This is a genomic window from Chromobacterium piscinae (genome assembly GCF_021129175.1).
Lineage (GTDB): Bacteria > Pseudomonadota > Gammaproteobacteria > Burkholderiales > Chromobacteriaceae > Chromobacterium > Chromobacterium piscinae.
Genome location: NZ_JAJOHV010000083.1, coordinates 1 through 57,671, shown reverse-complemented (window position 1 = coordinate 57,671; position 57,671 = coordinate 1). Strand labels below are relative to the sequence as shown.

Annotated in this window: 45 protein-coding genes (1 of these 45 running past the window's edge); 14 read left to right on the top strand and 31 right to left on the bottom strand. The window is 62.7% G+C overall.

Annotated elements, in window-relative coordinates; genetic code table 11:
- Positions 1 to 1,010 carry the 3' portion of a methyl-accepting chemotaxis protein gene (locus LQR33_RS19070; protein WP_231470102.1) on the top strand. 619 nt of this gene lie to the left of the window's left edge, so the window shows 1,010 of its 1,629 coding nt (coding positions 620-1,629); the start codon falls outside the window, past its left edge; it ends in the stop codon at positions 1,008 to 1,010.
- Between the two features lie 164 nt (positions 1,011 to 1,174).
- Positions 1,175 to 2,557 (top strand): ATP-dependent RNA helicase DbpA, encoded by a 1,383-nt coding sequence (gene dbpA, locus LQR33_RS19065; RefSeq protein WP_166438332.1) that lies wholly within the window; start codon positions 1,175 to 1,177, stop codon positions 2,555 to 2,557.
- A gap of 80 nt (positions 2,558 to 2,637) precedes the next feature.
- Here dbpA and tauD read toward each other — a convergent pair whose 3' ends face one another.
- From tauD to LQR33_RS19035, 6 genes are all read right to left on the bottom strand, one after another.
- The gene (gene tauD / locus LQR33_RS19060) at positions 2,638 to 3,471 is read right to left on the bottom strand and encodes a taurine dioxygenase (protein WP_231470101.1); all 834 of its coding nucleotides are present in this window, start codon (positions 3,469 to 3,471) and stop codon (positions 2,638 to 2,640) included.
- Positions 3,472 to 3,500: 29 nt separating this feature from the next.
- Positions 3,501 to 4,349 (bottom strand): taurine ABC transporter permease TauC, encoded by an 849-nt coding sequence (gene tauC, locus LQR33_RS19055; protein WP_221666262.1) that lies wholly within the window; start codon positions 4,347 to 4,349, stop codon positions 3,501 to 3,503.
- Positions 4,346 to 5,131 (bottom strand): taurine ABC transporter ATP-binding subunit, encoded by a 786-nt coding sequence (gene tauB, locus LQR33_RS19050; RefSeq protein WP_221666263.1) that lies wholly within the window; start codon positions 5,129 to 5,131, stop codon positions 4,346 to 4,348. The genes tauC and tauB overlap by 4 nt, the downstream gene beginning before the upstream one ends.
- Before the next feature lie 2 nt (positions 5,132 to 5,133).
- On the bottom strand, positions 5,134 to 6,120 hold the full coding sequence (gene tauA / locus LQR33_RS19045) for a taurine ABC transporter substrate-binding protein (RefSeq protein WP_221667813.1): 987 nt from the start codon (positions 6,118 to 6,120) through the stop codon (positions 5,134 to 5,136).
- Between the two features lie 186 nt (positions 6,121 to 6,306).
- Positions 6,307 to 7,059, bottom strand: a complete 753-nt coding sequence (locus LQR33_RS19040) for a helix-turn-helix transcriptional regulator (protein ID WP_166438327.1) — start codon at positions 7,057 to 7,059, stop codon at positions 6,307 to 6,309.
- Positions 7,019 to 7,552, bottom strand: coding sequence for a WbuC family cupin fold metalloprotein (locus tag LQR33_RS19035; RefSeq protein WP_166438326.1), 534 nt, complete (start codon positions 7,550 to 7,552; stop codon positions 7,019 to 7,021). Before LQR33_RS19035 ends, LQR33_RS19040 begins: the two co-directional genes overlap by 41 nt.
- A 143-nt stretch (positions 7,553 to 7,695) precedes the next feature.
- Between LQR33_RS19035 and LQR33_RS19030 the strand changes: the two genes are divergently transcribed.
- Positions 7,696 to 8,067: a hypothetical protein gene (locus tag LQR33_RS19030; protein WP_166438325.1), complete on the top strand. Its 372-nt coding sequence runs from the start codon at positions 7,696 to 7,698 to the stop codon at positions 8,065 to 8,067.
- A 1-nt stretch (position 8,068) separates the two neighbouring features.
- The gene (locus LQR33_RS19025; protein WP_166438324.1) at positions 8,069 to 8,260 is read left to right on the top strand and encodes a hypothetical protein; all 192 of its coding nucleotides are present in this window, start codon (positions 8,069 to 8,071) and stop codon (positions 8,258 to 8,260) included.
- 108 nt (positions 8,261 to 8,368) lie between these two features.
- On the opposite strand, the gene LQR33_RS19020 is transcribed toward LQR33_RS19025, so the two are convergent.
- Positions 8,369 to 9,985, bottom strand: coding sequence for a methyl-accepting chemotaxis protein (locus LQR33_RS19020; RefSeq protein ID WP_166438323.1), 1,617 nt, complete (start codon positions 9,983 to 9,985; stop codon positions 8,369 to 8,371).
- A gap of 263 nt (positions 9,986 to 10,248) precedes the next feature.
- Here LQR33_RS19020 and LQR33_RS19015 point away from each other — a divergent pair, with 263 nt between their 5' ends.
- Positions 10,249 to 10,914, top strand: coding sequence for a 7-cyano-7-deazaguanine/7-aminomethyl-7-deazaguanine transporter (locus LQR33_RS19015; RefSeq protein ID WP_221667817.1), 666 nt, complete (start codon positions 10,249 to 10,251; stop codon positions 10,912 to 10,914).
- A 66-nt stretch (positions 10,915 to 10,980) separates the two neighbouring features.
- Here the strand turns inward: LQR33_RS19015 and LQR33_RS19010 are convergent, their stop codons facing one another.
- Complete coding sequence (locus tag LQR33_RS19010) at positions 10,981 to 11,379, bottom strand: nuclear transport factor 2 family protein (RefSeq protein WP_166438321.1); 399 nt, start codon at positions 11,377 to 11,379, stop codon at positions 10,981 to 10,983.
- Positions 11,380 to 11,577: 198 nt separating this feature from the next.
- On the opposite strand from LQR33_RS19010, the gene LQR33_RS19005 reads away from it, so the two are divergent.
- A complete protein-coding gene (locus LQR33_RS19005) occupies positions 11,578 to 12,609 on the top strand; it encodes an LLM class flavin-dependent oxidoreductase (protein ID WP_231470100.1) in 1,032 nt (343 codons plus the stop codon).
- A 49-nt stretch (positions 12,610 to 12,658) separates the two neighbouring features.
- On the opposite strand, the gene LQR33_RS19000 is transcribed toward LQR33_RS19005, so the two are convergent.
- Both LQR33_RS19000 and aqpZ read right to left on the bottom strand, forming a co-directional pair.
- Positions 12,659 to 12,994, bottom strand: a complete 336-nt coding sequence (locus LQR33_RS19000; protein WP_231470099.1) for a c-type cytochrome — start codon at positions 12,992 to 12,994, stop codon at positions 12,659 to 12,661.
- Between the two features lie 208 nt (positions 12,995 to 13,202).
- Complete coding sequence (gene aqpZ / locus LQR33_RS18995) at positions 13,203 to 13,892, bottom strand: aquaporin Z (protein ID WP_081572630.1); 690 nt, start codon at positions 13,890 to 13,892, stop codon at positions 13,203 to 13,205.
- 328 nt (positions 13,893 to 14,220) lie between these two features.
- Between aqpZ and LQR33_RS18990 the strand changes: the two genes are divergently transcribed.
- Positions 14,221 to 14,787 (top strand): YqaA family protein, encoded by a 567-nt coding sequence (locus LQR33_RS18990; protein WP_221667819.1) that lies wholly within the window; start codon positions 14,221 to 14,223, stop codon positions 14,785 to 14,787.
- Between the two features lie 53 nt (positions 14,788 to 14,840).
- Here LQR33_RS18990 and LQR33_RS18985 read toward each other — a convergent pair whose 3' ends face one another.
- Positions 14,841 to 15,089: a hypothetical protein gene (locus tag LQR33_RS18985; RefSeq protein ID WP_166438316.1), complete on the bottom strand. Its 249-nt coding sequence runs from the start codon at positions 15,087 to 15,089 to the stop codon at positions 14,841 to 14,843.
- A 345-nt stretch (positions 15,090 to 15,434) separates the two neighbouring features.
- On the opposite strand from LQR33_RS18985, the gene LQR33_RS18980 reads away from it, so the two are divergent.
- Positions 15,435 to 16,352: a SphA family protein gene (locus tag LQR33_RS18980; protein WP_158677675.1), complete on the top strand. Its 918-nt coding sequence runs from the start codon at positions 15,435 to 15,437 to the stop codon at positions 16,350 to 16,352.
- A 162-nt stretch (positions 16,353 to 16,514) separates the two neighbouring features.
- Here the strand turns inward: LQR33_RS18980 and LQR33_RS18975 are convergent, their stop codons facing one another.
- The 3 genes from LQR33_RS18975 to LQR33_RS18965 are packed head-to-tail and all read right to left on the bottom strand — an operon-like array spanning position 16,515 to position 32,173.
- Positions 16,515 to 16,865, bottom strand: a complete 351-nt coding sequence (locus LQR33_RS18975) for an immunity 8 family protein (RefSeq protein WP_231470098.1) — start codon at positions 16,863 to 16,865, stop codon at positions 16,515 to 16,517.
- Positions 16,862 to 30,445: a two-partner secretion domain-containing protein gene (locus LQR33_RS18970; protein ID WP_231470097.1), complete on the bottom strand. Its 13,584-nt coding sequence runs from the start codon at positions 30,443 to 30,445 to the stop codon at positions 16,862 to 16,864. The genes LQR33_RS18975 and LQR33_RS18970 overlap by 4 nt, the downstream gene beginning before the upstream one ends.
- A 36-nt stretch (positions 30,446 to 30,481) precedes the next feature.
- Positions 30,482 to 32,173 (bottom strand): ShlB/FhaC/HecB family hemolysin secretion/activation protein, encoded by a 1,692-nt coding sequence (locus LQR33_RS18965; RefSeq protein ID WP_231470096.1) that lies wholly within the window; start codon positions 32,171 to 32,173, stop codon positions 30,482 to 30,484.
- 514 nt (positions 32,174 to 32,687) lie between these two features.
- Between LQR33_RS18965 and LQR33_RS18960 the strand changes: the two genes are divergently transcribed.
- Positions 32,688 to 34,088: an L-serine ammonia-lyase gene (locus tag LQR33_RS18960; RefSeq protein WP_166438310.1), complete on the top strand. Its 1,401-nt coding sequence runs from the start codon at positions 32,688 to 32,690 to the stop codon at positions 34,086 to 34,088.
- 111 nt (positions 34,089 to 34,199) lie between these two features.
- Positions 34,200 to 34,727 (top strand): GNAT family N-acetyltransferase, encoded by a 528-nt coding sequence (locus LQR33_RS18955; protein WP_231470094.1) that lies wholly within the window; start codon positions 34,200 to 34,202, stop codon positions 34,725 to 34,727.
- Between the two features lie 63 nt (positions 34,728 to 34,790).
- Here LQR33_RS18955 and speA read toward each other — a convergent pair whose 3' ends face one another.
- On the bottom strand, positions 34,791 to 36,671 hold the full coding sequence (speA, locus tag LQR33_RS18950) for an arginine decarboxylase (protein WP_166438309.1): 1,881 nt from the start codon (positions 36,669 to 36,671) through the stop codon (positions 34,791 to 34,793).
- 470 nt (positions 36,672 to 37,141) lie between these two features.
- On the opposite strand from speA, the gene astE reads away from it, so the two are divergent.
- Positions 37,142 to 38,131: a succinylglutamate desuccinylase gene (astE, locus tag LQR33_RS18945; RefSeq protein WP_231178880.1), complete on the top strand. Its 990-nt coding sequence runs from the start codon at positions 37,142 to 37,144 to the stop codon at positions 38,129 to 38,131.
- Between the two features lie 63 nt (positions 38,132 to 38,194).
- On the opposite strand, the gene flgL is transcribed toward astE, so the two are convergent.
- The 11 genes from flgL to flgB are packed head-to-tail and all read right to left on the bottom strand — an operon-like array spanning position 38,195 to position 48,306.
- Positions 38,195 to 39,130 carry a flagellar hook-associated protein FlgL gene (gene flgL / locus LQR33_RS18940; RefSeq protein WP_166438307.1) on the bottom strand — a complete coding sequence of 312 codons (936 nt, stop codon included), beginning with the start codon at positions 39,128 to 39,130 and terminating at the stop codon, positions 38,195 to 38,197.
- Positions 39,131 to 39,141: 11 nt separating this feature from the next.
- Positions 39,142 to 40,953 (bottom strand): flagellar hook-associated protein FlgK, encoded by a 1,812-nt coding sequence (gene flgK, locus LQR33_RS18935; RefSeq protein ID WP_166438306.1) that lies wholly within the window; start codon positions 40,951 to 40,953, stop codon positions 39,142 to 39,144.
- 50 nt (positions 40,954 to 41,003) lie between these two features.
- Positions 41,004 to 41,963, bottom strand: coding sequence for a flagellar assembly peptidoglycan hydrolase FlgJ (flgJ, locus tag LQR33_RS18930; RefSeq protein WP_166438305.1), 960 nt, complete (start codon positions 41,961 to 41,963; stop codon positions 41,004 to 41,006).
- Between the two features lie 53 nt (positions 41,964 to 42,016).
- The gene (locus tag LQR33_RS18925) at positions 42,017 to 43,117 is read right to left on the bottom strand and encodes a flagellar basal body P-ring protein FlgI (RefSeq protein ID WP_021477263.1); all 1,101 of its coding nucleotides are present in this window, start codon (positions 43,115 to 43,117) and stop codon (positions 42,017 to 42,019) included.
- A gap of 17 nt (positions 43,118 to 43,134) precedes the next feature.
- Positions 43,135 to 43,818, bottom strand: a complete 684-nt coding sequence (locus LQR33_RS18920; RefSeq protein WP_166438304.1) for a flagellar basal body L-ring protein FlgH — start codon at positions 43,816 to 43,818, stop codon at positions 43,135 to 43,137.
- 39 nt (positions 43,819 to 43,857) lie between these two features.
- The gene (gene flgG / locus LQR33_RS18915; RefSeq protein WP_021477265.1) at positions 43,858 to 44,640 is read right to left on the bottom strand and encodes a flagellar basal-body rod protein FlgG; all 783 of its coding nucleotides are present in this window, start codon (positions 44,638 to 44,640) and stop codon (positions 43,858 to 43,860) included.
- 34 nt (positions 44,641 to 44,674) lie between these two features.
- A complete protein-coding gene (locus tag LQR33_RS18910) occupies positions 44,675 to 45,415 on the bottom strand; it encodes a flagellar basal body rod protein FlgF (RefSeq protein WP_021477266.1) in 741 nt (246 codons plus the stop codon).
- Between the two features lie 15 nt (positions 45,416 to 45,430).
- Entirely contained in the window at positions 45,431 to 46,675 is a 1,245-nt protein-coding gene (gene flgE, locus LQR33_RS18905) for a flagellar hook protein FlgE (protein ID WP_166438303.1), read from the bottom strand.
- A gap of 40 nt (positions 46,676 to 46,715) precedes the next feature.
- A complete protein-coding gene (locus LQR33_RS18900; RefSeq protein WP_166438302.1) occupies positions 46,716 to 47,456 on the bottom strand; it encodes a flagellar hook assembly protein FlgD in 741 nt (246 codons plus the stop codon).
- A 21-nt stretch (positions 47,457 to 47,477) separates the two neighbouring features.
- Positions 47,478 to 47,888, bottom strand: a complete 411-nt coding sequence (gene flgC, locus LQR33_RS18895; RefSeq protein WP_021477269.1) for a flagellar basal body rod protein FlgC — start codon at positions 47,886 to 47,888, stop codon at positions 47,478 to 47,480.
- 4 nt (positions 47,889 to 47,892) lie between these two features.
- Positions 47,893 to 48,306, bottom strand: a complete 414-nt coding sequence (gene flgB, locus LQR33_RS18890; RefSeq protein WP_166438301.1) for a flagellar basal body rod protein FlgB — start codon at positions 48,304 to 48,306, stop codon at positions 47,893 to 47,895.
- Between the two features lie 245 nt (positions 48,307 to 48,551).
- Here flgB and LQR33_RS18885 point away from each other — a divergent pair, with 245 nt between their 5' ends.
- Entirely contained in the window at positions 48,552 to 49,349 is a 798-nt protein-coding gene (locus LQR33_RS18885; protein ID WP_231470092.1) for a response regulator, read from the top strand.
- A gap of 62 nt (positions 49,350 to 49,411) precedes the next feature.
- On the opposite strand, the gene LQR33_RS18880 is transcribed toward LQR33_RS18885, so the two are convergent.
- Together LQR33_RS18880 and LQR33_RS18875 are read right to left on the bottom strand one after the other, a co-directional pair.
- Positions 49,412 to 50,239, bottom strand: a complete 828-nt coding sequence (locus tag LQR33_RS18880; RefSeq protein ID WP_166438299.1) for a hypothetical protein — start codon at positions 50,237 to 50,239, stop codon at positions 49,412 to 49,414.
- An 88-nt stretch (positions 50,240 to 50,327) separates the two neighbouring features.
- Positions 50,328 to 51,371, bottom strand: coding sequence for an EAL domain-containing protein (locus LQR33_RS18875; RefSeq protein ID WP_231470090.1), 1,044 nt, complete (start codon positions 51,369 to 51,371; stop codon positions 50,328 to 50,330).
- A 435-nt stretch (positions 51,372 to 51,806) separates the two neighbouring features.
- Between LQR33_RS18875 and LQR33_RS18870 the strand changes: the two genes are divergently transcribed.
- Positions 51,807 to 53,126: a DEAD/DEAH box helicase gene (locus LQR33_RS18870; RefSeq protein WP_021477274.1), complete on the top strand. Its 1,320-nt coding sequence runs from the start codon at positions 51,807 to 51,809 to the stop codon at positions 53,124 to 53,126.
- A 62-nt stretch (positions 53,127 to 53,188) separates the two neighbouring features.
- Here the strand turns inward: LQR33_RS18870 and LQR33_RS18865 are convergent, their stop codons facing one another.
- The 3 genes from LQR33_RS18865 to LQR33_RS18855 form a co-directional block, all read right to left on the bottom strand.
- Positions 53,189 to 53,797 (bottom strand): hypothetical protein, encoded by a 609-nt coding sequence (locus LQR33_RS18865; protein WP_221665622.1) that lies wholly within the window; start codon positions 53,795 to 53,797, stop codon positions 53,189 to 53,191.
- Positions 53,798 to 53,937: 140 nt separating this feature from the next.
- The gene (locus LQR33_RS18860; RefSeq protein ID WP_231470088.1) at positions 53,938 to 55,623 is read right to left on the bottom strand and encodes a glycoside hydrolase family 9 protein; all 1,686 of its coding nucleotides are present in this window, start codon (positions 55,621 to 55,623) and stop codon (positions 53,938 to 53,940) included.
- A gap of 25 nt (positions 55,624 to 55,648) precedes the next feature.
- Positions 55,649 to 56,860 carry an ROK family transcriptional regulator gene (locus LQR33_RS18855; protein ID WP_231470086.1) on the bottom strand — a complete coding sequence of 404 codons (1,212 nt, stop codon included), beginning with the start codon at positions 56,858 to 56,860 and terminating at the stop codon, positions 55,649 to 55,651.
- Between the two features lie 156 nt (positions 56,861 to 57,016).
- Here LQR33_RS18855 and LQR33_RS18850 point away from each other — a divergent pair.
- On the top strand, positions 57,017 to 57,671 hold a 655-nt coding region (locus LQR33_RS18850), incomplete at its 3' end, for a glucosamine kinase nucleotide-binding domain-containing protein (protein WP_231470084.1).

Sequence of the window (57,671 nt, the reverse complement as noted above, 5' to 3'; positions counted from 1 at the left end):
TATTCATCCGCCGCTTCGTCACCCGCCCGCTGCGGGAGATGTCCGATGGCCTGGCCGAGCTGGCCAAGGGCGAAGGCGACCTCACCCGCCGCCTGCCGGAACGCAGCCGGGACGAGATCGGCGTCACCGCCCGCCTGTTCAACCAGATGCTGGGCACCGTGGCCGGCCTGGTGCGCCAGGTCAGCGACAGCGCCGACGCGGTGGCGCTGTCTGCGCGCAGCTTGTCCGACGGCGCCGGCCAACTGGCCGCCAGCTCCCATCGCCAGAACAGCCAGTCGCAGGCCGCCGCCGAGGCGGTGGACCAACTGGCCGCCCACATCGGCGAGATCGCCGGCAAGGCCGAGCACGTCAGCAGCGGCGCAGAGGAGAGCCTGCAGCGCTCGGAACAAGGCCGGCAAAGCCTGCACCGGCTGCAGCGCGAGGTAGGCCAGGCGGAAAGCGCGGTGCAGCTGATGGCGCAGGCGGAGAGCGAGCTGGTCAACTCCACCGCCGTGATCACCCACATGACCAAGCAGGTGCGCGAAATCGCCGAGCAAACCAATCTGCTGGCGCTGAACGCGGCGATCGAAGCCGCCCGCGCCGGCGAGCAAGGCCGCGGCTTCGCCGTGGTGGCCGACGAGGTGCGCAAGCTGGCGGAAAAGTCGGCCAAGTCCGCCAGCGAGATCGACGCCGTCACCGGCTCGCTGAACGACAAGACCGACGCGGTGCGCCAGGCGGTGAGCGCCGGCCTGCAATCGCTGGAAGCCAGCCGCCACGCCACCGACAGCGTGGCCGGCGTGCTGGACGCGGCCAACCAGTCGGTGGCCGAGGTTCGCAGCGGCCTCAGGCAGATCGTAGAGGTGACCGAACAGCAGCGCCGCACCAGCCAGACGGTGAACGAGAACATCGACGCCATCGCCGGCATGGCGCGCACCAACGACAACGACATCCGCCAGACCGTGAGCGCTGCCGAAGAGCTGGAGGCGCTGGCCAAGCGGCTGACCGACTCTGTGTCGCGCTTCCGTGTGTGAGCGCTAAACCCGGCAAAACCGGCTGCATCTGATAAAACAAGAGAGGCAGCTTCCCGCGCCCGGCTCGACCGGGCGTTTTTCCAACCGAAAATGCGCCGGGCATTTGGCCGCGAGCCTCACTGCTGTTACACTGCCCAGCCTTTAGCCAACCGCGCCAAGTCATTGTGAAACCAGCCGCTTTTTCCGCCCTGCCCCTGCCCGCCCCGCTGCTGTCCAACCTGGACAGCCTGGGCTACCACCAGATGACCGCCATCCAGGCCGCCAGCCTGCCCGCCATTCTGGAAGGCCGCGACCTGATCGCCCAGGCCAAGACCGGCAGCGGCAAGACGGCTGCGTTCGGACTGGGCCTGTTGGCCAGCCTCAATCCACGCTGGTTCGGCGTGCAAGCGCTGGTGATGTGCCCGACGCGCGAACTGGCCGACCAGGTGGCGCAGGAAATCCGCCGTCTGGCGCGCGCCATCGACAACATCAAGGTGGTGACGCTGACCGGCGGCACGCCGATGGGTCCGCAAATCGGCTCGCTGGAACATGGCGCCCATATCGTCGTCGGCACGCCGGGACGGCTGCAGGACCACCTGTTCCGCGAAACGCTGAACCTGACCGGCGTGAAGACGCTGGTGCTAGACGAGGCGGACCGCATGATAGACATGGGCTTCATCGAGGAGATCGTCGGCATCGTCCGCGCCTGCCCGAAGACCCGCCAGACCCTGTTGTTCTCCGCCACCTATCCGGAGGACATCCGCAAGGCCAGCTCGCAGTTCCTGAAAAATCCGGTGGAAGTGAAGGTGGAGTCGCTGCACAACGCCGACCACATCGAACAGTGGTTCTACAAGGTGAAGCCGGAGACCCGGCTGGAGACGGTCAGCCGCATCCTGCGCCATCTACGCCCCACTTCGGCGCTGGCCTTCTGCAACACCCGCGAGCGCTGCAAGGAGCTGGTGCGCGAGCTGCAGGAACAGGGCTTCAACGCGCTGACCCTGCACGGCGACCTGGAACAGCGCGAGCGCGACCAGATCCTGCTGCGCTTCGCCAACAAGAGCGCCACCGTGCTGGTGGCCACCGACGTGGCGGCGCGCGGCCTGGACATCAAGGAACTGGACGTGGTGATCAACGTCGACGTCACCCATGATCCGGAAGTGCACATCCACCGCATCGGCCGCACCGGCCGCGGCGAACAGCATGGCCTGGCGCTGACCCTTGCCACCGACAGCGAGGCCAAGCGCCTGGTGCAGATCGAAAACTACCAGCAGGCCGACCTGACCTGGGCCGACGTGGAAGAGCTGACCCCGGCCCCCGGCGGCCCGCTGCTGCCGCCGATGGTGACGCTGGAGATTGCCGGCGGCAAACGCGAAAAGCTGCGCCCGGGCGACCTGTTGGGCGCGCTGACCGGCGACGCCGGCTTCGCCGGCAGCCAGATCGGCAAGATCAATATCTTCGAATTCGCCAGCTTCGTCGCGCTGGAGCGCAGCATTGCAGAGCAGGCGCTGGCCAAGCTGTCGCAGTGCAAGATCAAGGGCAAGCAGTTCAAGATGCGGCTGGTCGGCTAATCCGTCCCGTCGTCATTCAAATGAAAAGGCCATCCCTATGGATGGCCTTTTTGCTGCCTGCAAGACTCAACGCCGCCGAACTAGTACGGCCGGTCTCCCAGTATCGTCGCCCGGTGCATCACCCGCCGCGCCGGCCGGTAGTCGTCCACCGCGTAATGGATGGTGCAGCGGTTGTCCCAGAACGCCACGTCGCCCGGCTGCCAGCGCCAGCGTATGGAAAACTCAGGCCGCGACTGGTGGGCAAACAGGAATTGCAGCAGCGCCTGGCCCTCGGTTTCCGGCAGATCGTTGACGGCGACGGTGAAGCCCTCGCTGACGAACAGCGCGCGGCGTCCGCTTTCCGGATGTATGCGCACCAGCGGATGGCTGATGGGCGGATGCTTGCGCCGCGTTTCGTCCCAGCGGCGGCGGTCGTCGTCAGTCAGGCCGTAACGCGTAAGCGGAAAGGATTTGGCGAAATCATGCACTGCGCTCAAGCCTTCCAGCCTGGCTTTCAGGCTGGCCGACAACGCCTCGTAGGCAGCGATGCCGCTGGCCCACAGCGTGTCGCCGCCCAGCTCCGGCAGCTGCCGCGCCGCCAGCACCGCGCCCAGCGGCGGGGTCTCGATAAAGGTGACGTCGGTGTGCCAGATGGCGTTATCCTGCAAGTCCACCACGTCGGTATCCAGCACCACGATCTCGCGCGCGTCCGGGTGCTGCGGATAGATCGGGTGAGTGTGCAGATCGCCGAAGCGCACCGCGAAATTGCGCTGCTGCAGCGGCGTGATGTCCTGGCTGCGGAAAAACAGCACCTGATGGCGCAGCAATGCCTCGTTCAATGCCCGGCGCTGCTCGTCGTCCAACGGCCGCGCCAGGTCTATCCCCTCCACCACCGCGCCCAGCGCCGGGCTCAGGCGGGTCAATTGCAAACTCATCAGCGTCTTCTCCTTATTATCGTTGTCTATCAGTCGTCTTGTCCGTGCCAAGGCGCCAACCGGCGCTGCAAGGCGCGCAGACCCAGTTCCAGCGCGAAGGCCACCGCGGCGATCACCAGAATGCCCAGCACCACCACGTCGGTGACCAGAAACTGCGCCGCAGACTGCACCATGAAGCCCAGCCCGCGGGTGGCCGCCACCAGTTCCGCCGCCACCAGCGTGGACCAGCCGGCGCCCAAGCCGATGCGGATGCCAGTCAAGATTTGCGGCAGCGCCTCGGGCAACACCACCAGCCACAACAGCTGCGAGCGGCTGGCGCCCAGGCTCTGCGCCGCGCGCAGCCGGTTGCGGCTGACCTGGGCCACGCCGTGGCGGGTGGCGATGACCACCGGAGCCAGGATGGCCAGGAAAATCAGCAGCACCTTGGACAGCTCGCCAATGCCGAACCAGATCACGATCAGCGGCAAATAAGCGAGCGGCGGCACTGGACGATATGCCTCCAACATAGGATCAAGCAAGCCCTGTGCCAGCGGGCTGCGCCCCAGCAGCGCGCCGAGCGGCACGCCCACCGCCACGGCTGCGGCCAGCGCCAGCGCGATACGCTGCAGGCTGGCTTCCAGATGCTGCCATAGCGTGGCGTCCATGAAGCCCTGGCCGGCGACGACGAACAGCTTGCCCAGCACCGCTTCCGGGGCGGGCAGGAACAACGCCGGCACCCAGCCGCTGTGCGCCAGCAGCCACCAACCGCCCAGCAGCAGTGCCAGGCTGGCCGCGCCCAGCCATAGCCGGGATGGTTCGCGTCCCCGCCTCGGGCCACCCTCGATGCGAGAGGAAACGGACAGCAACTCCTGTTCCGCGGTAGTTTCGACGCCGCTCATGCCCATGCCTCCTGTCGGCACTGGGCGAACACGTCGGCCAGCAGTTGCTCTCGCAGCGCGATGAATTCCGGATCGGACTTGATCGCCCGCGCGCTGTCGCCGGCGCGCCAGCGGCGGCTGAACGGCGGGCGCAGCGTCTTGACGATGCGGCCCGGCCCCGGCGACATCAACACCAGCTCGGTGGCGAGGAACAGCGCTTCCTCGATGTCGTGGGTGATCAGGAACACGCTGCTGCCGGACCCCGCCCACACCTTGAGCAGCAGCTCCTGCATCTGCTCGCGGGTGAAGGCGTCCAGCGCGCCGAACGGCTCGTCCATCAACAGCGCGCCAGCGCGGCCGGCCAAGGCGCGGGCGATGCCGACGCGCTGCTTCTGCCCGCCGGACAATTGCCAGGGATAGCGGGCGCCGGCCTCGGCCAGGTCCACCTGCTCCAGCGCACGCTCGGCCAGCGCGCGGCGCTCGGCGCGTGGCACGCCGCGCAGGCGCAGGCCGAAAGCGACGTTGTCCAGCGCGCTCAGCCACGGCAGCAAGGCGTGCTGCTGGAACACCACCGCGCGCTCCGCGCCCGGCCCCGCCACCGGCGCGCCGCCGAAGCGCACGCTGCCGGAATTGGGAAACTGGAAGCCGGCAAACAGATTGAGCAAGGTGGTCTTGCCGCAGCCCGATGGCCCCAGCGCCACCGCCAGCTCGCCCGGCCCCACGCTCAGCGACACACCGTCCAGCGCCGGCTGCACTTGGCCGGGATAATGGACCGACACCCTGTCTGCGATCAGCGCCGCCATGCTCACCTCGCCGTCTTGACGAAGCGGTTGGTCACGTAGGGGCCGTAGTCCGGCTGCAGCGACTCCACCTTGCCCTGCGCCTTCAGAAAGGCCGCGGTCTTGCCCACCGCCGCCACGAACGGCGATTGCAGCAGCGCGGCCTGCTCGTCGCGGCCGAGGAAGCGGTTGCCCTTCAGCCCGGCCACCACGTCCGGCGCGGCGGCGCCGGTCAGCCGGCTGATCTTGGCGATGTTGGACGCGTTGGCGATGAAGGCCTGCGGATTGGCTTGGTAGCCGGCGATGGCGTCCAGCGACACCTTGGCGAAGCGGGAGACAAACTCGGGATGGGCGGCGGCGAAGTCCTTGCGCACCACCCAGATGTCGTAGGTGGGCGCTCCCCACTTGGACACCTCGGCCGAACTGGTCAGCACCGCGCCGCTGGCCTTGATCTTGCCCAGCGCCGGGTCCCAGACATAGGCGGCGTCGATGTCGCCGCGCTGCCAAGCGGCCGCGATCTCGCCGGGACGCAGGTTGAGGATCTTCACCTTGACAGGGTCCACGCCCCAGTGGCGCAGCGCTGCCAACAGGCTGTAATGGGTGGTGGAGACGAAGGGCACCGCCACCTTCTTGCCGATCAGATCTTGCGGCTTGGCGATGCCGCTGCCCTTGCGCGCCACCAGCGCCTCGGCCGAGCCGATCTCGTCGGCCACAAGGAAGGTTTCGAGCGGCAGGCCGCGGCTAGCGGCGGCCGCCAGCGGGCTGGAGCCGATATTGCCGATGGCCACGTCGCCGGACGCCACCGCGGCGATCAGGTCGGCGCCACTGTCGAACTTGCGCCAATTGATGCGGCTGCCAGTGGCTTTCTCGTAAGCGCCGTCGGCCTGCGGCACCTTGGTGGGGTCAATGCCGGTCTGGTAGCCGACGGTGACGGCGTCTGCCGCCGCGGCGACGCCCGAAACGGCCAATGCGGCGGAAAGGATCAGTTTGATAAATGCGCGCGGTTTCGCCATGGCTTGTCCATTTGGTACGAGTTGGAAATACCGTTCCAATCTAACAAGCGAACCGTCACAGGCTAAATGCTGATTTATAAAAAGCTTTACACTTTATTGAATATACCCAATGACCCGCGCTATGCTTCACAACAAAAGCAACAGAAAATTCAACTTAACAGCTCATATAAATTCACAGAGGGATAACTAACTGGGCATGCGTAACGGTATCAAATTATGAACTGCAGCCCGTTCCAATAACTGACTGGTGGTATTGACGTCGAATTTAACATACAATCTATCGCTAATCGCTGTCTGCACTGCCCGAACTGAAATATCTTTCCCATGAAGAATCGACAGTATCTTTGCTATCTCTTTAGGCGATTTATAAATAGATAGATAGTAAATGATTTCGCTCTCTCGACTACTCAAGCTGATTTGCCGCCTACTTATTCCATCACTTCGCTGGCTCAATCCAACACGCTGCTCAACGATAGATAGCTTAGTGTGTTGTACCTCATTCATAAACTTGCCAACCAAATCAGCCAGTTGCAAGTGCAGCTTATCAATGCTTCTCTCGCGCTCTATCTCCTGCAACCTCCTCTCAATCGTCACATCCTTACAAAAACCAACAAGCCCCGTGATTTTTCCATCTTGCACAATTGGGTGCTTGATAGTTTCAGACCAAACCACCTCACCATCTCCAGATGGAATCTGCTCCAACCTGGATACTGTCTGCCCAGTTTCTAAAACCTGTCGATCATCCCTCTCGAATTGCTCCCAATTCCGAGCCCAGGGCAAGTCGACATCTCGCCTTTCAAGGAGGCTCTCGATATTTTCAACATCAACCATATCCAAGAATTTCTGGTTGCAACCCATGAAATATCGTTCAGCGTCCTTCCAAAACGTCGGGACAGGGCTACAATTTATAATCTGAAAATACTTGTCCGTCTTGTCCATACTGCCTTCCAATATCCGCACTCTTAAGCCAGGTGACAAAATCACCCACCTCGACGCTCCCCTCATCCGGAGCCCAACTAGCAAATGTTCTATCGGCCTCTGGCCGCCCATAAACAAACCTGCAGTTTCTTACTTCAAGATACGCACAATCAGATAAAGGTATATAACTGTGATACTGATTAGACTGTATCTCCATTATGCGATTACTGTACTGCCCCATTTCAACCTTGTTCAATATTTTGCCTAAATCATCAAAGATGACAATAAGCATCTCCCCTGAAATCCATGTTACCAACTCCCACTGATTATCACTTTCATGCTTATGCGGTTTAATATAAGAGTCCGACGCCATGCAGTTTACAAAACGCTGCGGAACTTCGTCGTAACTATCGTGAACAAGTATTGGAATACGCCTCCTAGGCGCCCCCTTGCTTTCCTCGATGACAGTTCCGATGTAGTCATTGCTGATAAGTTTGGATTTTATTGTCTGCATGTTGATTGTTCTTTGTAGAACTATTTGCAAAATATTGTCATAATAACATATCCTAACAACATGGGGAACAGTTGTTATTGCGCCATAAAAAATACTTCACGCATATAAAATTCCATCACCTCCGCTTGTTGGAATTTACCTCCATGAATCCAGAAGAATATGCATACAAACACCCTTCCTGTATAGGCTTGCTATCTTTCAAGAATGCGTTCGCCCAAGTGGTTGCTCAGCACGTTTCCTCTTTACCTGATGAGGAGCTGCTCCAGCTTGAGGCATGTTCATGGCCGCATGGCAAGATCGCCGATATGATCTGCATAGACGAGGTATCGGTTAGCGATATGTTGGCATCTCCGTTTTATCAGCCCAGAGTATCTGTTATCGCTTACATCGACCTCAAACCGGTGCTCTACTACAACGGAGCTGGCATCTACCAGTGGAGCGATACGCTAGATCAGCAATGCCTCAGTTACTGGCTTACCTACCCAGAGCTGCCGCCAGGCTGGGAGCTTAACTAACATGGTGATCGATTTCCCTCAGACAAGGAGTCTTCGGCTGGAAAACAAAGACGACTGCCATGACTCCATCGTGCTGCTTGCGGGCTATTCCAGGTCCGCAGAAATCAACAGCGGGGAGATTGAGTGCTACAAGGTTAGCCACGCGGATATAGCCTTGATCCGCGATGCCTTCAAGCGCGCCGCGTCCGGCTAAGCAATTAATCCTGGCTTGCTTATCGCTTTTCCTGCAAATGCTTCCGCCAAAAGAAAACAGGGCCTTGCGGCCCTGTCGGATCTTCCCCGATCCCTGTCATTGTTCGGTTTACACTTTGTACTGCGCCACCGTGCGCTGGATATTTCCGGCCTGCTCGCGTAGCTCGCGCGCGGAATCGGCCGAATCGGACGACGCCTTGGAATTGGCTTCCGCCATCTGCGCGATCTGCTCCACCTTCTGGGCGATGGTGTTGCTGGCGCTGCCTTGCTCGACGATGCTGTCTGAAATTTCGCCGATCAGCAGCATGCTGTGCGAGGAGTTGGTCTTGATCTGCTGGATGGTGTCCCCGGCGTCGCGCGCCTTCTCCGCCTCTTCGTTCACCCGCTCCACCACCTGCTGCATGCCCGTCACCGCGGCCTGAGTGCCTTGCTGCATCTTGTCTATCACCGCGGAGATTTCAGTGGTGGAGCTGGCGGTGCGCTCGGCCAGCTTGCGCACCTCATCCGCCACCACGGCGAAGCCACGCCCCATTTCGCCGGCCCGCGCGGCTTCGATTGCGGCATTCAGCGCCAGCAAATTGGTCTGGTCCGCAATGTCCTTGATCACGCCCAACACGGTGGCGATGGTGACGCTGTCCTCGCGCAGCTTGCCGATGCGGTCAGACGCCTCGCCCACCGATTCCGCCACCGCGCTGATGCCGTCCACCGTGCCCAGCATCACCCGGCTGCCGTGGTCGGCTATCTCGCCGGCCTCCTTCGCTTGATGGTTGGCCTCCCTGGCCCGGTCGGCCACATGATTGATGCTGACCGTTACCTGCTCCACCGCGGCGGCCATCGCCGAAGCGGACTCGCTCTGCTGCACCGAGCTGGACGCGATGTCGCCGGACGAGTTCACCATGTGGATGATGGAGCCTTCCATGTCCTCCACGCTGCGGCGGATTTCCTGGAAGCTCTGCTGCAGACGGCCCATCAGCTCATTGAACGAGCTGCCTATCTTGCCTATTTCATCCATCCGCTTCACCGGCGCGCGCAGGCGGAAATCCAGCGAGGTGCGCACAGACTGCATCGTGTCAAGCACCTGCTCCAGACTGCTGCGGATATTGAGGAACAGATGGCCGCTGAGCCAGCCGCACACCAGCACAGCTAGCGCCACCAATATCGTCGACTGCCACCAGGCTGCCTGATAAGCGGCAGTATTGTCTTTACTCAGTTGTTCGGCCAGCTTGTAATTGAACTCGATATGGTCGATCAGCGCCTGGTTCAACGCCTTGGCCTCGTTGGACATGTCGCCGGTCATCAGCTTGTCCGCCGCCGCCACGTTATTGTCCTGGACCAGCTGCAAATACTTGTCGCGCTGCTGTCGATACATTTTCATGTCATCGCGGTCAACCTGCAGCAGCTTGCGGTCGGCGTCGTTGGAAACCAGCTCTTTCTCGTATTTGTCCAGCGCCGCATCGAAACGCTTGTCCAGATCCGCCAGCGCGGCGAACTCAGCCTTCTTGGCCGCCGGGTCCGACAACGCCACGCTGCGCGCCAGCGTCAACCTCACGTCCGCCAGCGCTTCCTTAGCGTCATCTAGGGTATGGATGCTGGGAAAGGTGTTGATCTTCATGTAATCGAAGCGATCATTGGCCTGCTGCTGCTTCCACAGCCCCTGCACGCCCAGTGCCAGCATCACCAGCAATGCCAGCACGGTGGTCAACAGCAGTCTCTTCGTAATGGTCATGTCCTACTCCTTGCAGGCCCGGCGCGTCGAATTCGATTACGAGAATTTACTTAGAATATTTATAGCTTTCTTTGTCCAACAAACAACAAGTCATTCTGCATGCCGCCATTCAGATATAAGCTGGAAATGGCCTTGATTTTGCAGAAAATATTTTCATGTATAGACAAAAAGCGGTATCATCACGCCCCTCTGTCGCCGGGCCATGGGCCTCCGGCGGGTATTCACTGGGTTCCCTCACCCCATTCAGCAAAAAGGATGCATCAATGTTTGCCTTTACCGACCGGCAGCGCCTGTCCGCTCTGATACAGCTGTCGATGTTCCACATCGCCATCATCGCCTCCAGCAACTACCTAGTGCAGCTGCCGATCACCGTCTTCGGCTTCCACACCACCTGGGGCGCGTTCACCTTCCCGTTCATCTTCCTGGCCACCGATTTGACCGTGCGCATTTTCGGCGCGCCTTTGGCTCGGCGCATCATCCTGGCGGCGATGGTGCCGGCGCTGGCGATCTCCTACCTGGTGTCCACGCTGTTCTATCAGGGCGCGTGGCAAGGCTTCCAGGCGCTGGAGCATTTCAACCTGTTCGTCGCCCGCATCGCCGCGGCCAGCTTCGCCGCCTACGCGCTGGGCCAGATCCTGGACGTGCAGGTGTTCAACCGGCTGCGCCAGCTCAAGGCCTGGTGGGTGGCGCCGGCCGCCGCGATGTTCTTCGGCAACATCAGCGACACGCTGTCATTCTTCTTCATCGCCTTCTACAAGAGCAGCGATCCGTTCATGGCCGCCAACTGGGTGGAGATCGCCCTGGTGGACTACAGCTTCAAAGTGCTGATCTGCATGCTGTTCTTCCTGCCCATGTACGGCGTGGTGCTGAAAATGATAGTGAAGCGCCTGCTGCGCGCCGGCGTCGGCGAGCAGCTGCAGCCGGTCTGACCGCCTGGACAAAGCAAAACGGCCAGCCTCCCTCCGGAGCTGGCCGTTTTTCATCGCGCATAGCGATCAGGGACGCATCGCCTCCCACACCTTGGCGCTGTCGACGATCTGCTCGAACTTGACGATCTTGCCATCTTTCAGCGTGTAGACATGGGCGAAGGACGCGGTAAAGCTCTTGCCGGTGGCGCGATAGGTGCCGTGGTAAAAGCCCTGGGCGACCACGTTGTCGCCATCCACATAGTAATGATCGACCGCCGCGCGATAGCCGTCCCACTCGCCGCCCAGCCGCTGGAACACGTTTTCCACGATGGCTTGCGGACCGACATAGGTGCCGGCGTACGGAAAGCCCGCCGCCTCGGTCCATTCCGCGTCCGGCGCCAGCGCCGCCAGCAGGTTGCGGCCATTGTCTTCGGATTTGCCTTCGTAAGTGGCGCGGACAATGTCCAGATTGCTGCGATTCGTCATGATGCTTGCTCTCTCAAACAGGAATGGTTCTCAAATATGGCCGTACCCAGATAATTCAAGACAGCTCTTTCATACCATACGCACCGGAAGGCAACTATCCCACCTGAAAGTGCCTACTTCTGACGAACGGCGCCGCTCCGTATACTGGCTTCATCTCGCGCAGGCGCCGTCCGCGCGCGCCAACACAGGCTGAATTGAATGACATCCTCCGCATCTCCCCGCCTATCCATGCTGGAGCTGGCGCCCATCGTCGCCGGCGGCGACGCCGCCCAGGCCCTGCGCAACAGCGCGGCCCTGGCCCGCCACACAGAGCAACTGGGCTACACCCGCTTCTGGGTGGCCGAACACCACAATATGGCCGGCGTGGCCAGCTCCGCCACCGCGGTGATGATAGGCCACATCGCCGCCCACACCGAGCGAATACGGGTCGGCTCCGGCGGCATCATGCTGCCCAATCACGCGCCGCTGGTGGTGGCCGAGCAGTTCGGCACGCTGGCTACGCTGTTTCCCGGCCGCATCGACCTGGGCCTGGGCCGCGCGCCCGGCACCGACCCGCTCACCGCCCGCGCGCTGCGCCGCGACCGACTGGGCGCCGGCGACGATTTCCCGCAGCAAGTGGCGGAGCTGCGCGGCTACCTGGGGCCGGAACAGCCGGGCCAAGCCGTGCGCGCCATTCCCGGAACCGGCACTAACGTGCCGCTATGGCTACTGGGCTCCAGCCTGTACGGCGCCCAGCTGGCCGCGCAGCTGGGCCTGCCTTTCGCTTTCGCCGCCCACTTCGCCCCGGCCCAGCTGCATGAGGCGCTGCAGTTGTACCGCCATCTGTTCCAGCCTTCCGCCACGCTGAGCCAGCCGTACGCGATGGCCTGCATCCCGGTGCTGGCTGCGGACAGCGACGAAAAAGCCCAGCGGCTGGCCACCACGCCGTACCAGAAATTTCTCAATCTGATCCGCGGCGACCGCCGCCCGCTGCCGCCGCCGGTGGACAGCATGGACGGCCTGTGGAGCCCGCGCGAGGAATTCTCGGTCCGCAGCGAATGGCTGGGCGCGGCGGTGTTCGGCGGACCGGAAACGGTGAGGGCCGGGCTGCAAAAGCTGCTGGACGAGACCGGCGTGGACGAAATCATGCTGTCGGTCGACTGCCACGACTTTGCCGATCGGCTGCGCTGCTGCGAGATCGTCGCCGACCTGCTGCCGCGGCTGAGCGCGGCCAAGACTGCGCCGGCCTGACAGGCATGCGTCCAGATGTCTGGAGCGGGCCGAATGCCGCCCGCGCTTCTCAATGCAGGGTCTTGAGATAGGCTTGTATCGCGTCCACTTCTTCCGTGGTGGGCGGTTTGCCGTGATCCTCTTTCAGACTGCTATTGCCCCAATGAGGCATAGGCGCCTTCAGCGCCTTGCCCTCGTCATCCACGCCCTCCAGCACGGCCCTCTCGAATAGCTGCTTGCGCCATTTGCTGGCGTCTCCCGCCAAACGCGGCCCAGTCTTGCCCTGAGCGTGTGTTCCATGGCAAACCGCGCAGTTTTGCTGGTAAAGCGCCTTGCCGTCCGACGCCGCGGCTATCAGAGAATAGAAACAGGAGCACGCCAGAATCATCGGAACATGAAATCGCATCGGGACCTCCGGACTGACGGAAATGGCCGCCGCGCGGCCTGAGCTTTATTGATAGACCAGCGCCCCTGCCCATGCCCGCCGGGGAGCTATCGCAACATCAACAACCCACCTGACATACCCTGAACAACGCGGAACAGGCGGCACGCGGGCAGCTACTTAGCGCGAAAAAAAACCGCGGCCTAAGCCGCGGTTGCGGGATGGCGGGCAGCTACTCCGACTCGCCGGCGATCAGGCGGTATACCTTCGCGCCCAGCACCGCGCCGATGATGGGTGCCAGCCAGAACAGCCACAGCTGCTGCACCGCCCAGCCGCCGACGAACAAGGCCACGCCGGTGCTGCGCGCCGGATTGACCGAGGTATTGGTAACCGGGATGCTGATCAGGTGGATCAGGGTCAGCGCCAGGCCTATCGCCAACGGCGCGAAACCGGCAGGCGCGCGCTTGTCGGTGGCGCCCATAATCACCAATAAGAAAAACATGGTCATCACCACCTCGCACACCAGAGCCGCCAGCAGCGAATAGCCGCCCGGCGAATGCTCGGCGTAGCCATTAGAGGCAAAACCCTTGGCCACGTCGAAGCCGGCCCCTCCGCTGGCGATCACGTACAGCACCGCGCCCGCGGCGATGGCCCCCAGCACCTGCGCCACGATGTATGGCCCCAGCTGCCCGGCGGGAAAGCGCCCGCCTGCCCACAAGCCGATGGATACCGCTGGATTCAGGTGGCAGCCGGAAATGTGGCCGATCGCGTAAGCCATCGTCACCACCGTCAGGCCGAAGGCCAGCGCCACGCCGGCGAAACCGATGCCCAAGTTGGGAAACCCCGCCGCCAGCACCGCGCTGCCGCAGCCGCCCAGCACCAGCCAGAAAGTGCCCAGAAACTCCGCGCCATATGATTTCATCGTCTTTCCCCCTTCAGGTTTCGAAAAGACCAGGCGTCCAGTCCTCGATTCGCCATGCCAAGCATCTTTATGCGTGTCGGACGCCTGATCGCACGCCGTTTAACCATAGCAAATGCAAAAGGCCAGCATGCCCGCGCCATCCGACGCTGCAAACTGGCCTAAATTCCTGACCTAATCTTTCCCGGCGAGATTGCCGGATCGCGCGGATGTCGGCAGGGCTGCCTACCCGGCCGCCGCGCAAGCGCCGCCCTTACCACGCGACGCGCGGCGAAACCCCGGCCGGGCGGTGCTATCATCGACGGCCACCCACAAGAACGAACCCGCCCCTATGGAAGGACTGCTCGACTGGCTGCTCGGAACCCTGGCCCTGCCCAAAGTGGGCCTATCGGCCATTTTCATGATCAGCCTGATATCCGCCACGCTGCTGCCGCTAGGTTCCGAACCCGCCGTATTCGCCTACATCAAGCTCAGGCCGGACATGTTCTGGCAGGTGATCGCCGTCGCCACGCTGGGCAACACCCTGGGCGGCATGATCGACTGGTGGATGGGCTACGGCGCCAAGGTGGCGCTGCTGCGCTATCGCCTGCGCCGCAGCCACCGCGCGCACGCGCACCCGCATGCAGAATCGGCAGGCCGCCCGCCGCGCAGCGGCAAGCCCGCGCTGAGCCCGCGCTACTTCCGCTGGATGCGCAAACGCGGCGCGCCGATGCTGCTGCTGTCCTGGCTGCCGGGCATCGGCGACCCGCTGTGCACTCTGGCCGGCTGGCTGCGCATCCCGTTCTGGCCCAGCGTGTGCTACATGGCGATCGGCAAATTCCTGCGCTATGTTCTCACCACCGCCGCCCTGCTGTGGGTGCCGGACGATTTCTGGCGGGGTTTGGGGCAGTGGTTTTGAGGCGGGGCGGCGTTTTGGCTGCAGCCAAATCCGATTGAGAGCGGCGCTCGTCCTCAATCCCAGCCGAAAAGATAGGCCGGCTCGCTCAACTCGGCCAGCATCTGGCGGATGGTGGGACAGGCGGTGCCCTCCTCGTCCTCCACTGGCACATCCAGTTCATCCTCCGCAATCGGAGCGACATCCTCGATAGTCAGATCGGTCTCGCCTGCCAGCTCCTCCAGCACGGCCAAAGCCTCTTCCGCGGAACCAGCGGCGACGATATCGTTGCCGCCAACCTGATAAGCCTTCAACGGCTGCTCCATCCCTGCTTCCCTCATTAATGGTCTACTCATTCAACCGCCCCCTGCGCGGGGCCGGGTTTGCTAACTACAACGCTTTTCATGCGCATTCGCATCCCGGCACATGATATTCCTTTTACCGACATTTTCCGATCCGTCCACGCCGGAAAATCCGCTCTCCCACGCATGCGGGGAGGACATTCCGTCCATGCATGCCCCTCTGTCCACAATCCATGATCATGGCCTACTCGCAAGCGCCACCTCTTTGGAATGCGCAGCCTATACTCAGTTTGCCTAACGCCAAGCCTGCATACAGTTGCCCAGCATGCCGCCAACCACCAAGCAAAACCGAACAGGGACACTTTCAGGATGAAACCAGCAAAAATGATCGCGCAGGCCGCGTCCGTCGCCATCGCCTGCCTATTGCCGCACTCCAGCGCCAATGGTCAGGAGCTGTGGGATCCTCATCTGCGCGGCGTCAACGAAGGGCTGGCCGCAGGCGTGCTGCCGCCGAAAGGCGTCTATGGCGTGCTGAACAACTACTGGACCTGGGTGGACAAATACGACCACAACGGCGACAAGACCGGCCTGCGGGTCAGAGCGCTGATCGAATTGCCGGAAGTGCTGTGGTCGACGGGACTCAAGGTGTTCGGCGCCGACTACGCCGTGGCCATCGCCCAGCCCATCGACTACACCACGCTTAGCGGCGATGGCCTGCCCCCCAATGGACGCTGGGGCACCTTCAACACCATCCTGGTTCCCGGGCAGCTGTCCTGGGCCTTGCCCAACAACCTCCACCTCAAAGCCAGCCTGGCGGTATACCTGCCCACCGGCAGCTCATCGCCGCGCCGGCTGCCGAACGGCACCTACCTCGGCGCCGCCAACGGCTTCTGGACACTGCAGCCCGGTTTGGCGCTGAGCTGGCTGCACAATGGCTGGAACCTGAGCATGGACGCCACCTACGCCTACAATTTCCGCAACCCGGACACCCAGTACAAGTCCGGTCAACAGCTGGCCATCGACTACACCGTCGCCAAGACCATAGGCAAATGGACGATAGGCCTGGGCGGCTACCAGGAAAACCAGCTGAGCGACGACTCCGGCAGCGGCGCGGCCGCCTGCGCGCAGACCGGCGGCTGCCGCGCCAGCAACTACGGCATCGGCCCGCTGCTTGGCTATCAGCTTGGCAAAGTGAAGCTGATGGCGATCTACAACCACGGCTTCCGCACCACCAGCGATGTCGGCGGCGACTCTTTCAATCTGCGGCTGAGCTTCCCGTTCCAGTAGCGGAGGGCCTTCTTCGCTGCCGGAGGGCTGAAAACACGCCAACCTTACCGGACCGACTATGCAAGAGCCGCTTGACGTGAAAGACGGTATCTACGGCCCTTCGCAAGCCTAGCCCAACTTACGGCCCTGTTTGACGTGAAAGACTGTATCCCCCACCTCCCTTTAATTCACATAATCCTCAAATTCCCACTCCATTACCTTCGAAACTTTCCTAGCAACACCATCCCAGTCAGGTGCATCTATTTCCAGCAAAGCTTTTTCAATAGTCTGCCTAATCTGCGGAAAATCATATTTATTAACAATCAGCATATGTCTACCCCAAGTAGGCATTTTTGCAGCCGCCTGCAGCCAACTAGGCGTACATACATTAACACGAAAGCAATCACCACCAGCACTATTCTCGGCTCCAATTACACAGACAAGCCATATACTAAAACAGTAAGGATCTTCTGGCGTAAATCCCTCAACATTACAAACACCACCCAAATCAACAGACTTAATATTTGCTTTCATTGCCTCACATTCAGATGACCATTTCTGATCACCTTCCCATTGCTATCTTTCATTTCAAAATTAGCCTGAACACCGGTAATTGCAAAACGACCGTTTTTTTCAGCTGGAGGTCGATATGACCTAGTTCCATCCGCACTAACCAAGCCACCAGGCACGCCCCCCATTGGTCTTGCTCCATCCCCGACCCAAAGCTGACCTAGTCGATTTGCATCCTCCACACTACCAGTGCCTATCCCAAAATTCTTATAACCATCTGCAGAGCCGGAAATAACTTTTGCCAAACGACCATCTTGCGCAGCAATCGCATCCAATTCTTTTTTATACAACCTTTGTTTCAGAGCAACGGTACTCATTACACTTGCCTCCCCCTCTGAAACTCCATATGCAGTTCTAGTACCTCTAGTCCTCGGAAGCTCTACTTCAGTCTCCTTACTAACTACCCCTCCCCCATTTCCACCACCACTAAAAGCCATGGAGGAAATAGCAGCCATCATAAATGCTCTGGATCCAACAATCTCATTTGGGGTCATGAGATTTTCAAGGGATGCACGCTGAACAACCGACATCCAAAGAGCACCAATATTTTGCTCCTCCTGAGAGGACAAATCCCCCTTGGCAATCAGTTTCTTCAGTCTATTAAGCTCATTATCGATATCTTTTCGACTAACCTGCCCCTTACCCTTTCCAAGCAAACCTGCAACCTCTGTCGCTGCGACTTTGACTCTTTCGCTTGTACCCCTTGCAAAGGTAAGAGCATTATTCTCCATCTCAGTCTTCGCCGCATTCACCGTCGTCGCTGCCGTCTCAGCGCCGCCAGCCGCAGTCGACAACCCCGTCAACAAACCGTTGACCAGATTCTCGCGCTGCAACTTTTCCTCCGCCGTCATCTTGTCGGCATCGGTATGCTGCAGCTTATCCAGCGCGTTGTTCAGCGCCACGCTGGCCGCGCCGCCCGCCGCGCCCGCTCCGCAGCTTTGGCCGCTGGCTTCCGCGCCGGCGCAAGCCAGGGCGGCATGCAGCACCGCGCGCACGACTTCGCCTTCCGGCTTCTTGTCCGCATGATCCGGATCGCTGCTCTGCGCCCGTTCCAGATCATCCGCCAGCGCCTTGACTTCCTGCGCGCCCAATCCCTGCAGGTAGGCGATGCCGGCATTCTGCGCCATGCCGGTCAGGCCATTGGCCAGGTTGCCGCCAATTCCGGCGGTGACCGCTGTGAGAATCTGGCTATAGCTGCCGCCCGGGGCCCACTTGGCGGTATCGTCCGCGGCCTGTTTCTTGCTGGCGTAATCCGGGCTGTTGGGGTCGGCATCTTTCAAGGCGTCGGCTGCCGCCTTGGCCTCCGCAGCCTTATTGGCCATGAAGGTGCCCACTTGCTGGTTCAAGGCGTTGGCGGCGTCAAACAAGCCCTGCACTTCGCTGGCGTTGAAGTTGTTGGCCAGCTTGCCGCTGCCGTCGCGGCCAGTGCTGACGTCGCGGTTGGCCGAGGCTGCCGCCTGTTCAGCCGTTTGGCCGGTTTTCTCCTGCTGCAGCGCGTTGTCGGTGATGGTCAGGCTGCCGGCGCTGATGCCGGCGCGGGTGGTGCTGTTGTCGTGGTCCGACGCGGCCATGGCCATGCCGGTTACGCCGCTGCTGCCGGCGGTGACACTGATGCTGCTGGCGGTGAAATCGGCATGGTTGTCGATGTCCTTCAGCACCAATGCGCCGGTTTGCAAGCTATTCTTGCCGTCCTGCGCCGCCTTGTCGGTGCTGGCGATTTCCGCTCCGTTCAGAGCGGTAATGCCCTTCACCGTCAGCTGGAAGCCGCCGTCGCCGGCCTGGATGCCGGACTGGCGCTGCACGCTGGCGTAGTCGGCATCCATTTTCTGCTGGCTGAGGCTGACGCTCCCGCCCGAACCGATAGGCCCGATGGTCACATTGCCGCTGATCGACTGATTCAGACTGTGATAAGTACTGGTGTCCTGCAGACTATCAATCTTGAGATCGCCGGCGATATCGCCCACTACCTGCTGGCCGCTGGCGATGCCCTGCAGCGTGAGGTTTCCGCCGGACTGCAGGTTCAGCTTGCCGCCGGCATTCAGTTCGCTCAGCTGATATTGGCTGCCGTTGCCATCCACCCTGCCGCGGCTGAGGCTGCCGTTGGCGGTAAAGCCAAGTTGCGGCCTGTTCTCCTGGAAGCCAATCGCCACGCCCACCGCGCCGCTGCTGGCGCTGCTGGTGGTATGTTCGCTGCTAGTGCTTTTGGCCGCCAGCAGGGTGATGTCGCCTTCGGCCTGCAAGGTCAAATCCTTGCCGGCGATGAACTGCGCCCCCTTGGCGGTGATGGTGCTGTCCTTGCCCGCGCCGTGCGCCAGATCCATCACATTGCCGCTGGCCTTGAGCAAGCTGCCGCTTTCGTTATGGCTGTCGCTGACGGTGGTGCTTTCGCTGCGGCTGCCACCAACGGTCAGGCTCAACTGGATGCCGCCCTTGGTCTTCTGGCCGGCGTCGCTCATCGCTTGCTGGTAGGCGGTGTAGCTGTTGTAGCCGGCCAGCGCGGCGGTGGCGGCGGACAGCGCCTTGACGCGATCATCCTTGCTCTTCAGCGCAGTTTCGGTGGCGGACTCCATCGCCTGCAAACCGTTGATCAGCGGGCTGGTGAGCTGCAGCGTCAGGCCGCTGGACTTGCTGACGGTCTTCTGCACGCTGTGCCAGGTGTCCACCGCCACGTCGAGGTTCTGCTTCTTAGTATCCAGATACAGGTTGCCGCCGGCGGTGACGTCGCTGCCTTGCAGGGTGAGGGTGTCGCCGGTCTTGATGTTCAGGTTGCCGCCTATGCTGCCCACCAGGCTGCGGTTCTGGCTCTGGGTGGTGCCCGCGCCGTCCATTTGCTGCGTCAATTCCTTGCTGCCGATGGTGAAGCCCAGGCCGCCGCCGGAGAACAGGCCTGATGTCTCTTCTTTGTGGTACTGGAACAGGCGGCTGGTATCGGTGCCGGAAGTGATGTTGAGATTGCGGCCGGCATCCAGCGTCACGTCGCCGCTGCCCGCCACCTGGCTGGCGTGGATGTTGATGTCGCGCTGGCCTTTGAGGATCAGCGTGTCGGCCGATACCGTGCTGCCGGCTTCGTGCGTGCTGTCGTGGGCGACGATGTCGGTGGTGGTGGTGCTGCTGAACCAGCCGCTGGAATGGTGCACGGTCTTGCTGTAGTCGCTGTGCCGCTCCTCGGCGCTGCCGAGGTTGACGTCGCGCCCGGCCACCAGCGCTTCCTGGCCATTGCTGGTCAGGCTGGCGGCCTGGGTGGAGATGTCGCGCCCCGCCTGCAGGATCAATCCGCCCTCGCCATGCGCGGCGACGCCGTGCTGGGTGAGGTCGTAGTTATTGCGGATGGTCTCGCCCCAAGTATTGTCGTTGCGGCTTTCCGTCGCCACCCCGCCCAGCTTGATGTCGTTGCCGGCGGACAGGGCCAGCTTGCCGCCGCTGGCCAGGCTGGCGCCGTTCAGCAGCGCGTCGCCGCCGGCATGCAGTTGCAGGTCGCCCTTGCCGGCCAGGCTGGCCACGGCCAGGTTGTCGGCTTGCCAGTTGTGGCTGTTGCCCCAGCCGTAGCCGATGTCATGGTTGGTGTTGACTTCGCTTTGCATGGTCAGCTGCTTACCGGCCAGAGCGGTCAGGCTGCCGCCGGTGGATTGCGCGAACGAGCCGCTCAGGCTCAGGTCGCCGCCGGCTTTCAGCAATACATCGCCGCCGCCTTGCAGCAGCGAGGCGTTATGGGTTTGGCTCAAGGTATCGTAGCCGCCACCCCACCAGCTGCCCGCGCCATGCTTGCTGTCCAGCGTGGACGCCAAGGTCAGGCTGCCGCCGGCGCTGGCCAGCACGCTGCCGCCGGCCTTGGCGGCGCTGCCAGACAGGGTCAGGTCGTTGCCGGCGGCGAGCGCCAGGCTGCCGCCGATATTGAGCTGGCTGCCGACGTGGTCTGCCTGCTGATATTGGTAGCTGCTGTACCAGCCGCTGCCGCCCAGGTCGTAACGGGTTTCGCGGCTGAGAATGTCCAGATCGTGGCCGGCCTGCAGGCTGGCGTTGTCTGCCGCGTCGATCGCCGCCGCCCGCAGTTTCAGATCATTGCCGGCCTGCAGCTGCAAGTCGCCGCCGGCCTTGACGCTGCTGCCCGCCTGGCTGTGCTGGCTGTCGTCGGTGATGGTCAGGTTCTGCGCGGCGGACAGCCCCAGATCGCCGCCGGCTTGCACCTTGCCGCCTTCGATGCGGATGTTGTTGGCCTGCGCCAGCAGCGTGGTGTCGGACTTCAGCGTGCCGGTGTTGACCAGATCGCCGCTGGCCAGCAGGCTCATGCTGTTGCCGGCCAGCACCGCGCCCTGCCCGCGCAGAGACTTTTGATCGGCATTGGCCAGATAGACCATGGGCACCAGCACGTCCTGGCCGCCCACGTTTTGCTTCACCAGCCACACCATGTCGGAAGTGAGCTTGGCCATTTGATCGGCCGAGAGCGCCATGCCCGGCGTCAGTTGGAACTGCTTGGCGTACTGCGCGCCGTTGCTCATCAGCTGCTGGTATTGCTGCATCGCGCTGCCGTAGCCGGACAGGAAGCGCTTGCCGGTCATGTCGGTGACGGCGCGGGTGACCAGCTGCTGTTCGTAGAAGCCGTCGCCCAGGCGCTTTTCCACCTTGCTGGGGTCGTAATTCAGTTGCTTGAGCAAGTAGTCGGACGAGATGAAATTGCTGTACTGGGTGAATTGCGGATTGGTTTCCACCAGGTAGGGCTGCTGCGGTGCCGGTTTGGCGTGGAACAGGCCGTTGTCCGGCACGGCATAGCCGTTCGCCACCGGATTGGCGGCCTTGGCGCCGCCGGCGGACATCGTCACCTGCTGCGTGGCCGGTGCCGGCGAATAGGTCTTGGCCAACTGGCCGCCGGCGGTGGCATCGACCCCGCCGTTCTTCAGTTGCTGGCCATCCGCGCCGGACAGCGCGCCATTCAACTGCGCGCCCTGGACCTGGCCAAGCGCGCCCTGCAGGACCTTGCCCGCCTCTCCTTGCGCCGCCGCCCCGCCCAAGGCCTGGCCCGCCATGCTGGACAGCGCGCCATTCAACTGCGCGCCTTGTGCCTGGCCCACCGCGCCTTGCAAGGCCTGGCCGGTGGCCGCAGCCTGCTGGCCTGCGCCCTTGATCGCCGGCCCTTGCGCCTGGCTCACCGCCGACTGGTTATTGACGGCATTGCCGGTTACCGTGGACACATTCACCCGCGCCGCGTCCTTGCCGTTGACGATGGAGGGGGCTTGCAGGTTTAGGTGTTGGTTGGAGGCGACGGTGGCGTCTAGGGAACCGATTACTGTTGACGTTGTAGTCGCTGCAGAAGTAACAACCGTGGTACACCAAGCCCCTTCACGCTGCATGCAGTTCCATGCATCTGCAAAGTTATCATATCGGTTAACAGTAGAGGATTGGGTGGTGGTTATAGTTTTCTTTAATTCCTGGCCAATATTCTGAACACTTCCAGACCCAACCGAAACGCTCCCTCCTGCAGCAATTGAACTGTACCGATTAGAAACCTCCCCACCAGAGATATGAATATCACCACCAGCTAACATTCTAGATGGGCTTCCCACCAATTCGGCAACATCAATTGTTTCTGTTTTTATTTCACGCCTTAGACTCTCCCCATAGTTAGCCACAGGAAAAAATTCATCAACCCCTGTTAAATTCAGGCTTTGAAAACTACCCATAGAAGGGCGAATAGCCATGTTCTTAGGGTCTGGCCTGACATTATTAACAAATACCTTCTCAGAGGCCTCCAAACCAGACTTACTAACCGAAACCAATCTCATCGCCACTGAATTCCAATTATCTCCAGGCGCAGGCATTAGATTTTTATTAGGATCAAATCCAATAAGAAACATGTACGAATCATACGCACCACCCCACCCTGGGATTTTATTAAAAGCGTTGAGATCAAACACCCCACTCGGAGCATTATTAATGTAAAAATAACTCTCCACCTTTTCTGGCGACAAAAGAGAATCCTGATAAGGAGAAAGCTCCCTCCTTATTACTGTTAGCAAATGTTTGTTCTTGTCGTCACTTACTACAGAATATCGCACCCTCATTGACGGAGTGGAACTGCAATGATTTGAATTTACACATGGAGAGTAAACAACCCATTCGTCCACTCCATTTCGAAAGTTAAATCTCCCCACATAAGGGGAAAATAGCGTATCACAACTCGAATGATGGCATGCACCTTCACCGACTGCAGCTAAAGGGAAGTTGTAGAGCTCTTTGGTTTCTACTGTATTACTATTTAATTGGCGTATTGCTACCGAATTCGACTCATTACTCACCCGCCCAGCTTCGATAAACATATTCCCATCCGACTGCAAGGTCGCGATGTGATTCACCACCTGCCCCACCGTCGCGCCGGATTGGCCTATCCGCATATCGCCCTGGCTATATAACCAGGCACCATCATGGTTATTCAGCGTGCCGCCAATATTCAGCGCCATGCCCCCGGCCGAGGCCAGCAGCGCCTTGCCGCCGCTGTTGTCCAGGCTGCCAGCCTGGATGGCGATGTCGCCGGCGGTGATGGAGGCGGTGTTGGTGAGGCTGGCGGCGTGAATGTCCAGCGCGCCCGCGCCCAGGCTGCCGGCATTGACCAGGCTCTGGCTGAGCTGGGTGCTCAGCGTGCCGCCGATGTTGACGCTGCCGTTATTGGTCCAGTTGACGCCAGACAGACTGAGGTTGCCGCTGCTTTGCAGCTGGCCGTTGTTGACCAGGTTGCCGCTGACGCTGATGCTGAGGTTGCGGTTGGCTTGCAGTTGGGTGCCGGCGGCGTTGACGAAGTCGCCCTGCAGCTTCAGCGACAGGTCTTGCCCCGCCAGCAGGCTGCCGGCGTTGGCCAGCGACACCGTGTCGATGGCGAGATTGCGCTGGCCGTAGACGCTGCCGCCGCCGTTATCCAGGCCCTGCGCGCTCAGCTGCCAGTTGCCGTTGCCGGCGATCTGGCCGCCGTTGGCCAGTTGGCCGGTCACGGTCAGTCGGCTGTCGCCGACGCCCAGCGCCAGCACCTTGCCGCCGGCGTTGCGCAGGCTGCCGCTGTCCAGTTGCAAGGTCTGGCCGGCTTGCAGCAGGCCGCCGCTGTTGTCCAGGCTGCCGGCGTTCAAGGTCAGCGTGCCGTTGCTGCCCAGCGTGCCCTGCTGGTTGTTCAGCGCCTTGCCGCTCAGGGTCAAGTCGCCCTGGCTGCTGAGCACGCCATGGTTGTTGTTGAGGTCGCCGGCCGTCACTTGCAGCTGGCCGCCGGAAGTGATCTTGCCCTGCTGGCTGTTGTCGATCTGGCCGCCGATGGCCAGCGTGGCCAGCCCCGCGCCGGCCTGGCCGATCTGGCCATGCTGGTTGCCCAGGCTGGCGGCGCTGAGTTTCAGTTGGCCGGCCTGCAGCGCGCCGCCGCCGTTTTGCGCGTCCTGCTTCAGTTGGACATCCAGCGTGGCGGCGCTTTGCAGCACGCTGCCGCTGTTATCTAGTTGATTGGCGCTCAGCGTCAGATTGCCGTTGGCGGCCAGCGCGCCGGCAGTGGAGTTATCCAGCTTGCCGCCCAGCTGAATCCGGCTGTCGCCGGCGCCCAGCGCCTTGATGCCGCCGCCACGGTTATCCAGGCTGGCGGCGTCCAGTTGCAAGCTGTCGCCCTGCACTATCCCCTTCTGGTTGTCCAGCGCGCCCTGCAAGGTCAAACTAAGCGATTGGCCGCTGGCCAGCGTGCCCCCCTGGTTGTTCAGATCCTGCCGCACGGTCAGGGCCTGCGCGCCCTGGCTGCCCAGCGTGCCCTGGCGGTTGTCGAGCTGGCCGGCGTCCAGCGTCAGCCCGCCGTTGCTCAGCAATTGACCCTGCTGGTTGTGGAAGGCCTGGCCGATCTTCAGCTTGGCCTCGCCGGCGCCGATCTGGCGGATGTCGCCAGACTGGTTGCTGAGGGTATCGGTTTTGAGATTGAGATTCTGGGCGGCGATATGGCCGCCATCGTTGGTGAGCGTGCTTTGCTTGCTCAGTTCCAGATGGCTGGCCGCTTGCAGCGTACCCTTGGCGTTGTCGATGGTCACCGCATTGACGGTCAGATCGGCGTTGCCGGCGACTTTGCCCTGGTTATGCAACTCGCCGCTGACGTCCACCTTGCTGGCAGCGTCTTTGCCCAACGCCAGGATTTGACCCTTGTCGGCGTTGGTCAGGCTCGATGCGCTGAGCTGCAAATCCTTACCCGATTGAATCGTGCCTTGCGCATTCTCCAGCGTGCCGGCCGTCAGCTTGACCTGGCCGTCACTGCCGACCACGCCGTCGTTATGCAACAGAGTGCTCGCGGTGAGATCGACGCCCTGGCCGCCGATCAGGCTGCCCTTGCTGTTGTCGAGGGTCTTCAGTTGGCTCGTCAGCTGCTGCTGGGCATAGATCTCACCCGCCTGGTTGCTCAGGCTGTCGGCATTCAGTTTCAGACTCTGGCCGGCGATGTGGCCGCCGTCGTTGGTGAGGCTGGTTTGCTTGCTCAGCTCCAGATGGCTGGCCGCTTGCAGCGTGCCCTTGCTGTTGTCGACGCTGGCGGCGTTGACGGTCAGATCGGCGTTGCCGGCGATCTTGCCCTGGTTATGCAGTTCGCCGCTGACGTCCACCTTGCTGGTGACATCCTTGCCCAGCGCCAGGATTTGGCCCTTGTCGGAGTTGGTCAGCGAAGCCGCCGTCAGTTGCAGCTCCTTACCGGACTGGATGGTGCCCTGCGCGTTCTCCAGCTTGCCGGCGCTCAGCTTCACTTGGCCGTCGCTACCGACCACGCCGTCGTTGTGCAGCAGGCTGCTGACGGTGAGGTCTACACCTTGGCCACCGATCAGGCTGCCTTGGCTGTTGTCGAGGTTCTTCAGTTGGCTGGTCAGTTGGCCTTGGGCATACAACTCACCGCCCTTATTGCTGAGCGAGTCAGCATTCAGTTTCAGACTCTGGCCTGCGATATGACCGCCGTCGTTGGTCAGCGCGGCTTGCTTGCTCAGTTCCAGATGGCTAGCCGCCTGCAAAGTGCCCTGGCTGTTGTCGACGGTCGCCGCGTTGACGGTCAGATCAGCATTGCCGGCCAGCTTACCCTGGTTGTGCAGCTCGCCGCTGACGTCAACAGTGCTGGCGGCGTCCTTGCCCAGCGCCAGGATCTGGCCCTTGTCAGCGTTGGTGAGGCTGCTAGCGGTGAGCTGCAGGTCCTTGCCGGATTGGATGGTGCCGGCGGCGTTCTCCAGCGCGCCGGCGCTCAGCTTCACTTGGCCATCGCTGCCCACCACGCCGTCGTTGTGCAGCAAAGTGCTGATGGTGAGGTCGACGCCCTGGCCGCCGATCAGGCTGCCCTGGCTGTTATTCAGCGTCTTCAGTTGGCTGGTGAGTTGCTGCTGGGCGTAGATCTCCCCGGCCTGATTGCTCAGGCTGTCGGCCTTCAGTTGCAGACTCTGGCCGACGATGTGGCCGCCATCGTTGGTCAGGCTGGTTTGCTTGCTCAGGTCCAAATGGCTGGCCGCCTGCAGCGTGCCCTTGCTGTTGTCTATCGTCGCCGCGTTGACGGCCAGGTCGGCATTGCCGGCCACCTTGCCCTGGTTACGCAGCTGGCCGCTGACGTCCACCTTGCTCGCCACATCCTTGCCCAATGCCAGGATCTGGCCCTTGTTGGCGTTGCTCAGGCTGCTAGCGGTAAGCTGCAGGTCCTTGCCGGATTGGATGGTGCCGGCGGCGTTCTCCAGCGTGCCGGCGCTCAGCTTCACTTGGCCGTCGCTACCGACCACGCCGTCGTTGTGCAGCAGGCTGCTGACGGTGAGGTCGACGCCCTGGCCGCCGATGACGCTGCCCTTGGCATTATCGAGGGTCTTCAGCGTGCTGCTCAGTTGTTGCTGGGCATAGATTTCGCCGGCCAAGTTGCTTAGGCTATCGGCGTTCAGTTGCAGATTCTGGGCGGCGATATGGCCGCCATCGTTGGTCAGGCTGGTTTGCTTGCTCAGCTCCAGATGGCTGGCCGCTTGCAAGGTACCCTTGCTGTTGTCGATGCTGGCGGCACTGACCGTCAGGTCGGCGTTGCCGGCCAGCTTGCCCTGGTTGTGCAGCTCGCCACTGACGTCAACAGTGCTGGCGGCGTCCTTGCCCAGCGCCAGGATCTGGCCCTTGTCAGCGTTGGTGAGGCTGCTAGCGGTGAGCTGCAGGTCCGTGCCGGACTGGATGGTGCCGGCGGCGTTCTCCAGCGCGCCGGCGGTCAGCTTCACTTGGCCGTCGCTGCCCAACACGCCGTCGTTGCGCAGCAGGCTGCTGACGGTGAGGTCGACGCCCTGGCCGCCGATCAGGCTGCCTTGGGCATTGTTCAGCGTCTTCAGTTGGCTGCTCAGTTGCTGCTGGGCATAGATCTCGCCGGCCTGGTTGCTCAGGCTGTCGGCATTCAGTTTCAGACTCTGGCCGGCGATGTGGCCGCCGTCGTTGGTGAGGCTGGTTTGCTTGCTCAGCTCCAGATGGCTGGCTGCTTGCAGCGTGCCCTTGCTGTTGTCGATGGTCGCCGCGTTGACGGTCAGATCGGCGTTGCCAGCGACCTTGCCCTGGTTACGCAGCTGGCCGCTGACGTCCACCTTGCTCGCCGCATCTTTGCCGAGGGCCAGAACCTGGCCCTTGTCGGCATTGCTCAGACTATTAGCCGTGAGCTGCAAGTCTTTGCCGGACTGGATGGTGCCGGCAGCGTTCTCCAGCGTGCCGACACTCAATTTCACTTGGCCGTCGCTGCCGACCACGCCGTCGTTGTGCAGGCTGTCGGTCGCCGTCAGGTCGACGCCCTGGCCGCCGATCAGGCTGCCTTTGCTGTTGTCTAGGGTCTTGAGTTGGCTGCTCAGCTGCTGCTGGGCGTAGATCTCGCCGGCCTGGTTGCTTAGGCTATCGGCGTTCAGTTGCAGATTCTGGGCGGCGATATGGCCGCCATCGTTGGTCAGGCTGGTTTGCTTGCTCAGCTCCAGATGGCCGGCCGCCTGCAGCGTGCCCTTGCTGTTATCGATGCTGGCGGCGTTGACGGTCAGGTCGGCGTTGCCGGCCACCTTGCCCTGGTTATGCAGTTCGCCGCTGACGTCCACCTTGCTCGCCGCGTCTTTGCCTAACGCCAGGATCTGCCCCTTGTCGGCGTTGGTGAGGCTACTAGCGGTAAGCTGCAGATCCTTGCCGGATTGGATGGTGCCGGCGGCATTGTCCAGCTTGCCGGCGCTCAGCTTCACTTGGCCATCGCTGCCGACCACGCCGTCGTTATGCAACAGGGTGCTGACGGTGAGGTCAACGCCCTGACCGCCGATCAGGCTGCCCTTGGCATTGTCGAGGGTCTTCAGTTGGCTCGTCAGCTGCTGCTGGGCATAGATCTCGCCCGCCTGGTTGCTCAGCGAATCGGCGTTCAGCTTCAGGCTCTGGCCGGCGATATAGCCGCCGTCATTGATCAGGCTGCTTTGCTTGGTAAGATTCAAGCTAGCCGCCGCCTGCAAGGCGCCCTTGCTGTTGTCGATGGTCGCCGCGTTGACGGTCAGGTCGGCATTCCCGGCGACCTTGCCCTGGTTGCGCAGCTCGCCGCTGACGTCCACCTTGCTGGCAACGTCCTTGCCCAGCGCCAGAATCTGGCCTTTGTCGGCGTTGGTGAGGCTATTAGCCGTGAGCTGCAGGTCCTGACCGGACTGAATCAGCCCGCTGCCGTTGTCGAGCGCGCCGGCGGCGAGGTCCAGCTTGCCGTCGCTGCCCAACACGCCGCCATCGTTATTCAACTGCTGGCGCGCGTCGACCGACGCCGACAGGACGCCGACCAGCCGGCCCTGGCGGTTGTCCAGTTGCGCCGCCTGCGCGTCCAGCCGGCCGTCGCTGGCGATGCGGCCTTGTTCGCGGTTGTCGAGCGCGTCCGCGCTCAGGCGCAGCGCGCCGGCGCCGGCGTGGCTGATTTCGCCGCCGCGATTGTCCAGATCGCCGCTTTGCAGCTTCAGATCATGGCCAGCGCTGGCGAGCAGGCCCTGACGGTTATCGGCCTGGCCGTTGATGCGCCAGACCGAGTCGGCTTGCCCGGTCTGCACGATCTTGCCCTGGCGGTTGTCCAGCGCGCCCAATTGGAGGTCCACCTGGGCGGCGGCGAGCTGGCCGCTACGGTTGTCGAGCTGGCCATCGAGGGTGAGCCGGGCGGCGCCGGCGGCGCTCAGCCGGGCCTGCTGCGCGTTCACGTCGCCGGCGGCGCGGATCTCCAACGCGCCGTGGCTGGCGCTGACCGTGGCTTGGGACAGGTCGGCCTGGCCAGCCTTCAGACTAACGTCGCCGCCGGCCAGCAGCTGGCCGCTGTGTTGCAGCATACCGGCGCTGGCCACCGCCAGCCGGCCGTGGTCGCTGAGCTTGCCGTCGGCCTGGGCGCCGGCGGCCAGCGCGCCGTCGCCTTGCAGCGCGCCGGTGTTCAGCGTGAGGTCGCCGCCGGCGCTGAGCGCCTGGTGCAGGGCGGTCTGGCCGGCGATGTCGGCCTGGATCGCTCCCTCGGCGCGGGTGACGCCATCGTGCCGCAATTGGCCGTCGGCCTGCAGGATCAGGTTCTGCTGGCTGTGGGTCTGGCCGCGCAGGATCAAGTCGCCGGCGCTGGTCAGCTGCAAATCGCCGGCCTGGGCCGCCATGGTGCCCAGCTGATTGACGCCGACGCCCTTCTCGGTGCCCACCAGCTTGATGGCGTTGGCGTACATGCCGCCCAGCTGCGCCACGTCCAGCGCGAAGGCCGGGGCGTCGCTCGGGCGGCCCGCCAACGGCTGGGCCGCCAGCGTGGCAGCGTCCACCTGGTTGCGGCCCAGCACCAGGTCCAGCTTCTGCGCGTACAGGCTGGCGTTGACCGACACTGCCCGACTGATGATGGCGAAGCTGTCGACGTTGGCGGCGTTGAGGCCGGCGCCGTCTATGCTGACCCGGCCGCCGGCCACCTGGTAGCCGGTCAGCGCGCCCAGGGCGTTCAGCTGCGGCGCGCCGGTGGTCAGCGTGGCCTGCTGGGTATTGATGAAGCCGCAGCCGCTGCAAGTGATGCCCCAGGGGTTGGCGATCACCACCTGCGCGCGCTGGCCGGCCACCTCCAGGTAGCCGCGCAGCTGCGACGGATTCGCCTGCGTCACTTCGTTGAGGATGATGCGGGCGCTGCCGTTCTTCAGATTGGGGTTGCCGCTGATGTAGCCGGCCAGCTGGGTGTTGACGAGGGTGGCGCTGTTGTTGAGCAGCGCGCCGCCGGGGCCGACGTTGAACTGCTGGTACTGGTTGTGCGACACGCCGGCGGCGGTGGGCGCGGCGATCTGCACCACCGGCAGGCCATTGGCCGACTGGATCACGCCCGGCTGCTTGCCGGCCGCGGCGTTGGGATCGGCGATGATGTCGGCCGCCAGGGCGCTGCTGCCCAATCCCAGGCCGATCAACAGCACGCTGAGGCGCAGCGAGAATGCCTTGCACGCCGCCGCCAGCGTGGCGGCGACGCCCTCGGCGCCGTTGCCCTTGCCCTGTCCGCAGGCGTCTTCCTGCACCACCATCAGTTGGCCGCGGGATTGATTGAAGATGATCCGATAAAGGTGTTTGTTCATGATGTCAGCTCAACAAGACGGGACAGGGCAGCGGGCTCACCACTGCGCGGTGATCGAGAAATGGGTGATGGCGGGACGATCCCAGCCCTGCGGCTGGTGCAGCGCGCGCTCGTGGCTGAGTTCGGCGGACAGATGGCCACCCAAGCTCAGGCGCAGGCCGGCGGCCCAGCCGGACAGGCTGCGGACCGGACCAACATCGTAGGCCGGGCGCGCGATCTGGCCGGCATCCAGCCCCAGGTAGGGCTCCAGCGCCAGCGGACCGGCTGGCGGCAGCGGCCAGCTCAGCTCGTTGCGCAGGTAATAGCCGCTCTGCCCCACCAGCGCCTCGCCGTTGAAGCCGCGCACTGTGCAGCGGCAGCCGAGAGAGAACTGCTCGCTGGACATCAACAGGTCCGGGCTGTACTGGCCACGCAGCTCGCTGCTCCAGCGCAGCGTCTGCGATGCGACATGCAGCGGCAGTTGCAGCGCCAGCCTGCCTTGGTAAAGCTCGTGGCGGGCGGTCGGCCCGCCCTGCGCCGCCAGCGTATCCGGCTGCGCGCCCCAGGCGCCGATGCCGCGCTGGTAGCTGATCGAGCCATCCAGCACCGCCTCGCCCAGATACTGGCGATGGCTGAGCTCTAGCCCGGCGATGGTCAGGTCGCGCCGCTGCTGCACGACCTCGGCATCCTCGACGAAGCTACGCGACGCTTTGCGCGTCAGGCTCAGCTTCAACTCGGTCTTGCCGCTCTGATTGCGCCGCAGCAGCCGCGACAGCGACAGCAGCGTGTTGCGGCTGTGGCCGCTGGAGGTGAAGCTTTGGTTCACCCCCCGCACCGTCTGGTGGTAGGCGAAGCCGCTGTAGCTGAAAAAACCGGTCCAGTTGCCCAGCGGCAGCAGCCATGACAGCGACGCCGACTGGCTCAGCGGATGCGCCAGATGCTCGGCGTCCTGGCTCCAGGACAGCGACAGCGCGTCGTTGAGGCCTGTAGCGCCGCCCAGCGTCAAACTGCCGGTCGTTTGCAGCCTCCCGGTGGCATTCTGGCCGGAATCGTCCAGCGACAGCATGCCGGACAGCAAGCGGCCGCCGCTTCTATCCACCACCACATCGCTCTCGCCCGGCGCGTCGGCCGGCGTCAGCTCCATCGTCGCCTGCTGGCCCGGCACCCGGCCCAGCTGCTCCAAACCCTGCTCCAGGTCGCGCACATTGAGGATGTCGCCCGCTCCGGCCGGGAAAGCGCTGCGCAAGCCGATATCGCTGCCGTCCGCCTTCAGCCGGATCGCGTGGATGCGGCCCGGCACCACCGCCAGCCGCAGCTGGCCGCCGCGCAGGTTCTGTTCCGGCAGGTAGACCCGGCTGGTGACGAAGCCGCGCGCCACCATCTCGTTGGTCAGCGCCGCCGTCAGGCCGTTGATCCGGGCCAGGTCGACGCAGCCGGCCAGGCCTGCGTCAGCCAGCGGCTGCAGCCAAGCCAGCCAGCCGGCCGGCGCGCCTTCCAGCGCCACCCGTGTCAGGGCGAAGCAGTGTTGGGCGTCGGAAGCGGGAACAACCGTCTGCGGCGCGGCGGCCGGCGGTGGAGAGAATACGTCCGGGCGCTGCTGCAGTTCCTGGCGGCGCTGTTCCAGTTGTTGCTGCTGGTGGCGGAGTTGTTGATCGTTCTGTTGCAGCACCACGTCTGGCACGGTGGCGGCGCAAACCCAGGCGGGAAACAACAAGCCGCCCAGGCGGGCGGCTTTGGAGGCAAAGTTCATCGCGGCAGAATTAGAGTAAATAGTTAATATTGTTTAAAATTTGCCGACAAATATTAACAATTTACTTACAAATTCAAATTACGTAAAAACACGTAATCAATCTGCAATCGGTTGATAATCCCGCGATTTAGCCATTCAAAACGTATAAATTTCACAAAATAAAAGAATGTAAAATTTTAATTCCAAAAATGACATTCAAATTTAATAGGCAAAAATACGACAATCATTCTGACTTCAGTTCCACGGCGCTCTTCGCGTCACACCCGGCACCCTCGCATTCCCTTAAAAAAACAACGACATATTCCAAATAAGACCATATTCTCGACAGGGTGGTGCGGGATTGCGCTCTGCGGTAATCTGCCGACGAGCCAACCGGACCGCTCGCCTGCGGCGCAATCATCCGCCGCCCGCGCACCCTCGCCCGGCAACCATTACAATACAAACTAAGAGACGCCTCGCGGCGCCCGACAACAACCCGGCCCGAGCCGGGAATTTCCCTTAGAGAAGCATTACCATGGCAATCAGTGTTTTCGACCTGTTCAAAATCGGCATCGGCCCGTCCAGCTCCCACACCGTGGGCCCGATGCGCGCCGCCCGCCAATTCATCAGCCGCCTGGAAAAGGACGGCCAGCTGGACGCCACCGTCCGCGTCAGCGCCGAGATGTTCGGTTCGCTGGGCGCCACCGGCAAGGGCCACGGCACCGATGTGGCGGTGCTGCTAGGCCTGCAGGGCGAACAGCCTGATCTGGTCGACACCGATGCCGTGGACGGCATGCTGGCCGCCATCCGCGAGCAGCGCAAACTGAAGCTGCTGGGCAAGCGCGAGATCGATTTCGTCGAAGGCGAGCACCTGATCCTGCACAAGAAGAAAACCCTGCCCTACCACCCCAACGGCATGATCTTCGAAGCCTTCGACGCGGCCGGCGCAAGCCTGTCCAAGCGCGCCTACTACTCGGTGGGCGGCGGCTTCGTGGTGGATGAGGCTGCGATCGATGCCGGCTTCGTCCCGCCGGGCGTCACCGAGTTGAAGCACCCGTTCAAGAGCGCGGCCGAGCTGCTGGCTCTGTGCCAGCGTCACGGCAAGAGCATCAGCCAGATCATGCTGGAGAACGAGCTGTCCTGGCGCAGCGAGGAAGAAGTGCGCGCCGGCCTGCTCAACATCTGGAACGTGATGCAGGCCTGCGTGAAACGCGGCTGCGAGCGCGAAGGCATCTTGCCGGGCGGCATGAAGGTGAAGCGCCGCGCCGCCGACATGCACCGCAAGCTGCTGGCCTCGCCGGAAGCCGCGATGCGCGACCCGCTGACGGTGATGGACTGGGTCAACCTGTACGCGCTGGCCGTCAATGAAGAAAACGCCGCCGGCGGCCGCGTGGTCACTGCCCCCACCAACGGCGCCGCCGGCATCATTCCTGCAGTGATGCACTACTACGCCCGCTTCGTGCCGGGCGCCAGCGACGACGGCATCGTCCGCTTCCTGCTGACCGCCGGCGCCATCGGCATCCTGTTCAAACTGAACGCGTCCATCTCCGGCGCCGAAGTCGGCTGCCAGGGCGAGGTGGGCTCGGCTTGTTCCATGGCCGCCGGCGCGCTGTGCGAAGTGATGGGCGGCACGCCGGAACAGGTTGAAAACGCCGCCGAAATCGGCATGGAGCACAATCTGGGCCTGACCTGCGATCCGGTAGGCGGCCTGGTGCAGGTGCCCTGCATCGAACGCAACGCAATGGCCTCGGTGAAAGCCATCAACGCGGTGCGGATGGCGCTGCGCGGCGACGGCCAGCACTTCGTGTCGCTGGACCGCGTGATCAAGACCATGCGCGACACCGGCATGGACATGAGCACCAAGTACAAGGAAACCGCGCGCGGCGGCCTGGCGATCAACGTGATCGAGGTGCCAGTCAACATCGTCGAGTGCTGACCCCTCTGCGCCAAGCAAAAAGCCGCGGCAAAACCGCGGCTTTTTTTATTGGCTAAGCCCCTGCCCACTGGCACACTGTAGCCTGTCCCACCCACACCTGAGCTTCATTCCGTGCACTCACTAGACATAGAAACGCCGCGCCTGCTGCTGCGCCCGCTGCAGGAAAGCGACGCCCCCTTCATCCTGGAGCTGGTCAACGAGCCTGCCTTCCTTGCCAATATCGGCGACAAGGATGTGCATGATCTGGCCGGCGCGCGCAACTACATCGAGAAAGGCCCGCAAGCCAGCTACCGCCAGCATGGCCACGGTCTGCTGATGGTGGCGCTGCGCGACGGCGGCGAGCCGGTCGGCATCTGTGGCCTGGTCAAGCGCGACAGCCTGCCCCACCCCGACATCGGCTACGCATTCCTGGCGCGCCACTGGGGCCGCGGCTACGCCAGCGAAGCCGGCGCCGCCTGTCTGGAGCACGGGCGCGCGCGACTGGATATCCACTACGTGGTAGGGATCACCGCGCCGCACAATCAGGGTTCGATCCGGGTATTGGAGAAACTGGGCTTGGTCTACGACCGCACACTGGACTTGCCCGGCATCGACGGCCCCAGCCTGTATTTCGTCCCGCCAAGCTCCGATCCAGTCTGATCGGCGCGCCAGGCGCAAAAAAACCGGGCTCAAGGCCCGGTTTTTTACTGGCGAAATCGTAGATCAAACCGCCAGATACGACGACTGCTTCAGACCGCGGCAGAACTCGGCGAAGTACAGGCTGCGCTCTTCCGGATTCAGATCGCATTCGCGGGTCTTGGCCTCGTAGCGGTTGATCAAGTCCTCCGGCGACAAGTGCACATAGCGCAGCATGTCTTCGATGGTGTCATGCTCCTCGATGCCGGAAACCTCCAGCTCGCCGCCTTCGCGGACGTAGACGTTGACCGAGTCGGTATCGCCGAACAGATTGTGCATGTCGCCCAGGATTTCCTGGTAGGCGCCCACCAAGAACACCGCGATCAGGTACTCGTCGCCCTGCTTCACCTCGTGCACCGACATGCTGGACTCGATGCTCTGCTGATCCACATACTGCTTCAGCTTGCCGTCGGAGTCGCAGGTCAGATCCTGCAGCACCGCGCGGCGGGTCGGCTGCTCGGCCAGGCGATGCACCGGCATGATGGGCAGCACTTGGTCGATGGCCCAGGTGTCCGGCAGGCTCTGGAATACCGAGAAGTTGCAGAAATACTTGTCGGCCAAGCGGTCGGTCAGCTCGTCGTACACTTGGCGCTGCGAACGCTGGCTAGCCTGCAGCTGATTGTGCAAACGGCGGCACAGCGTGGCGTGCAGGTCTTCTGCCAGCGCCTTTTCCTTCAGCGATAGGCGGCCTTCGGCATACATCTCGCTCACTTCCGACACGCAGTGGCTGGCGCGGTAATAGATCTCGGTGACCAGCTCCTCGTCGTTGAGGTTGGCCAGCTCCACCAGCTTGCGCAGCGGCAACGACAGCTCTTCCGCGTTCTCGATTGGAGCCACCGTATCGGGCAGACGCTCAACGTCGGTCACGTTCATCAGCAGCACCGCGTGGTGGGCAGTCATCGCACGGCCGGATTCGGACAGGATGCGCGGATGCGGAATGCCGTTTTCGCCGCAGAACTCCGACAACATGGAAACGATCACGTGCGCGTATTCGTCCATGTCGTAGTTGATCGAGCTATCGTTGCGCGAATGGGTGCCGTCGTAATCGACGCCCAGGCCGCCGCCGACGTCGACATGGTCGACCGGCAGGCCCAGCGCGCGCAATTCGGCGAAATAGCGGATCGCTTCGCGGAAACCCAGGCGGTAATCGGCGATATTGGCGATCTGCGAGCCCATATGGAAGTGCATCAGGCGCACGCAGTCGCCCAGGCCGGCCTCGATCAGCTTGTCGGTGGCCGAGATCAGCTGGCCGGCGGACAGGCCAAACTTGCCCTTTTCGCCGCCGGTGTCGGACCACTTGCTGGACGCCAGCGACGACAAGCGAACGCGCAGGCCGATATTCGGGCGCACTTCCAGCTTGCGGGACTCCTCGATCACCAGTTCGACCTCGGACTCCTTCTCGATCACGATGAACACCTGGTGGCCCAGACGCTCGCCGATCAGCGCGAGACGGATGAATTCGCGGTCCTTGTAACCGTTGCAGACAATGGTGCAGCCCTTGGGCGCCAAAGCCAGCACCGCCATCAGTTCCGGCTTGGAACCGGCTTCCAGGCCGATGGACACGTCCTGGGTGGCGATGATGCTCTTGACCACCGCTTCCTGCTGGTTGACCTTGATCGGGTAGATGGCAGTGTAGCGGTTGCCGTAGCCTTGTTCGGCGATGGCCTTGTCGAAGGCGCCGCACAGGCGGGTCACGCGATCCTGCAGAATGTCCGGAAAACGGACCAGAAGGGGCAGATCCAGGCCTTTGCCGCCCAGCTCGCTCACCAAGCGATACAGATCGATTTCCTTGCGCTGGCGCACATTGGGACGCACGACGATATTGCCGTTGTCGCCCACATCGAAATAACCAGCCCCCCAATGCCGGATGCCGTACAGGCTCCGGCTATCAGCCACAGACCAAGCCATGAGTTTTCCTCTCAGAACTTATGATGGATAACCCCGCTCCTTAGTGCACGGCTTTCGGGCTCTACAGCTTTTATGTGGGCCTGGGATGTCGGAGCGAAACAGAATGAATTGTCAGTTGTTGCATAGCGCAAACGAGCGCGGATTGTAACAACATCTCGCTGATTGACAAGTAAAAAAATGTACTCGTTCGCATTCGTCCGAATCGATCCTCGCCGCCGCTCCCAAACAGCATCCGCCCGCCGGAAAAATCAAGGCAAGCAAAACAAAGGATTGCGCGCGCGAGCCCGGCCCAGCCATGACATCGGACACTTCCCACTCCCTCCTCAAGCAGGCCAGTTTTTTCGCAAACGACAAGCTTTTTAACCAGATCCGCAACACTCTCCGCAGCCCGCCACCGCGTCGCGACATGACCGGATAAGCAGCCGCGATTACAATCGGACATCATCCATCGCCAAGTGAACCGCCACGCCATGACGCACACGCCACCGTTCCTGCAGCACGCGCTATCCGCCCCCACCACCCCTGTCGAATGGCCGCTGGCCAACGGCCTGGCCGCGCGTTGGCTTGCGCCGGGCTGCGTGGAGCTGAATGGCGGCGCCGTCGAGGCCGACTCCGTATTGCTGTCCTGCGGCGTGCACGGGAACGAAACCGCGCCCATCGAAGTGGTGGACAGCATCCTGCGCGACATCGCCGCAGGCCGGCTGCCGCTGCGCTGCCGACTGCTGGTGATGTTCGCCAACCTGGACGCCATCCGGCAAGGCGTGCGCTACGGCAGCTACGACATGAACCGTCTGTTCAACGGCGCCCATGCCAAACAAGCCGAATGGCCCGAATCGGCCCGCGCCGCGGAACTGGAAAACCAGGCTGAAGCCTTCTTCGCGCCTGCGCGCGGCCGCCGCCTGCATTACGACCTTCACACCGCCATCCGCGGCTCGGCGTTCGAAAAATTCGCGATCTACCCCTTCATTCATGAACGCGCGCACAATCGCGAACAGCTGGCCTGGCTGCAACAATGCGGAGTCGAGGCCGTGCTGCTGCACAGCCAACCCGCCAATACCTTCAGCTACCACACAAGCCATCGCTGCGGAGCGGACGCCTTCACGCTGGAGCTTGGCAAGGCGCGCCCATTCGGCCAGAACGACCTGTCGCGTTTCTCCGGCATAGACCTGGCGCTGCGCGCGCTTTTGTCCGCCGAGCCAGCCGGCAGCGGCGCGCAGCAGGCTCCGCTGCCCCTATTCCGCGCCAAATACGATCTAGTCAAACTCAGCGAAGCTTTCCGCCTGCACCTTGCGGACGACGTCGAGAATTTCACCGTGCTGCCGGACGGCATGCTGATCGCCGAGGACGGAGATGTCCGCTACGTGGCCCGCGGCGGCAAGGAGCGCATCCTGTTCCCCAATCCCGCGGTGAAGCCGGGCCTGCGCGCCGGCATCGTGGTGGAACCCGCCAGCCTGGGCTGAACGATTCGGAATGCGCAAAAGAAAACGGGCCGCAATGCGGCCCGTTTTCGTCCAAAACGCGTATCAGCCGGAAATGTAATTGAACAGCGACAGCTGCGCGACCTGGGCATAGGTCTTCTGCGTATACTGCAGCGAGGTCTGGGTCAGGGTGAACTGGGAAATCGCCTGCGCCATGTCGAGATCCTGCAAAGCGCTGATGCCGCTGTTGTACTGGAGATTGAGGTTGTCGCTCATGTTTTGCAGGTTCGAGTTTTCCTGCTCGCGCGCGCCCACCGAGGCCAAGCCGATATTCATCTGCTGAGTGGCATCGCTCATCTGGTTGATGATGTTGTTTATCTGCGTCGGGAAATTGGCCGGCTTGGGATTCTGACCCAGCAGGTTGTACAGATTGATCACCGAGTCGAAAGCGGCAGTGGGGCTGCCGCCGCTTGCCAGCGAACCAAACACCATATTGCCCGGATCGGAAATCGCCATGATCCGCGAAGCGCTGACTTGCACGCTGCGCTGGCCATCATCACCGTTGTAGGCGATGGTCGGCGGGTTGTTCGACAGATCCAACGCGAAAGGAGCCGTGTTGATCTGATTGCCGCTGAACAAATAACTGCCGTTGCCGTCGGTCGCGTTGCCATAGCCCACCAGCTCGGACAAGCCTTCCTTCACCGTTTTCTGGATCGCCTGCAACTGCGTGGTGGACAACGCGCCGCTTCCGGCATAGATCGCCTGACTCTTCAACGAGCCCATCAGGTCGATCGCGCTCTTCAGCGAGGTGTCGGAATACGACAGCCAGCTATCCACCGCCTGGGTATTCGCCTTGTACTGCGTATTCTGGCCGCTGGACGTATTCAGCAACTCTATCCGCGAAGCGGCGACCGGATCATCCGACGGCGTCACCACACGCTTCTGATAGTCGATCTGCGTGTTGACCTGGACCAGCTGAGCCTGCAGGTTCGACATATTGTTCACGCCGGACTGATATAGCGTTGTCGAGCTGATGCGCATGGCCGCTCTCCTTACATGATATTCAGGATGCTGGAAAAGGTGCTCTGCGCAATCTGTATCACCTTGCTGCAGGCCTGGTAGGACTGCTGGTATTTGATCAGATTGGCCGCCTCCTGATCCAGGTTCACGCCTGAATAATTCGAGTTATTGGTAGTGGCTTGCTCCAGCGTTTTTTGCGCGCCGGCATTCATCTGTCCGACGGCGAAACCCTGGTTGCCAATCGAAGCCACCATCGAGGTGTAATAAACCTGATACGACTGATTATTGACCAAATTGATATTCTGCTGGGCGGTCAGTTGCAGCAGGTTGCTGTTATCGCCGGACGCCTTCAAATTGGGCGCGCCCACCGTCGCGGGACCCACGGTGAAACTCTGGCCGAGGTCCGGCGTGCCGGACAGCTGGAAGCCGATGCCGACATCGACCGGCGGCACCGCCGTGGTCTGCAATTTGTAACTGTTGGGCTGGCCCGTATTGGCCACTACATTGTAGGGGCCACCGCCATTGGGGCCAGTAATGGTCGCAGTCATCGCCACCGGCGCGGTGCCCGATGCCGTGATCGTCATATTGGTCATGCCGGTAGACGGATGGGTCGCCTTGGTCGGGAACGGCAAAGTCGGAGGCGAACCATTGATGCTGCCCGCGTAGGTGCCAGGCAACGAGGACCACACTCCCGTCATCGTCACGCCGCTAGTGCCACCCGCCGTGCCCGTGGGAACCATATTGGAGGCTGTGGCCAGCGCCTTCGGATCTCCCATCAGCACCTGGAACTGCCCTGCCGCATATTGAGGATTGGCCGCATAAGACGACAAGTCCTGGAAAATCGGTCCGCCAGGCTGCGCGTTGTAATCCAAACCCAGCGAGTTCTGGTAATTCATCGCCGCCGAGAAATTGATCGCCAGCGTGCCCAGCTGGTTCTGCGCTTGCAACAGCGCTCCATCGCGGAAATTGAGCAGACCGCCCAACTGACCGCTACCCAGAACGCTGTTGGGCAGGATGATGGGCGAGCCGCCGGCCGGGTTGACGAAACCGACCTGGCGATTGGTATTGTTGTTGGGGTCGGCCTGGGTAGTCAGTTGATTGACCGTGCCGCCGATCACCAGCGTCTGGCCACTGCCGATGTTGACCGTATAGGTGCCGTCGCTGGCGATGGAAACCGTCGCTCCCACCAGTTTGTTCAGCTGCAACACGGCCTGATCGCGCGCGTCCAGCAACCCATTGGGCTGCGCCTGGGGGGCCGAGGCGTTGCCGCCGGTCGCCGCGCCTATCTTCTGGTTCAGATCTGCGATCTGCTGGCCCAAGGCGTTGATGCTCTGCACCGTGGTGTCGATCTGGCCGTTGATCCCCTGCTGCATCTGCACTAGTTGGCTATTCAGCGAGGTCATCGAGGTGGCCAGCGCCTGCGCCATGCTCAGCACATTCTGGCGGACAGGCAGCGAGGCCGGCTGCTGCGACAGCGTCTGCAACGCGCCGAAGAACGACTGCATGGCCGGATTCGGGCTCTGGGTCGAGTTGGAGATGGTATTGTTGATCTGGTTCAACTGCTGCAGCTGGGAGGAATAGAAGCTGCTGTTGGCTTGCGCGCTCTGCACCTGGGTGGACAGGAACTGGCTATAGGTGCGCAGCACATTGGTGGCGTCCACTCCCTGCCCCAGAAAGCCGAAGCCGGCATTCTGCGGCTGGCGGTTGGCCTGAGTCAGGTACTCGACATTGTAGCCCGGCGTCGCCGCATTGGAGATGTTGTTGCTCGTCACCGACAACGCGTTCTGAGCGACGTTGAGGCCGCTCAGGCCGATGCTGAATATGTCTGCTCCGACGATTGCCATGATTATCCCCTATCCTGCCTTCCTTATCGGCTGTTTGCGCCAAAACTTGATCAAGCTTTGGCGACTTGTTGCGCCAGACTCGCCGCCACGTCCACCAGCTTGCGCGCATAGCGCGGATCGGTGGCGTAGCCGCCTGCCTGCAGCCCCTGGGCAAAGCCATACATGTTCTGTCCCTGGTTCAACACGTTCTTGTAACGCGAGGAGCCCTTTAGCACTTTGGCGTAATCGGAAAACGCCTCGGCGTAAGAGCCATAGGAACGGAAGGTTTCCATCCGTTTCTGCGGCGCGCCGCCCACGTACTCGGTGGTCATGACCGTGGTGGTCTTGCCTTGCCAGTCTGAACCAGCCTTGATGCCGAACAGGTTGTGGCTGTCAGAACCATCGCCGTTGCGTATCGTGCGCTTGCCCCAACCGCTCTCCAACGCCGCGTGAGCCACTACGCATTCGGGCGCCACGCCCAGTTGCTGCGCCGCGCCGCGGGCATGCGGCAACAAGTTGCTGGCGAAACTCTTGCCGCCGCCCGCTTGCTGAGCGGGCTGCTGCGCCAGGCTCGCCACCGCGCCGTCCGCCTCGGATTGCGCGCTCCGGTAAGCCTGCAACATGCGCTGCCCGGCCGGCTGGACCATCAGCGCGGGCCCTGCCTGGCGATGCACCAGAGCGGTCTTGCCCTCATCCGGGCTGAAGCCCGACTGCTTGGCGATCTGGCGATAGATCATGTCCCCCAGCCCCAGGCCGCCATTGGCACTCATCGCCTGGACCATCTGCTGGTCGGACAGGCCGCGAAAGGTATCCATGCTGTTGGACTCGTCCGAATCGTCGAACTTGGTCTCGCGCATGGCCTTCAGCATATTGCCCATCAACAACGACTCGAACTGGGCCGCAGTCTCCCGCGCGGCGGCCTTGGGGTCCGAAGCGGCCTTGGCGCGCAAGCTGCGCAGATGGCTCGGGTCCACCGCCAACTGGTGGCTGAGCGCGTCCTGCGGCAGAACAGACTGGAATTTAGCGGTCATCGATTACTCCTCGCCGCACAAAAAGCAATAATCGTGCCATAGCTGCGCGAAATTTAGATGATCTGCAAGTCGGCCTTCAGCGAGCCCGCCGATTTCATTGCCTGCAAGATGGAAATCAGATCCTGCGGCGTGGCGCCCAAAGCATTGAGCGCATTCACCACCTGCGACAGGTTGGCGCCGCCCTTCAGGCCCACCACCTTGCCGCTGGTGCTGTTGATTGTGATTTCAGCCTGGTTGGTGACGACGGTCTTGCCCCCGGACAAGGGGTTGGGCTGGCTCACTTGCGGCGTGTTGTTGACAGTGACGGACAGATTGCCGTGCGACACCGCGCAGGAGCTCAACGTCACAGCCTGGTTCATCACGATGGAGCCGGTACGGGCGTTGATGATGACCAGCGGGGAAAGATCTGCCGGATCGACGGCAATATTTTCCATCCGCGACAGGAATTGCACGCGCTGATTGCTGTCGAACGGCGCCCTCACCTCGATCAGCCGGCCATCCACCGCGCGGGCGGTATCGGAACCGAACACTTTGTTGATAGCCTGCACCGCGCGGTTAGCGGTGGTGAAGTCCGCCTCTTGCAGCTCCAGGTGAATGAATTCGCCGTCGCCCAGCGCGGTCTGCACTTCCCGCTCCACAGTGGCGCCGCCCGGAATGCGCCCCACGCTCAACTGGTTGATCTGAGTAGAACTGCCGCCGGCCGACGCGCCGGCGCCGCCCACCACGACATTGCCCTGGGCCATCGCGTAGATCTGGCCGTCCGCGCCCTTGAGCGGAGACAGCAGCAGCGTGCCGCCGCGCAGGCTCTTGGCGTCGCCTATGGACGACGCGGTGATGTCGATCGCCTGGCCGCGCTTGGCGAACGGCGGCAAGGTGGCGGTCAGCGTCACCGCGGCCACGTTCTTGGGGTCGATCTTGGTGCCCGGCGGCACCTGCACGCCCAGCTGGTTCAGCATATTGGTCATCGCCTGGCCAGTGAACGGCGAGGAAGTCACCTTGTCGCCGCTGCCATCCAAGCCCACCACCAAGCCATAACCGATCAACTGGTTGGGCCGCACGCCGCCGATATTGGCGATATCCTTCAAGCGCTGCGCCGACAAGGCCGGCAGCGAGGCCAGCAACAGGCTGGCCAGCACGATCCATTTCTTCATCATCCGATCCCTCGCCGCGCTCAAATCGGCAGCAGCGACATGAAAATCTTGGACAGCCAACCGGGCTCGTTGTACAGCCGGTTATTGCCCTTGGTTTGCTGTTCGATGCGCGCATCCGCCACCTTCAGCGACGAGACGGTGCGATCCGGAGAAACATCTCTCGGGTTGACCACGCCGGACAGGCGGATGGATTCGGTGTCGCTGTTGATGCGCACCTGCTTCTCGCCGCTGACCACCAGATTGCCGTTGGCCAGCATGTCGATCACCGTCACGGTGATGGAGCTGACGAAGGTGGTGGCGACCTGGTTGTTGCCCTTGCCGGTATTGTTGGCGGTGCCCGAACTGTTGAAGTTGGTGCCGCCCAGGCCGCTGGCCAGGCCGCTAGGCAGGAAAGGAATCTTCACTCCCGCCGTGATATTCGACGTCAAGCCGGAAGTGCGGGTATCCGTGGTCTGCTCAGATTGCGAAGTGGAGGAGTTCTCCTGGATCGTAACCTGCAAGGTATCGCCCACCTGCACCGGCATCGAATCCTGAAACATCGGCCGATAGCTGGCCGCCTGGAAGATGGCGCCATTGGCCGGCAGGCCCACCGAGCGCGGCTGCGGCCGCGCCGTGGTCGGGCCCTGCACCAACGGCGGCTCCTGCACTACGCACCCCGTCAGCAACGCCGCCGCGGACAGCAAAATCGCCAGATTGGTTTTCATCGCCCTACTCCCGTCATTCCGGCCGCGCTCGGCCCATCGTTACAGATTGCTCAGCTTCTGCAGCATCTGGTCGGCGGTGGTCACCGCGCGCGAATTCATCTCGAACGAGCGCTGGGCAGTGATCATGTTGACCAGCTCCTCGGTCACGTTGACGTTGGACATTTCCAGGAATCCGGATCGGATAGAGCCCCGGTTGTCGGTCTGCGCATCGCCATCCTGCGGATCGCCGGAAGCGGCGGTCTGCAGATACAGGTTGCCGCCCGTGCTCTCCAGACCCTGGGGATTGATGAAGGTGGTCAGCAGAATGGTTCCCGCCGTCTGCGGAGCAGTGGCTCCGGGCAGCGTGTATTGCACTACCCCGGCGGTCGATACGGTGATCTGCGTCGCGTTGGCCGGAATATTGATATTCGGGTTCATCGGGTAACCCATAGCGGTCACCACATCGCCGTTGGAGTTGCGCTGGAATTCGCCGTCGCGGGTATATGCGGTGGTGCCGTTGGGCAGTTGGACGCGAAAGAAGCCATCGCCGTCGATCTGCATGTCCAGCGGCTGGCCAGTCTGCGTCGGAATGCCCTGGGCATGAATGCGGGCAGTGGCAACGGCGGCTGCGCCGGTGCCGATCTGCAGACCCGAAGGCAAGGTGCTGCCGTTGGCAAGCTGTCCGCCCGGCTGGCGCAGGGTCTGGTAGTACAGCTCTTCGAATATGCCTCGGCTGCGCTTGAAGCCTATGGTGTTGACGTTGGCCAGGTTGTTGGATACCACGTCCAGCTGAAACTGGCTGGCGTCCATGCCGGTCTTGGCGATATACAGTGCGCGCATCATGGCGTTTTACCTTGTTCTTTCCTCTGCCCCGGCATCAGCTCGTGGACAGCAACTGCGCAGCCTGCTGATCGTTCTGCTGCGAGGTTTGCATCATCTTGATATTGAGTTCGTACTGGCGGCCATGGGAGATCATCTGCACCAGCGCCTCCACCGAATTGACATTGGAAGCTTCCAGCGTTTCCGGCACCAGCTTGACATCGGCGCTGGCCGGCAGCGTGCCGCCGCCATTGACGTGAAACAGGCCATCCTCGCCCTTGTACACATCCTTGGGCCCGGGATTGACCATCTTGATCTGCCCCACCAGCTGCGGCGCGCGATTGGCGCCGGTCAGCGGCGCCGCCATCACCGAGCCGTCCTGGCCCAGCTGAACCTGGGTGCCCGCCGGCACCGTGATCGGGCCGCCGTCGCCCATGATGACCAGCCCGGTGCGGGTATGCATCAGGCCATTGGCGTCCAGCACATAGCCGCCGTCGCGGGTATACGATTCTTGCCCGTCCGCGCCCTGCACCGCGAAGAAGCCCGGCGAGCCAAGCGCGAAATCGGACGGATTGCCGGTATGCTGCAGCGCGCCCTGGCTGGCGTCAAAGCCGATGGTGTTGTCGACGACATAGGTCCGGGTCGGCGCGCCGTCGCCGATCACCGGCAACGCCCGATATGCCGCCAGATCCGCCTTGAAGGCATTGGTGTTGACGTTGGCCAGATTGTTCGCGGTGGTCGCCTGCTGCCAAGCCTCATGCTTGGCGCCTGTCATCGCGAGGTACAGCACTCTATCCATGCTTCAATCCGCCGCTTAGATGTTCAACAGGGTTTGGATCAGCGTGTCCTGGGTCTTGATCGTCTGCGCGTTGGCCTGGTAGTAGCGCTGCGCGGTGATCATGTTCACCAGCTCGTTGGTCAGGTTGACGTTGGAATCCTCCACCTGGCCGGACGACAAGGTGCCAGCATTGCCAGCGCCCGGATTATTGACCGTCGGCGAACCGGAATTGCCGGTCTGGACCCACATATTGCCGCCGATGTCCTGCAAGCCCTGCGGATTGACGAAGGTCGACAGCGCCACCTGGCCTATGGTCTTGGTCTGGCTATTGGAGAAGCTGGCCTGAATCATGCCGTTGGCCGAGATGTTCACGCCCTGCAGCGTGCCCGGCGCCGTGCCGTCCTGAATCTGCGGCGACAAGGTGCCGAACTGCTGGTTGTTCTGCACAGAATTGGCGAAATCCACGGTCACGGTCTGAGGGATCGCCGAACCGTTCACCGGCGTAGTGGTGAACGTGATCGGCACCGGCGTAAAGCCGGTCAGATTGCCGCTGGTATCGAAATTCAAATTGAAACTGGCGCCAGCGCCGGCAGTTGTCGGCTTGCCATCGACGTAGGCATTGACCGTCCAGGTATTGCCAGTGGCCGCGGACGACGTCAGCGAGTAATAAAACACCATCTGGTGCGGGTTGCCCAGGCTGTCGAATACCTGCACGGTATTCGGCCAGTTATACGACGTAGGATCCGCCGGGTTGTTGATGGGCACGCCAGTGGGCGTTTTCTGATTGGAATTCAACTGCACCGGCATGCTCAGCTTGGTGGTGGCGTGCGGAGCGATGGATGTGGTGGTCAGTTGCAGATTGCCGACCGGCCCCTGGGAAACGCTCCCGCTCGCATTCGCCGTCCAACCCTGGACAAAATTGCCGGCAGTGTTGACCAAGTAACCTTGGCTATTGACCTGGAACTGGCCATTGCGGGTATACGCCTGCGTGCCGTTGGGCAAGCCCATGATGAAGAAGCCGGCGTTATTGATCGCCAAGTCCAGGCTGCGGCCGGTGGAATCGAGGTTGCCGTTGCCCATGTTCTGCGTCACTGCCTGCACCTGGGTGCCAATGCCCGGCGTGGTGGCGGTGATGCCGTACAGGCTGTTGCCGTAGAGATCGGCGAACTCGGTGCGCGAGCTCTTGAAACCGACGGTATTGGCGTTGGCCACGTTGTTGCCTATGGTGTCCAATTGCACGGACGCCGCGTTCAGACCACTCAGACCTTGTTGAAAGCCCATCTCAACTGCTCCTCATCAAGCTTTATTTTGGCAGAGTGCTTCAGGACATCTGCGCGACATTGGACAACGGCACCAGGTTGTTGCCCGGCAGCACCAGCATCGGCGAACCATTGGCCCAGGATACCGCCTGGACCTGCTGGGTGTTGTAGGCCGTGGCGGTCGTAGTGCCAGACGAACTGGCCTGCGCCACCTTGACCTGGAACGTGTAACTGCCGCCAGCCGGCAACTGGTTGTTGTTCGCGTCCTTGCCGTCCCAACTGAAGGTTGTCAGGCCCTTGCCCAGGTTCTGCAGCGGCACCGTATCCACCACATTGCCGTTCTGATCCAGCACATTGACCTGCACCGAAGCGGCGGGTCCGTTCAACAGCACGCCCGCCTGGGTGGTCTGGCCGGCGGCCGGCGCGGTCAGGGCGTTGCCGGCCACCATCACGTTCTTGCCTATCATGCTGGAGGCCATCAGCGATTGGGTGGCGCTCTGCGCCGACACCATTTGCTGCATGGTCTGGTTCAGCGTCTGCAAGCCGGCCACCTGGCTGATCTGCGCCATCTGGCTGGTGATCTGGCTGTTGTCCATCGGATTCAGCGGATCCTGCGCGTTCAACTGCGCGGTCAGCAGCGTCAGGAAATTGTTCTGCATCGCCTGCGCGCTGGTCACCGACGAATTGCTGGACTTCGTGCCGGCATTGTTGGTCGACTGAATGGAGCCAGGCGGTACTTGGCCGCTGTTCACGTTGGTGTAATCGAATCCGTTTCCGATGCCGTTCGTTGCTGCGGTAGCCATGGCCGTCACCCTTTAGCTAGTTTATTGACCGAGCTGCAGCGTCTTCTGCAGCAGCGTCTTGGCGGTGTTCATCATTTCAACGTTGTTCTGGTAGGCGCGAGAGGCGGCGATCATGTCAGCCATCTCCTCCACCACGTTGACGTTGGGCATGGTCACGTAGCCGCGCTCGTCGGCCAGCGGATTGCCCGGTTCGTACTTCAGCCTCGGCGGCGACTGGTCTTCCACCACCGACGTCACGCGCACGCCGGCCACCTGCGGCTGGGCGTTGTCCACAGGAATCGCGGTGAACACCACGTGGCGCCCTTTGTAAGGCTGGCCGGTCGAGCTGGTGGCGCTTTCCGCGTTGGCCAGATTGCTGGCCACCACGTTTAGCCGCATCGATTGCGCCGACAGCGCCGAACCTGAAATATTGAAGAGATTAGATAGTGACATTCAATCAGCCTCCCGTGCCGCTGCCCTGGATCGCCGAGCTCAGGCCGCTGATCTTCTTGTTGAGGAAGGCCAGCGTGGTCTGATACTGCAAAGCGTTGTCGGCGAAAGCGCCGCGCTCTACGTCCATATCCACCGTATTGCCGTCCAGGCTGGGCTGCACCGCGCTGCGGTACTGCAGCGGCGTGCCGGAGCCGTCGCCGGCCTGATTGGCGATGTGGCGCGCGTCGGTCTGGGCCAGCCTCAGTTGCCCTTGCTTGTCCACCTGCGCCTGCAGCGCGGATTTGAAATCGAAATCCACCGCCTTGTAATACGGCGTTTCAGCGTTCGCGATGTTGCTGCCTATCACTTCGGCGCGATAGGCCTGCAAATTCAGCGCGCGCTGCTGAAAATCGAAATAGTGGGCAATCTTGTCTAGCATTGGGCAATCTCCTCGCTGGCCTACGCTAAAGCACGAAGTGTGCCAGCGCTTGAAAGCCGCGCAAAGCCAAGTTTTCACGCCGATTCGGCCGCAAGCGGCAAGTTTGCCGGCCGGGCGCGGCGCGAGCGGCGGCAAAACTTGCCGCCCTCATCCTCATCAAGCTATTTGAGGATTTTGCTTGCCGGCCCATCCAAATCGTGCCAAACCGACAATAATGTAAATAAGTAGAATGTCGGAGCGGAGCGATGCTGGCTTTGGAACAACTGCTGATCTCATTGGCCGAACCCTCCCAGGTGCAGGCGCAAATCATCACCAAGGCGCTGGAGGCGATGGGCGCCGCCCAGATAGAAGTCCACCCTTCCGGCCGCGAGCTGATAGAACAGGCCCGGCAAAGGCGGCCGAATCTGATCATCAGCGCCTACCACCTGCCCGACATCACGGGCGCGGAACTGGTCCGGGAGTTGCGCGAAAGCGATGATCTGTACGACCTGCCCTTCATCCTGATCTCCAGCGAGACCAATCCGGAAAGACTGGAAACGATACGCCAGGCCGGCAGCCTGGCCATCCTGTCCAAGCCGTTCACGCCTGAGGAGTTCGATCTGGCGATGCAGTCGGTGATGAGTTTTCTCAACTGCCCCAGCCTCGGCGCCGAGGTCGACTCCGACATGGCGCTGATGAACGTGCTCATCGTCGACGACAGCAGCACTTCGCGCCATCACATCCGGCAGGTGCTGGAGAAGCTGGGCTTCGAGCATTTCTGCGAGGCGGCCAGCAGCGAAGCGGCCATACCCTATCTGGAGCAGGAGCCGTTCAAGCTCATCATCACCGACTACCACATGCCAGGCATGGACGGGCTGGACTTCGCCCGCCACGTCCGCAGCAGCGGACTCCAGCCGGACACGCCGGTGATGATGATCACCAGCGACAGCGACAATATCGGCCAGAGCGATCTGGAGGACGCGGGCATCGCCGCCTGCTGCCAGAAGCCTTTCGACATGGAAAAGATGCGCGAGCTGATCCGGACCCTGCTCAACGAGTATTAACGCCCGGCGATGCCGGGCGTTTCTCCGCTTCGATCAGCTCGTTCAGCGCAAGGCGCGCATCCTCAGCGCGGCGCCACCCATACCAGGCGCGAATGCGCCTTGTCCGCGCCGAAAGACTGGCGGCGCCAATAACCCTGGCTGGCGTATTCGGCGCCATCGGCCAGTTCCGGCACCCGGCAGAAAGTCACCTCGCCGAAGCCAGACTTCAACAGTTGGCTGCGCGCCTTCTGCCGGGTTTTGACACACGAGGGATGCGCGGCTTCCGCCACCCACTCAGCCGGCGCGGAAGCCTCCCAGCCCTTGGCCAGCTCCAGCTTGGGCTGAGTCATCATCGCTAGGCCGTTCAATACGGAAGACAGCAGCCCCTGCCAATCGGCGGCCACATTTTCCAGCTGCGGCGCCAGCTCGCCCGGGTACTCCACCCGCGCCAACTCAACTTGGTCCGCCGCCTGCAGCCAATTGACGCCATCCGGCGCGAAGCCCATCCGCACCATCGTCAGCAGCAAGGCGCGACGCTCCGGCTGATGCGCGATGAAGGCCCCGCCCTCACCCGGCACATGCAGGAAAAAGGCCGCGGCGGGCAGATTCAGCGTATCGGGCAGGTTCGACGGCTGCCGGGTGTGGGCCAAGGCTGCCGCCAACGCGCCATCCAGATGGGACACCACGCGCCCGTGGCGAGCGAAGTGACCCCAGGCCTCGGCCAGCGCCAATTCGCAGACGATGGTGGCCTGCGGAATCTCGAACACTTGCGCCGCGCGCTCCAGCTCGCGCTTGATCACATCCTTCATCTGCGCCCGCGCCTCGGCGGCCTGGACCGTCTGGGCATACAGCTGCCCCACTCGCTTGGCCCAAGGCCGGGTGGCGGCGTAGCGTTGCACGGCGTATTCCATGCCACTGCTTCCTTCGAAATAAAAAGGGCCGCATTGTAGCAAACGCGGCCCCATGCCCCAACCCGTCCCCCAAACCCGCGCCAAGCCTCTAACGGCCGCCGCCCTTTCGCCGCGTCGGCGACCGGTCCTGGATGACCCCGGAGTACAGCCACTGCCGGAAGTGGCTCAGCGCCATCGGCTTGCCGAAATAGAACCCCTGCAACAACTCGAATCCACTCGCTTTCAGATAATTCTGCTGGCCCGCAGTCTCCACGCCCTTGACGATCACGCTCACGCCCAACTGGCGGGACGACGGCAACAGGCCGTCCAGCACATTGCCGCGCAGCGTGTCCTGCCCCAATGCGGAGGCGAAGCCTTTTTCCACCTTCAGATAATCAAAACCCCAGCGCCGCAGATAGTCCTTATCAGCATAGCCGGAGCCGAAATCGTCCAGCGCTAGCTTCACACCCTCCCGCTTGAGTCTTCGGATCACCTCCTGCGCGCCGGACGCCTCGCTCAATGGCGTCTGCTCCGAAATTTCCAGCACCAACGCCGCCTGCTTGGCCCGTAGCATCTCCAGCATTTCCCGGCAATCGTTCGCCAGCTCCGGCATCGCCAGATGCTCGCCGGCGATATTGACGCCGACGATGAAACCCGGCGGCAAGGCCACCTGGCGCAACTCGCCGGCCGCCCGCTTAAGCAGATAGCGGGTCAGCGGCACGATCAACCCCGCCTCGGTCGCCTCCCGGATGAACAGGTCGGCCCTCACATTGCCCTGCATCGGATGGCGCCAGCGCGCCAGCACTTCCGCGCCGACGCACTCCCCGCCCGCGGCGGTGACGATGGGCTGGTAATGGACGAAAAACTCCTGGTTGCGTATGCCTTCCAGTATTTCCCAGTCGCTGGCACTGCGCACGCCCGCGCCGCGCCGCAGCCAGCCGGCGAACATCGCCCCGGCCAGCGCGGCCAGAACCCCCACCTCCGCGCCGAGCGCCCATCCGCGCCAATCCGGGGGATCAAAGCCCGCCCGGCCCAGCCACCAAGGCAGGAACAGCGCCGGCAGCGCGCACGCCAGCACCGCCAACGCATATACCGGCGCGGCGCCCGCCCCGGCCGCCCACCGCGACAGCCACACCGCCAACTTCCGCCCCATCCGCATCCGCCCGCCCCCAGCCTGCTGACTTATAGTGCAGTGTAGCGAGCGAGGATGGCTTCGCCAGCCCCGCGCCCGCGCCCGCGCAGGGCGATCGCAGGCTATTTTTGCGGATAGTCCAAATCAAGACACAAACAATCAAATACTTATCCGGCCATTTTTCAGAAAAGTGTTGCCTTGGGGCCGTAATTAATGTACAGTCCGGCCTCTTGTAATTTCACCGGGCAAACCCACACCACGCCTCTGCCCGAGTGTGTTTTCATCGTCCCTGACCCTTTACCAGGCTTCGTCCAAGCAATAATGTCGCTTTCGACTGGACCGCTGTTCGCCGCTTGCCAGGTTAGTGCCGATGATTTGCGGCCCAAAGGCGCCGTATAACCGCCACGAAATCTGGCTATAAGTGACGCCGGCATCATCCGGCCTGAAAGGACATACATGAACTTTTCCGATCTGGGCATCGCCCCGACCATCCTGCGCGCTCTGGAAGCTGCCGGCTACACCTCCCCCACCTCGGTTCAAGCCGAAGCCGTCCCGGCCGCCATCGCTGGCCGCGACCTGCTGGTTTCCGCTCAAACCGGCAGCGGCAAGACCGCCGCTTTCCTGCTACCTGCGCTGACCAAGCTGTCGGAACGCTCCACCGGCAAGGGCCAAGGCCCGCGCGTGCTGGTGCTGACCCCAACCCGCGAACTGGCGCAGCAAGTTGAAAAGAACGCTCTGGAATATGGTAAGGACCTGCGCTGGATGAAGACCGCCTGCCTGGTGGGCGGCTCTTCCTTCGGCTTCCAGATTCGCGCCCTGTCCCGCCCGATCGATCTGATCGTGGCTACTCCGGGCCGCTTGATGGACCACATGCGCTCCGGCCGCATCGACTTCTCCCGTCTGGAAATGCTGGTACTGGACGAAGCCGACCGCATGCTGGACATGGGTTTCATCGACGACATCGAAGCCATCGTCAAGGCTACGCCGGAATCGCGTCAGACCGTGCTGTTCTCCGCCACGCTGGACGGCATCGTCGGCCGCATGGCTGAAAAGATGACCCGCGATCCGCAACGCATCGAGATCGCCCGTACCGAAACTTCCGGCGGCACCATTGACGAACACCTGCTGTACGCGGACGACCTGAACCACAAGCATCGCCTGCTGGATCACATCCTGAAGGAATCCGGCTTCGACCAGTGCGTGATCTTCTCCGCCACCAAGGCGTATACCGAAGAGCTGGCCGACAAGCTGTCTGATCAGGGCTACTCCGCCGCCTGCCTGCACGGCGACATGCCGCAAAGCTGGCGCAATCGCACCCTGAACGACCTGCGTCGCGGTCGCATCAAGGTATTGGTCGCCACCGACGTGGCCGCCCGCGGCATCGACGTGCCGACCATCACCCACGTGGTGAACTTCGACCTGCCGAAGCAAGCTGAAGACTACGTGCACCGCATCGGCCGTACTGGCCGCGCCGGCCGCGACGGCACCGCCATCACCCTGGCGGAAGCGAAAGAGTCGCACAAAGTGCGCCGCATCGAGCAATACCTGAAGCGTTCCATCGCCGAAGGCGTGATCGAAGGCATGGAGCCGACCCGTCGCCCGTCCAAGGGCGGCCCGCGTCGCAACGGCAAGCCGGGTGGTTACGGCGATCGTCGCGGCAATGGCGGCGGCAGCCGCGGCGGCTATCAGGGCAATCGCCGCGAAGGTGGTTACCAAGGCCAGCGCCGCGAAGGCGGCTACCAAGGCAACCGCGGTCCGCGCAGCAACGCGCAATAAGGTTGAGCTTGAAATGAAAAACGGCGGGCATCCCCGCCGTTTTTTTTCGTCCGCGCCGCGCCTTATTTCTTGGCCACAGCCGGCTTGCACAACATGGCGCTCGGAGAATGGAAACTGCCGCTGGGCAGGCCGCGATTGTCGAACACGGTCCCGCCAAGAAGCAGGCCCTTGTTGGGATTCGTCACATTGGACGGCCAGGGAATGATGTAATTGATCTTGGAGATGCCGGAACTGCCGGCGCTGCCTCCGGAGAACGACACGTCGCCCGCGAACTGGATCTGGGCGGTCCGGTAGCCGATAGGCCCCCACGGGCCGCCTTGCCTGACCTGTCCGGACACGATCATCACCTTGTCGCGCACTTCGATCGAAGTGATTCCGCCGCCGCTGCCTGCCGCGCCCGCCTCGTCGCCCCAGGATCCGCTGGCGGTGAAACCCACCAGGTCCATGTAACCGGTTACCTTGTAGCCATTTACATTGCCGGCGATCAACAGCCGGTTGGGCGACACCGCGCCGATGTAGTTGATGGTGGCGTTGGTGTTCAACTGGTTGAACCCCGGCCCGATGATCGCGAAGCGCGTATCGCAATCCTGATTCGAATCGGCCAGAACGGACGGACTGGCTCCTGAAAAAGCCGCGCCTGCCGCCAGGGCAAGCAGTATCTTGGACTTCATCACGGTTCCTTTCTTGTTGTCATCGCGGCGATTCGATGCCAGTGGCTTCCTCGCCGCGTCGCCTATCGTGAAGCAAGCCAAGAAAAAATGACATTGATATTAAAAAACAAACAACAAAATCTGATTGATATCAATAATTCTTATTCCCCGCCTATCGCCTGCCGCCGTGCCAAAGCCAGCATCAGCCAGGCCCCATGGGGCAGCCACTGCTCGCTCCAGCGCCATGACTGGCTGATGTCGGTCTGCTCCGGCAGCAGGAAGGCGATGCCATCGCCCCTTCCCGGCTCGGCGGTGACGCCGTTGCAAACCCCGCCGGGCGCGTTGCAGTAGCCCGGCTCGTAACGCGGATTGTTCCTCCCATACCCCTGCCACATGCAAACATCGAATGGATTGCGGCCCAACACCCAGTCCACAGCGGCCTGGGCGTAGGCATTCAGGTCTTCCGCCAGCTCCGGCCAGCGCGCCGCGCCGCGCCAGGCGGCGGCGGCCAGCGAGCCCAGCCGCGCGTTCTCGCCCTGCCACCAATAGCCGCTAGCATTGCGCTGCGGCATGAAAAAACGCGCGCCTTCGATCTCGCCCGCCTGCCTGACCCATTGCCGCGGATAGCCAAAAGGGTTGCCCCCCGCGCTGCGGGCCAACTCGCCACGCAGTCCTAGCTTCCACCCCCGCTCCACGGCTTCGGCGCAAGGGCCGTCCGGCAAGGTTTCCAGGTAGCGCGCCAGCGCCATATATGGCAGGCCGGCATCGGACGCGTGGCAGAAGCTGCGGCTTTGCCGGCGATCCAGCCAGAACCAGCCGTCGCCGTGCTGTCGGGCCAGCAAGCCGGCCGCGCGCTCCGCCGCCGCGTCGGCGTAATCGCTGTCGCCGCAGGCCGCGTACAGTTCGCAGGCGGCCAGCAGCGCGCAGTAGTCGTCGATCAGGTTTTCCTCGCCGTCCGGCAAATAATCGAGGCCATGCTCCCGCAGATGGGCGAAACCCTGCCGCGCGGCCGCCAGATATTCCGCCCGCTCGCTTTCGCCGTCGCGCGGCAGCATCGACGCCGCAGCCAGCGCCGCCACCGCCATGCCGCCACCCTGGCGCCAGCCCGCCTGGAAAGCCGAAGATCGCACGCCCTGCTGCGTGGAATAGGCGCACAAGCTGCGTCGGCCCTCGTCCTTGCTCCAGCCATCGAACAGGGTCTGGTAGAAGAAACCCGATTCATGTTGCATCCGCAGCAGGAAATCGGCGCCATGCAGCGCCTCGTCAACCAAGCGCTCGTCGAACCACTTGCCCTGCTGCGGCAAGGCTTGCCGCGCCTGGATCAGGATCCAGACCAGCAGCGGCGTCTGCTGGGGATTCAGATAATTGGCATAGGACAGGTGGCTCAGATACTTGGAGCAATCGCCGGAAGCGTCGAACCACCCCCCATGCGCGTCGCGCCGCGCGTCGCCGCCCTCTTCCGGCGCCGCGCGGTCGGCCTGATCGTACAGGCCGCTGCAGCGCTGCGACTTGAAATAGAACACCAGATCCGACAACAGCGCCGGCCCGTACAAGCCATCCGCCACCTCGAACGGCGCCGACACCAGCGGCGGCGCGCTGCCTTCCAGCCACAGCTGATAGCGTCCGGGCTGGGTCAGTTCGTCGAGATTCGCGCGCCAATAGTGATCGTCGCCCCAGCCGTTCACGCTGCCCAGCGCCTGCAACGGCGCGCGCATCACCACCTTGCCGGCGGCATCCAGCACCGCCGCGGCATCCGCCGCCGCGCCGGCCTTCGCCTGCAGTAATATCGGCTTGGCCGCCTTTCGCTCGAAGCCCAGATGATTGAACAGGAACCGCATCGCCATCATCGCCCTCCAGTCTGATTCCGCGCGCTCAACGCCGGCCGCCCTTCAGCAGCACCTCGTATTGCGGATTGAATTCGTCGAACACCAGCAAGGCCGCCGCCCCCAGCGCCACCACGTCGCGGCCGGCGCTGCCCTGCCGCAAACGTTCGCCGCTGCTGCTGCGCACCGACAACGGCAACGGATGCAGCCGCGCCATCAAAGCCTCTTGCCAGACTGGCGGCAACAATCCGCCCAGCACCACCGCGTCGATGTCCAGCATGGATTCCAAGATATTGATCGCCTGCCGCAGCGGCCCTGCCGCGGCGTCCAGCCAGCGCTCTCCGGCTGCGTCTATCCCCCGCGCGGCCAGATGCTCGGGCGTGGCGAGCGGTCCGCCGGCGATGCCCAGCTCCTCATACAGCGCCTGCAGCGATACGTAGCGTTCCAGGCAGCCGCGGTTGCCGCAATCGCAAGGCCGGCCGGCCGGCACTACCATCATGTGCCCCGCTTCGCCGGCGTTGCGCCGGCCGCCGGTGTACAGCCGGCCATCCAGAAACAGTCCGGCGCCCAGCCCGGCGCCGATGAACAGGTAAACGAAATTGCGCAGCTCGCTGGCCATGCCGTACAGCCGCTCGCCTATCGCCGCCGCGGTGGCGTCCTTTTCCAGCAGCACCGGCAGGCCCAGCGCCCGCTCCAGCCCCGCCGCGTCCATGCCCTCCCACCCAGGCAACGTGGTCGGCCCCACCGAGGTCATCCCCTCCACGCCGAACGGCCCCGGCATCACCAGGCCCAAGCCCAGCAACCGCCCCCAGTCCAGACCGGACTCCCGCCTCAGCCGCTGCAGCAGATCCGAGATCAGCGGCAATGCTTCGTCCGGCGACGGGCGACTCACCGGCGCCTCCAGCCGGGCCCTCACCCGGCCCGACAAATCCAGCGCCAAGGCCACCAGCATCTGGTGATCCAGCTGCATCCCCACCGCGTAAGCGCCGTCCGGATTGAGGGTAAGCGGAATGGCGGGCTGTCCGCGCGCCCCCTCCCGCAAAGGCTGTCCCGCCAGCAGCATGCCCGCGTCCAACAGCTCGGCGGCGATATTGGACACCGTCTGCGGCGTCAGCGCAGTCAGCCGAGCCAAATCGGCCCGGGTCAATTGGCCGTTCAGGCGCACGGTTTCCAGCACCGCGCGTCGGTTATGCGAACGGGCGTATTCGAGATTGGTGCCCGACACCGTGCGCGGCTCGGCGGCTGATGATGTTTTTTTCATGAAACAGAAGTATGACGGCGACGCACCGGCCAAACAAGCCATTGTCATCGAGCCGTACTTAAATAAATCAAGTTGACGAAATAAAATTCGAATGCTTTACTAGTGAAAATTCAAATGTCATCATTCGAACGAGGCGGGCCGAAAGCCCGGCAAGCGATGAACCCAAGCATCCGATACCTGATAGGCGTGGATGGCGGCGGCACCGGCACCCGCATCCGCCTGAACGCGGCCGACGGCTCCCCGCTGGCGCAGTCGGAAGGCGGTGCCTCAGCGCTGTCACTGGGCATCGGCAAGGCTTGGCAAGCCGTGCGCTCCACGCTGAACGACGCTTTCGAGCAGGCCGGCCTTCCCGTGCCGCCCATCCATGAGTGCGCGCTGGGGCTAGGCCTGTCAGGCGTTCACAACAAACAGTGGGCGAGCGAATTCAAGGCGCTGGCGCCGGACTTCGCCGAGCTCCGCCTGGCCACCGACGGCTACACCACCCTGCTGGGCGCGCACGGCGGCCAGCCCGGCATCATCGTCGCGCTGGGCACCGGCAGCATAGGCGAAGCGTTGTATTCCGACGGCAGCCACCGCGAGGTGGGCGGCTGGGGCTATCCCAGCGGCGATGAGGCCAGCGGGGCCTGGCTGGGCCAGCGCGCCGCCCAGCTCACCCAGATGGCGCTGGACGGCCGCCGCAGCCACAGTCCGCTGACGCGCGCGGTGCTGGAATTCGTCGGCGGCGACTGGCAAGCGATGATGAACTGGAACGGCCGCGCCACGCCATCCCAGTTCGCCCGGCTGGCGCCGCTGGCGCTGGGCGCCGCCCGCG

Excerpts from the sequence above, each read along its gene's own strand:
- tauD (WP_231470101.1), bottom strand. The coding sequence starts at position 3,471 with ATGAGTTTGCAATTGACCCGCCTGAGCCCGGCGCTGGGCGCGGTGGTG.
- tauC (WP_221666262.1), bottom strand. The coding sequence starts at position 4,349 with ATGAGCGGCGTCGAAACTACCGCGGAACAGGAGTTGCTGTCCGTTTCC.
- tauB (WP_221666263.1), bottom strand. The coding sequence starts at position 5,131 with ATGGCGGCGCTGATCGCAGACAGGGTGTCGGTCCATTATCCCGGCCAA.
- tauA (WP_221667813.1), bottom strand. The coding sequence starts at position 6,120 with ATGGCGAAACCGCGCGCATTTATCAAACTGATCCTTTCCGCCGCATTG.
- LQR33_RS19040 (WP_166438327.1), bottom strand. The coding sequence starts at position 7,059 with ATGGACAAGACGGACAAGTATTTTCAGATTATAAATTGTAGCCCTGTC.
- LQR33_RS19035 (WP_166438326.1), bottom strand. The coding sequence starts at position 7,552 with ATGCAGACAATAAAATCCAAACTTATCAGCAATGACTACATCGGAACT.
- LQR33_RS19030 (WP_166438325.1), top strand. The coding sequence starts at position 7,696 with ATGAATCCAGAAGAATATGCATACAAACACCCTTCCTGTATAGGCTTG.
- LQR33_RS19025 (WP_166438324.1), top strand. The coding sequence starts at position 8,069 with ATGGTGATCGATTTCCCTCAGACAAGGAGTCTTCGGCTGGAAAACAAA.
- LQR33_RS19020 (WP_166438323.1), bottom strand. The coding sequence starts at position 9,985 with ATGACCATTACGAAGAGACTGCTGTTGACCACCGTGCTGGCATTGCTG.
- LQR33_RS19015 (WP_221667817.1), top strand. The coding sequence starts at position 10,249 with ATGTTTGCCTTTACCGACCGGCAGCGCCTGTCCGCTCTGATACAGCTG.
- LQR33_RS19010 (WP_166438321.1), bottom strand. The coding sequence starts at position 11,379 with ATGACGAATCGCAGCAATCTGGACATTGTCCGCGCCACTTACGAAGGC.
- LQR33_RS19005 (WP_231470100.1), top strand. The coding sequence starts at position 11,578 with ATGACATCCTCCGCATCTCCCCGCCTATCCATGCTGGAGCTGGCGCCC.
- LQR33_RS19000 (WP_231470099.1), bottom strand. The coding sequence starts at position 12,994 with ATGCGATTTCATGTTCCGATGATTCTGGCGTGCTCCTGTTTCTATTCT.
- aqpZ (WP_081572630.1), bottom strand. The coding sequence starts at position 13,892 with ATGAAATCATATGGCGCGGAGTTTCTGGGCACTTTCTGGCTGGTGCTG.
- LQR33_RS18990 (WP_221667819.1), top strand. The coding sequence starts at position 14,221 with ATGGAAGGACTGCTCGACTGGCTGCTCGGAACCCTGGCCCTGCCCAAA.
- LQR33_RS18985 (WP_166438316.1), bottom strand. The coding sequence starts at position 15,089 with ATGGAGCAGCCGTTGAAGGCTTATCAGGTTGGCGGCAACGATATCGTC.
- LQR33_RS18980 (WP_158677675.1), top strand. The coding sequence starts at position 15,435 with ATGAAACCAGCAAAAATGATCGCGCAGGCCGCGTCCGTCGCCATCGCC.
- LQR33_RS18975 (WP_231470098.1), bottom strand. The coding sequence starts at position 16,865 with ATGAAAGCAAATATTAAGTCTGTTGATTTGGGTGGTGTTTGTAATGTT.
- LQR33_RS18970 (WP_231470097.1), bottom strand. The coding sequence starts at position 30,445 with ATGAACAAACACCTTTATCGGATCATCTTCAATCAATCCCGCGGCCAA.
- LQR33_RS18965 (WP_231470096.1), bottom strand. The coding sequence starts at position 32,173 with ATGAACTTTGCCTCCAAAGCCGCCCGCCTGGGCGGCTTGTTGTTTCCC.
- LQR33_RS18960 (WP_166438310.1), top strand. The coding sequence starts at position 32,688 with ATGGCAATCAGTGTTTTCGACCTGTTCAAAATCGGCATCGGCCCGTCC.
- speA (WP_166438309.1), bottom strand. The coding sequence starts at position 36,671 with ATGGCTTGGTCTGTGGCTGATAGCCGGAGCCTGTACGGCATCCGGCAT.
- astE (WP_231178880.1), top strand. The coding sequence starts at position 37,142 with ATGACGCACACGCCACCGTTCCTGCAGCACGCGCTATCCGCCCCCACC.
- flgL (WP_166438307.1), bottom strand. The coding sequence starts at position 39,130 with ATGCGCATCAGCTCGACAACGCTATATCAGTCCGGCGTGAACAATATG.
- flgK (WP_166438306.1), bottom strand. The coding sequence starts at position 40,953 with ATGGCAATCGTCGGAGCAGACATATTCAGCATCGGCCTGAGCGGCCTC.
- flgJ (WP_166438305.1), bottom strand. The coding sequence starts at position 41,963 with ATGACCGCTAAATTCCAGTCTGTTCTGCCGCAGGACGCGCTCAGCCAC.
- LQR33_RS18925 (WP_021477263.1), bottom strand. The coding sequence starts at position 43,117 with ATGATGAAGAAATGGATCGTGCTGGCCAGCCTGTTGCTGGCCTCGCTG.
- LQR33_RS18920 (WP_166438304.1), bottom strand. The coding sequence starts at position 43,818 with ATGAAAACCAATCTGGCGATTTTGCTGTCCGCGGCGGCGTTGCTGACG.
- flgG (WP_021477265.1), bottom strand. The coding sequence starts at position 44,640 with ATGATGCGCGCACTGTATATCGCCAAGACCGGCATGGACGCCAGCCAG.
- LQR33_RS18910 (WP_021477266.1), bottom strand. The coding sequence starts at position 45,415 with ATGGATAGAGTGCTGTACCTCGCGATGACAGGCGCCAAGCATGAGGCT.
- flgE (WP_166438303.1), bottom strand. The coding sequence starts at position 46,675 with ATGGGCTTTCAACAAGGTCTGAGTGGTCTGAACGCGGCGTCCGTGCAA.
- LQR33_RS18900 (WP_166438302.1), bottom strand. The coding sequence starts at position 47,456 with ATGGCTACCGCAGCAACGAACGGCATCGGAAACGGATTCGATTACACC.
- flgC (WP_021477269.1), bottom strand. The coding sequence starts at position 47,888 with ATGTCACTATCTAATCTCTTCAATATTTCAGGTTCGGCGCTGTCGGCG.
- flgB (WP_166438301.1), bottom strand. The coding sequence starts at position 48,306 with ATGCTAGACAAGATTGCCCACTATTTCGATTTTCAGCAGCGCGCGCTG.
- LQR33_RS18885 (WP_231470092.1), top strand. The coding sequence starts at position 48,552 with ATGCTGGCTTTGGAACAACTGCTGATCTCATTGGCCGAACCCTCCCAG.
- LQR33_RS18880 (WP_166438299.1), bottom strand. The coding sequence starts at position 50,239 with ATGGAATACGCCGTGCAACGCTACGCCGCCACCCGGCCTTGGGCCAAG.
- LQR33_RS18875 (WP_231470090.1), bottom strand. The coding sequence starts at position 51,371 with ATGGGGCGGAAGTTGGCGGTGTGGCTGTCGCGGTGGGCGGCCGGGGCG.
- LQR33_RS18870 (WP_021477274.1), top strand. The coding sequence starts at position 51,807 with ATGAACTTTTCCGATCTGGGCATCGCCCCGACCATCCTGCGCGCTCTG.
- LQR33_RS18865 (WP_221665622.1), bottom strand. The coding sequence starts at position 53,797 with ATGAAGTCCAAGATACTGCTTGCCCTGGCGGCAGGCGCGGCTTTTTCA.
- LQR33_RS18860 (WP_231470088.1), bottom strand. The coding sequence starts at position 55,623 with ATGATGGCGATGCGGTTCCTGTTCAATCATCTGGGCTTCGAGCGAAAG.
- LQR33_RS18855 (WP_231470086.1), bottom strand. The coding sequence starts at position 56,860 with ATGAAAAAAACATCATCAGCCGCCGAGCCGCGCACGGTGTCGGGCACC.